The 55,034-nt window shown below is 63.7% G+C and carries 54 protein-coding genes (2 of these 54 running past the window's edge); 31 read left to right on the top strand and 23 right to left on the bottom strand.

Features of this window, described 5'->3' with window-relative positions; translation table 11 throughout:
- Positions 1 to 927, bottom strand: partial view of an exonuclease domain-containing protein gene (locus tag PPN31114_RS22465; RefSeq protein ID WP_150681700.1) — the 5' portion only. It extends 819 nt beyond the left edge of the window; only the first 927 of its 1,746 coding nucleotides appear in the window; it begins with the start codon at positions 925 to 927; its stop codon lies beyond the left edge, outside the window.
- Positions 915 to 1,382, bottom strand: a complete 468-nt coding sequence (locus PPN31114_RS22460) for a DUF2471 family protein (RefSeq protein WP_174988353.1) — start codon at positions 1,380 to 1,382, stop codon at positions 915 to 917. The genes PPN31114_RS22465 and PPN31114_RS22460 overlap by 13 nt, the downstream gene beginning before the upstream one ends.
- 150 nt (positions 1,383 to 1,532) lie before the next feature.
- On the opposite strand from PPN31114_RS22460, the gene PPN31114_RS22455 reads away from it, so the two are divergent.
- The gene (locus tag PPN31114_RS22455) at positions 1,533 to 2,240 is read left to right on the top strand and encodes a glutathione S-transferase C-terminal domain-containing protein (RefSeq protein ID WP_150681698.1); all 708 of its coding nucleotides are present in this window, start codon (positions 1,533 to 1,535) and stop codon (positions 2,238 to 2,240) included.
- 68 nt (positions 2,241 to 2,308) lie between these two features.
- Here PPN31114_RS22455 and PPN31114_RS22450 read toward each other — a convergent pair whose 3' ends face one another.
- Positions 2,309 to 3,487: a GGDEF domain-containing protein gene (locus PPN31114_RS22450; RefSeq protein ID WP_150681697.1), complete on the bottom strand. Its 1,179-nt coding sequence runs from the start codon at positions 3,485 to 3,487 to the stop codon at positions 2,309 to 2,311.
- A 129-nt stretch (positions 3,488 to 3,616) separates the two neighbouring features.
- Between PPN31114_RS22450 and PPN31114_RS22445 the strand changes: the two genes are divergently transcribed.
- The gene (locus PPN31114_RS22445; RefSeq protein WP_174988350.1) at positions 3,617 to 4,123 is read left to right on the top strand and encodes a DUF4019 domain-containing protein; all 507 of its coding nucleotides are present in this window, start codon (positions 3,617 to 3,619) and stop codon (positions 4,121 to 4,123) included.
- Between the two features lie 141 nt (positions 4,124 to 4,264).
- On the opposite strand, the gene PPN31114_RS22440 is transcribed toward PPN31114_RS22445, so the two are convergent.
- Positions 4,265 to 4,903, bottom strand: a complete 639-nt coding sequence (locus PPN31114_RS22440) for a GntR family transcriptional regulator (RefSeq protein ID WP_150681695.1) — start codon at positions 4,901 to 4,903, stop codon at positions 4,265 to 4,267.
- 674 nt (positions 4,904 to 5,577) lie between these two features.
- Here PPN31114_RS22440 and PPN31114_RS22435 point away from each other — a divergent pair.
- Complete coding sequence (locus PPN31114_RS22435) at positions 5,578 to 5,886, top strand: DUF4148 domain-containing protein (RefSeq protein ID WP_150681694.1); 309 nt, start codon at positions 5,578 to 5,580, stop codon at positions 5,884 to 5,886.
- Positions 5,887 to 6,115: 229 nt separating this feature from the next.
- A complete protein-coding gene (locus tag PPN31114_RS22430; RefSeq protein ID WP_150681693.1) occupies positions 6,116 to 7,162 on the top strand; it encodes an alpha/beta fold hydrolase in 1,047 nt (348 codons plus the stop codon).
- 37 nt (positions 7,163 to 7,199) lie between these two features.
- On the opposite strand, the gene PPN31114_RS22425 is transcribed toward PPN31114_RS22430, so the two are convergent.
- Both PPN31114_RS22425 and PPN31114_RS22420 read right to left on the bottom strand, forming a co-directional pair.
- A complete protein-coding gene (locus PPN31114_RS22425; RefSeq protein ID WP_150681692.1) occupies positions 7,200 to 7,760 on the bottom strand; it encodes a GNAT family N-acetyltransferase in 561 nt (186 codons plus the stop codon).
- Positions 7,757 to 8,365: a helix-turn-helix domain-containing protein gene (locus PPN31114_RS22420; RefSeq protein ID WP_150681691.1), complete on the bottom strand. Its 609-nt coding sequence runs from the start codon at positions 8,363 to 8,365 to the stop codon at positions 7,757 to 7,759. Before PPN31114_RS22420 ends, PPN31114_RS22425 begins: the two co-directional genes overlap by 4 nt.
- A 136-nt stretch (positions 8,366 to 8,501) precedes the next feature.
- Here PPN31114_RS22420 and PPN31114_RS22415 point away from each other — a divergent pair, with 136 nt between their 5' ends.
- On the top strand, positions 8,502 to 9,005 hold the full coding sequence (locus tag PPN31114_RS22415) for a GNAT family N-acetyltransferase (protein ID WP_150681690.1): 504 nt from the start codon (positions 8,502 to 8,504) through the stop codon (positions 9,003 to 9,005).
- Positions 9,006 to 9,015: 10 nt separating this feature from the next.
- Here the strand turns inward: PPN31114_RS22415 and PPN31114_RS22410 are convergent, their stop codons facing one another.
- On the bottom strand, positions 9,016 to 9,282 hold the full coding sequence (locus tag PPN31114_RS22410; protein ID WP_150681689.1) for a hypothetical protein: 267 nt from the start codon (positions 9,280 to 9,282) through the stop codon (positions 9,016 to 9,018).
- Between the two features lie 327 nt (positions 9,283 to 9,609).
- On the opposite strand from PPN31114_RS22410, the gene PPN31114_RS22405 reads away from it, so the two are divergent.
- The 5 genes from PPN31114_RS22405 (at position 9,610) to PPN31114_RS22385 (ending at position 16,057) form a co-directional block, all read left to right on the top strand.
- A complete protein-coding gene (locus PPN31114_RS22405; RefSeq protein WP_150681688.1) occupies positions 9,610 to 12,549 on the top strand; it encodes a xanthine dehydrogenase family protein molybdopterin-binding subunit in 2,940 nt (979 codons plus the stop codon).
- A complete protein-coding gene (locus PPN31114_RS22400; protein WP_246182695.1) occupies positions 12,546 to 13,259 on the top strand; it encodes a (2Fe-2S)-binding protein in 714 nt (237 codons plus the stop codon). The genes PPN31114_RS22405 and PPN31114_RS22400 overlap by 4 nt, the downstream gene beginning before the upstream one ends.
- A gap of 191 nt (positions 13,260 to 13,450) precedes the next feature.
- Positions 13,451 to 14,719 carry a cytochrome c gene (locus PPN31114_RS22395; protein WP_246182703.1) on the top strand — a complete coding sequence of 423 codons (1,269 nt, stop codon included), beginning with the start codon at positions 13,451 to 13,453 and terminating at the stop codon, positions 14,717 to 14,719.
- A gap of 141 nt (positions 14,720 to 14,860) precedes the next feature.
- Complete coding sequence (locus PPN31114_RS22390) at positions 14,861 to 15,544, top strand: helix-turn-helix transcriptional regulator (RefSeq protein WP_150681687.1); 684 nt, start codon at positions 14,861 to 14,863, stop codon at positions 15,542 to 15,544.
- A gap of 135 nt (positions 15,545 to 15,679) precedes the next feature.
- Positions 15,680 to 16,057: a VOC family protein gene (locus tag PPN31114_RS22385; RefSeq protein WP_150681686.1), complete on the top strand. Its 378-nt coding sequence runs from the start codon at positions 15,680 to 15,682 to the stop codon at positions 16,055 to 16,057.
- 82 nt (positions 16,058 to 16,139) lie between these two features.
- Here PPN31114_RS22385 and msrA read toward each other — a convergent pair whose 3' ends face one another.
- The 3 genes from msrA to msrB all read right to left on the bottom strand — a co-directional run bounded on the left by msrA (position 16,140) and on the right by msrB (position 19,534).
- Complete coding sequence (msrA, locus tag PPN31114_RS22380; protein WP_150681685.1) at positions 16,140 to 16,952, bottom strand: peptide-methionine (S)-S-oxide reductase MsrA; 813 nt, start codon at positions 16,950 to 16,952, stop codon at positions 16,140 to 16,142.
- Between the two features lie 19 nt (positions 16,953 to 16,971).
- Positions 16,972 to 18,864: a cytochrome c biogenesis protein DipZ gene (locus tag PPN31114_RS22375; protein ID WP_150681684.1), complete on the bottom strand. Its 1,893-nt coding sequence runs from the start codon at positions 18,862 to 18,864 to the stop codon at positions 16,972 to 16,974.
- A gap of 64 nt (positions 18,865 to 18,928) precedes the next feature.
- Positions 18,929 to 19,534, bottom strand: a complete 606-nt coding sequence (msrB, locus tag PPN31114_RS22370) for a peptide-methionine (R)-S-oxide reductase MsrB (RefSeq protein WP_217426976.1) — start codon at positions 19,532 to 19,534, stop codon at positions 18,929 to 18,931.
- Positions 19,535 to 19,700: 166 nt separating this feature from the next.
- Between msrB and PPN31114_RS22365 the strand changes: the two genes are divergently transcribed.
- A complete protein-coding gene (locus tag PPN31114_RS22365) occupies positions 19,701 to 20,444 on the top strand; it encodes a response regulator transcription factor (protein ID WP_150681683.1) in 744 nt (247 codons plus the stop codon).
- A complete protein-coding gene (locus tag PPN31114_RS22360) occupies positions 20,441 to 21,934 on the top strand; it encodes a sensor histidine kinase (RefSeq protein WP_150681682.1) in 1,494 nt (497 codons plus the stop codon). Before PPN31114_RS22365 ends, PPN31114_RS22360 begins: the two co-directional genes overlap by 4 nt.
- On the opposite strand, the gene PPN31114_RS22355 is transcribed toward PPN31114_RS22360, so the two are convergent.
- The gene (locus PPN31114_RS22355; protein WP_150681681.1) at positions 21,918 to 22,802 is read right to left on the bottom strand and encodes a hypothetical protein; all 885 of its coding nucleotides are present in this window, start codon (positions 22,800 to 22,802) and stop codon (positions 21,918 to 21,920) included. The two genes, PPN31114_RS22360 and PPN31114_RS22355, sit on opposite strands and share 17 nt — an antisense overlap.
- Before the next feature lie 405 nt (positions 22,803 to 23,207).
- Between PPN31114_RS22355 and PPN31114_RS22350 the strand changes: the two genes are divergently transcribed.
- The 4 genes from PPN31114_RS22350 to groL all read left to right on the top strand — a co-directional run bounded on the left by PPN31114_RS22350 (position 23,208) and on the right by groL (position 27,308).
- Positions 23,208 to 23,801 (top strand): eCIS core domain-containing protein, encoded by a 594-nt coding sequence (locus PPN31114_RS22350; protein ID WP_246182694.1) that lies wholly within the window; start codon positions 23,208 to 23,210, stop codon positions 23,799 to 23,801.
- A complete protein-coding gene (locus PPN31114_RS22345) occupies positions 23,798 to 25,120 on the top strand; it encodes an isoprenylcysteine carboxylmethyltransferase family protein (RefSeq protein ID WP_150681680.1) in 1,323 nt (440 codons plus the stop codon). The genes PPN31114_RS22350 and PPN31114_RS22345 overlap by 4 nt, the downstream gene beginning before the upstream one ends.
- A gap of 201 nt (positions 25,121 to 25,321) precedes the next feature.
- A complete protein-coding gene (gene groES / locus PPN31114_RS22340; RefSeq protein ID WP_150681679.1) occupies positions 25,322 to 25,612 on the top strand; it encodes a co-chaperone GroES in 291 nt (96 codons plus the stop codon).
- Positions 25,613 to 25,661: 49 nt separating this feature from the next.
- Positions 25,662 to 27,308 carry a chaperonin GroEL gene (gene groL, locus PPN31114_RS22335; RefSeq protein ID WP_150681678.1) on the top strand — a complete coding sequence of 549 codons (1,647 nt, stop codon included), beginning with the start codon at positions 25,662 to 25,664 and terminating at the stop codon, positions 27,306 to 27,308.
- 163 nt (positions 27,309 to 27,471) lie between these two features.
- Here groL and PPN31114_RS22330 read toward each other — a convergent pair whose 3' ends face one another.
- Positions 27,472 to 28,449 carry a LysR substrate-binding domain-containing protein gene (locus PPN31114_RS22330; protein WP_150681677.1) on the bottom strand — a complete coding sequence of 326 codons (978 nt, stop codon included), beginning with the start codon at positions 28,447 to 28,449 and terminating at the stop codon, positions 27,472 to 27,474.
- Between the two features lie 103 nt (positions 28,450 to 28,552).
- On the opposite strand from PPN31114_RS22330, the gene PPN31114_RS22325 reads away from it, so the two are divergent.
- Positions 28,553 to 29,764 carry an MFS transporter gene (locus PPN31114_RS22325; RefSeq protein WP_150681676.1) on the top strand — a complete coding sequence of 404 codons (1,212 nt, stop codon included), beginning with the start codon at positions 28,553 to 28,555 and terminating at the stop codon, positions 29,762 to 29,764.
- A gap of 88 nt (positions 29,765 to 29,852) precedes the next feature.
- Here the strand turns inward: PPN31114_RS22325 and PPN31114_RS22320 are convergent, their stop codons facing one another.
- The gene (locus PPN31114_RS22320; protein ID WP_150681768.1) at positions 29,853 to 30,389 is read right to left on the bottom strand and encodes a MarR family winged helix-turn-helix transcriptional regulator; all 537 of its coding nucleotides are present in this window, start codon (positions 30,387 to 30,389) and stop codon (positions 29,853 to 29,855) included.
- 119 nt (positions 30,390 to 30,508) lie between these two features.
- Between PPN31114_RS22320 and PPN31114_RS22315 the strand changes: the two genes are divergently transcribed.
- Positions 30,509 to 31,393 carry an EamA family transporter gene (locus tag PPN31114_RS22315; protein WP_174988347.1) on the top strand — a complete coding sequence of 295 codons (885 nt, stop codon included), beginning with the start codon at positions 30,509 to 30,511 and terminating at the stop codon, positions 31,391 to 31,393.
- A gap of 96 nt (positions 31,394 to 31,489) precedes the next feature.
- Here PPN31114_RS22315 and moaC read toward each other — a convergent pair whose 3' ends face one another.
- On the bottom strand, positions 31,490 to 31,966 hold the full coding sequence (gene moaC / locus PPN31114_RS22310; RefSeq protein ID WP_150681675.1) for a cyclic pyranopterin monophosphate synthase MoaC: 477 nt from the start codon (positions 31,964 to 31,966) through the stop codon (positions 31,490 to 31,492).
- Positions 31,967 to 32,162: 196 nt separating this feature from the next.
- Here moaC and PPN31114_RS22305 point away from each other — a divergent pair, with 196 nt between their 5' ends.
- Positions 32,163 to 33,638, top strand: a complete 1,476-nt coding sequence (locus tag PPN31114_RS22305; RefSeq protein WP_246182693.1) for a M48 family metalloprotease — start codon at positions 32,163 to 32,165, stop codon at positions 33,636 to 33,638.
- A gap of 62 nt (positions 33,639 to 33,700) precedes the next feature.
- Here the strand turns inward: PPN31114_RS22305 and PPN31114_RS22300 are convergent, their stop codons facing one another.
- The 5 genes from PPN31114_RS22300 to PPN31114_RS22280 all read right to left on the bottom strand — a co-directional run bounded on the left by PPN31114_RS22300 (position 33,701) and on the right by PPN31114_RS22280 (position 37,264).
- The gene (locus tag PPN31114_RS22300; protein WP_150681673.1) at positions 33,701 to 34,375 is read right to left on the bottom strand and encodes a DUF2946 family protein; all 675 of its coding nucleotides are present in this window, start codon (positions 34,373 to 34,375) and stop codon (positions 33,701 to 33,703) included.
- Positions 34,368 to 35,414 (bottom strand): YheT family hydrolase, encoded by a 1,047-nt coding sequence (locus tag PPN31114_RS22295; protein WP_150681672.1) that lies wholly within the window; start codon positions 35,412 to 35,414, stop codon positions 34,368 to 34,370. Before PPN31114_RS22295 ends, PPN31114_RS22300 begins: the two co-directional genes overlap by 8 nt.
- A 32-nt stretch (positions 35,415 to 35,446) precedes the next feature.
- Positions 35,447 to 35,902, bottom strand: a complete 456-nt coding sequence (locus tag PPN31114_RS22290; protein WP_150681671.1) for a nuclear transport factor 2 family protein — start codon at positions 35,900 to 35,902, stop codon at positions 35,447 to 35,449.
- 34 nt (positions 35,903 to 35,936) lie between these two features.
- On the bottom strand, positions 35,937 to 36,962 hold the full coding sequence (waaF, locus tag PPN31114_RS22285) for a lipopolysaccharide heptosyltransferase II (RefSeq protein WP_150681670.1): 1,026 nt from the start codon (positions 36,960 to 36,962) through the stop codon (positions 35,937 to 35,939).
- A gap of 104 nt (positions 36,963 to 37,066) precedes the next feature.
- Positions 37,067 to 37,264 carry a zinc-finger domain-containing protein gene (locus tag PPN31114_RS22280; RefSeq protein ID WP_058377636.1) on the bottom strand — a complete coding sequence of 66 codons (198 nt, stop codon included), beginning with the start codon at positions 37,262 to 37,264 and terminating at the stop codon, positions 37,067 to 37,069.
- Between the two features lie 372 nt (positions 37,265 to 37,636).
- On the opposite strand from PPN31114_RS22280, the gene PPN31114_RS22275 reads away from it, so the two are divergent.
- The 5 genes from PPN31114_RS22275 (at position 37,637) to fba (ending at position 42,978) form a co-directional block, all read left to right on the top strand.
- Positions 37,637 to 38,503, top strand: a complete 867-nt coding sequence (locus PPN31114_RS22275) for an AzlC family ABC transporter permease (RefSeq protein ID WP_246182692.1) — start codon at positions 37,637 to 37,639, stop codon at positions 38,501 to 38,503.
- Complete coding sequence (locus tag PPN31114_RS22270; protein WP_150681669.1) at positions 38,500 to 38,823, top strand: AzlD domain-containing protein; 324 nt, start codon at positions 38,500 to 38,502, stop codon at positions 38,821 to 38,823. Before PPN31114_RS22275 ends, PPN31114_RS22270 begins: the two co-directional genes overlap by 4 nt.
- An 87-nt stretch (positions 38,824 to 38,910) precedes the next feature.
- Entirely contained in the window at positions 38,911 to 40,116 is a 1,206-nt protein-coding gene (locus PPN31114_RS22265; RefSeq protein ID WP_150681668.1) for a phosphoglycerate kinase, read from the top strand.
- A 240-nt stretch (positions 40,117 to 40,356) separates the two neighbouring features.
- Positions 40,357 to 41,790, top strand: a complete 1,434-nt coding sequence (pyk, locus tag PPN31114_RS22260; RefSeq protein WP_150681667.1) for a pyruvate kinase — start codon at positions 40,357 to 40,359, stop codon at positions 41,788 to 41,790.
- Between the two features lie 123 nt (positions 41,791 to 41,913).
- Positions 41,914 to 42,978: a class II fructose-bisphosphate aldolase gene (gene fba / locus PPN31114_RS22255; RefSeq protein WP_150681666.1), complete on the top strand. Its 1,065-nt coding sequence runs from the start codon at positions 41,914 to 41,916 to the stop codon at positions 42,976 to 42,978.
- 36 nt (positions 42,979 to 43,014) lie between these two features.
- On the opposite strand, the gene PPN31114_RS22250 is transcribed toward fba, so the two are convergent.
- Positions 43,015 to 43,629 carry a hypothetical protein gene (locus PPN31114_RS22250; RefSeq protein ID WP_150681665.1) on the bottom strand — a complete coding sequence of 205 codons (615 nt, stop codon included), beginning with the start codon at positions 43,627 to 43,629 and terminating at the stop codon, positions 43,015 to 43,017.
- Positions 43,630 to 43,879: 250 nt separating this feature from the next.
- Between PPN31114_RS22250 and PPN31114_RS22245 the strand changes: the two genes are divergently transcribed.
- Genes PPN31114_RS22245 through PPN31114_RS22230 form a run of 4 tightly spaced genes read left to right on the top strand, consistent with a single transcriptional unit; the run spans position 43,880 to position 47,621 of the window.
- The gene (locus PPN31114_RS22245; RefSeq protein WP_150681766.1) at positions 43,880 to 44,770 is read left to right on the top strand and encodes a phosphoribosylaminoimidazolesuccinocarboxamide synthase; all 891 of its coding nucleotides are present in this window, start codon (positions 43,880 to 43,882) and stop codon (positions 44,768 to 44,770) included.
- A 27-nt stretch (positions 44,771 to 44,797) separates the two neighbouring features.
- On the top strand, positions 44,798 to 45,304 hold the full coding sequence (gene purE, locus PPN31114_RS22240) for a 5-(carboxyamino)imidazole ribonucleotide mutase (RefSeq protein ID WP_150681664.1): 507 nt from the start codon (positions 44,798 to 44,800) through the stop codon (positions 45,302 to 45,304).
- Between the two features lie 40 nt (positions 45,305 to 45,344).
- Positions 45,345 to 46,538 (top strand): 5-(carboxyamino)imidazole ribonucleotide synthase, encoded by a 1,194-nt coding sequence (locus PPN31114_RS22235; RefSeq protein ID WP_150681663.1) that lies wholly within the window; start codon positions 45,345 to 45,347, stop codon positions 46,536 to 46,538.
- Positions 46,539 to 46,541: 3 nt separating this feature from the next.
- Entirely contained in the window at positions 46,542 to 47,621 is a 1,080-nt protein-coding gene (locus PPN31114_RS22230; RefSeq protein ID WP_150681662.1) for an L-threonylcarbamoyladenylate synthase, read from the top strand.
- On the opposite strand, the gene PPN31114_RS22225 is transcribed toward PPN31114_RS22230, so the two are convergent.
- Positions 47,547 to 48,443 (bottom strand): sterol desaturase family protein, encoded by an 897-nt coding sequence (locus PPN31114_RS22225; protein ID WP_246182691.1) that lies wholly within the window; start codon positions 48,441 to 48,443, stop codon positions 47,547 to 47,549. The genes PPN31114_RS22230 and PPN31114_RS22225 overlap by 75 nt on opposite strands.
- 243 nt (positions 48,444 to 48,686) lie before the next feature.
- Positions 48,687 to 50,147: a D-alanyl-D-alanine carboxypeptidase/D-alanyl-D-alanine endopeptidase gene (gene dacB, locus PPN31114_RS22220; protein ID WP_370865913.1), complete on the bottom strand. Its 1,461-nt coding sequence runs from the start codon at positions 50,145 to 50,147 to the stop codon at positions 48,687 to 48,689.
- A 424-nt stretch (positions 50,148 to 50,571) separates the two neighbouring features.
- Between dacB and PPN31114_RS22215 the strand changes: the two genes are divergently transcribed.
- A complete protein-coding gene (locus PPN31114_RS22215) occupies positions 50,572 to 51,321 on the top strand; it encodes a response regulator (protein ID WP_246182690.1) in 750 nt (249 codons plus the stop codon).
- On the top strand, positions 51,321 to 52,679 hold the full coding sequence (locus tag PPN31114_RS22210) for an ATP-binding protein (protein ID WP_150681765.1): 1,359 nt from the start codon (positions 51,321 to 51,323) through the stop codon (positions 52,677 to 52,679). Before PPN31114_RS22215 ends, PPN31114_RS22210 begins: the two co-directional genes overlap by 1 nt.
- A gap of 85 nt (positions 52,680 to 52,764) precedes the next feature.
- On the opposite strand, the gene PPN31114_RS22205 is transcribed toward PPN31114_RS22210, so the two are convergent.
- On the bottom strand, positions 52,765 to 53,187 hold the full coding sequence (locus PPN31114_RS22205) for a hypothetical protein (protein WP_150681660.1): 423 nt from the start codon (positions 53,185 to 53,187) through the stop codon (positions 52,765 to 52,767).
- Positions 53,188 to 53,528: 341 nt separating this feature from the next.
- Here PPN31114_RS22205 and PPN31114_RS22200 point away from each other — a divergent pair, with 341 nt between their 5' ends.
- Positions 53,529 to 55,034, top strand: the 5' portion of a protein-coding gene (locus PPN31114_RS22200; protein WP_150681659.1) for a DegQ family serine endoprotease. 51 nt of this gene lie beyond the right edge of the window; only the first 1,506 of its 1,557 coding nucleotides appear in the window; the start codon lies at positions 53,529 to 53,531; the stop codon falls past the right edge of the window.

The following is a 55,034-nucleotide window of genomic DNA, read 5'->3' as shown; positions in this document are numbered from 1 at the left end:
TGCGGCGCGGCGCAGCATCCGGTTATGAATCGGCTGCAACTGCTTCACGAGTTGCGATTCGAGCAACAAGGCACCGAGTTCGCCTGCCGTGCGCCGCGCTTCCACGCGCCGAATTTCCTGCGAGATCCGCAGGTCTTTGGCGACCTGATGATCGCTGGAGAAGTGCGAGCGCACCCGCGCACGAATATCGACGCTCTTGCCGACGTAGAGCAGCGTGTCGCCTTCGCCGTAAAACAGATAGACGCCGGGCGCGGCAGGCAGCGCGTCGATCGCCTCGTCCGGCAACTGCGGCGGCTGGCTAGCGCGCTTGGTGACCCGCTGCACGGCTTGCTCGATCAACTCGGGCTGGTAGATGGCGTGGATTTTTTGCCAGAACTGCCAGAGCAAATCGGCGTCGGCCAGCGCGCGGTGACGGCCAAGCGGTTCGAGACCGAAGCGGGCGATCAGCGCGTCGAGCCCGTGACGGGCCGCCGCCGGGAATAAGAGCCGCGAGAGTCTGACCGTGCACAGCACATCCGCCTGAAACGAAATGCCTGCTCGGCGGAATTCATTCTTCAGAAAGCCATAGTCGAAGCGGGCGTTATGCGCCACGAACAACTTGCCTTGCAGGCGCTCCGCGAGTCCCTGCGCCAAGGTCTCGAACGACGGCTGTCCCCGCACCATCTCATTGGTGATGCCGGTCAGTTGCTGAATAAAGGGGGGAATCGATTCGGCTGGGTCGAGCAACGTGCTCCATTGTTCGATGCCGTGCGGCCCGACTTCGACCACGCCGATTTCCGTGATGCGATCGGCCAGCGCATTGCCGCCAGTGGTCTCCAGATCCACGAAGACCATAGGGGCGGGCAGCGAGCGGGCGAGGGCGTCCGGATCGATGGGCGTTGCGTCTGCCACGCTTTCGTCGTGATCGTCTTGATTCAGGCCGAGCATGCCGATCCACCGGCGTGGGGAGAAGCCGCGCGCGGCGACGCGTTGCTGGATTGGTTGGCGTAGCCCGTCACGTCGTCCGCAGCGGTGTCGTCGCCGGTCTCATCAGCGGTGAACACGGACACGATGGCGCGGAACACGGCCGGTGCCGTGGCGTCGGGCCAGTTCAGATCGACGCTCGCATCGAGCGAGGGCAATTCGCCTTCGCGTCGCAAGACTTCGTCGCCCGGCAAACGCAGCACGTGGGCGAGTACCCACGCTTCGTGCCGTGCATGCAGGCCGATATCCGCCTCGGCTTCGTCGGCGATGGCCACGAGCGTGCGCCAGTCGAGCCGCGCGCTGGCGCCCGATTCCTGTTGGGCGTGCTGCGCGTAGCGTGCGGCGATCTCGCGCACGATGCCCGCAAGATCCCGCTCGGCGGCGCTCAGCGCCAATTGATCCCAGTCGATTGTTTCCATGAAAAGGTTCCTCGATTGGGTGACATAATACTGTATAAAAGCACAGTGCGCGAGTGACGTGAACGCGACATCGACCGCATGCACGGGCGCTCGTGTAATACTCTGCGCCAACCCTTTCCACACCCTCATTTGCGCAGGAGTTTGGCCACGATGTTGACCCTGTACACCTTCGGTCCGGCGTTCGGACTGCCCGATGCCAGCCCGTTCGTCATCAAAGCCCATATGCTGCTCAAGCTCGCCGGGCTGGCCTATCAAACGGACCGTGGCGGTTTTCGGCGTGCCCCCAAGGGCAAGTTGCCGTTCATCGACGACGACGGGCAGATCGTGCCGGACTCCACGCTGATTCGCCTGCATATCGAGCGTAAGTACGGGTTCGACTTCGACGCCGGTCTCACGCCGGAACAGCGCGGCGCGGCGTGGATGTTCGAGAAGGCGCTGGAAGATCACTTCTATTGGCACGTGGTGCAGGCGCGCTGGTGCGACGACGAGAATTTCGCCAAAGGGCCGGCGTCGTTCTTCAAGTCGATTCCGTGGCCGGTGCGCCCGGCGGCGCAAGCGTTTATCCGCCGCAAGGTCCGCGGCACCCTGCAAGGTCAGGGCACGGCGCGCTATTCGCCGCAAGAGCAACAGCAGTTGCTCGCCCGCGGCGCGCAGGCGGCTGCCCAGTTGCTTGGCGACAAACCGTACTTTTTCGGAAACTCGCCAAGCGGCGCGGATGCCACCGCATTTGCCTTCATGGCGAGCGCTCTGGCGCCGCAGTTCAAGCACCCGCTGCGCGATGAAATCGAGCAGCACCCGAACCTCATCGACTATGTGGCGCGCATGCAGCGGGAGTTTTTCCCGGAGGCGGCCGCCTGACGTTGGCCGCGCGAAGTCCGGTTGTTTGAGCGCAGCGTGCTTGGGGGCAGCTCGCTTTCAGCCAGCGTTCACCCAGCCTCGGACGCCGTCTCGTCGCTCGACAGCACATCCGAGAGCACGAGATTGCGTCCGGAAATCTTCGCGGCATATAGGGCCCGGTCGGCACGCATGCACAACGCCTCGAGACTCTCGTGCTCGTGCCATGTGGCCACCCCGCCGCTTAGCGTGTAGTGGCAGACGCCGAACGGCCCCGCCACGAGATGCCGACTGGCCTGCGCGCGTAGGCGCTCGGCAATGCGAATCGCGCCGGGTGTATCGGTGCCAGGCAGTAACACCGCAAACTCTTCACCACCGAGCCGTCCGAAGATATCGCCCTCGCGCAATCCGTCGCGTACCAGCCTGACGAATTCGCGCAGCACTGTGTCGCCACCCGCGTGGCCGTGCGTGTCGTTGATCTGCTTGAAGTGATCGAGATCGATGACCACGATCGAGAGCGGCCAACTGCGCGAGAGCGCTCGCGCCATCTCCTGCCGGGCGAGCAGGTCGAAATGCTTACGCGAGAGCGCCCCGGTCAGATAGTCGCGATTGGCGGCCTCCTCGGCGGTGGCGAGCATCGCGTCGTGAATCATCATGACCGAGCCCATGGTCATCGCGGGCATGACCACCGCCCCGATGATGAGCATCACGGCGTTGAAGGTCGACGGGCCCATCAGGTCGGGGCCGGGGGCCGGCGCCCAGCCGAACACCGAACCGCGCACCATATGGCCGATGGCGAACGCCGTCGCGAGACCGGCCGTCAGCCAATAGTTATAGGGATGCCGTTTGGGCGGGATGTGCCGCATGATCAGCACCGCCGTCGCCAGCAGCACCACCGCGTGATATGCCGACACGATCACCACCCGCACCTGCGTGTTCTCGCTGCCGTAATACCAAAACAACATCGCCCCGGTCAGCGCGCCGAGTGACGCGCCCAGTACCGGCCAGTGCGGCGACCGGCCGAGAAAGCGGGCGCACCCGGCGTAATACAGCAGCAGACCGCTGCCCAGCATCACATTGGCAACCGGAATCGAGAGGAAATCGGGGACATGGCCGCGCAGCGCAAACAAGGGCAGCGAGACGAGGACGGCGACGTTAGCCCAGCACCATTCGCGTACCCCGGCGACGCGCGAGCGTGCCAGCGAGCCGATTATCAGCAACATCATGAAGCTGAGCAGGGCAGTGATCGCGAGCAAAGACGTCGTCAACATGGCGAAGGCCGGCGGGGGGAAGGCGGGCGTGTGTAGTGCATTGTAATGTACGCCGCTGTGCGCGTTACACGCCAGTAGAATGGCCGGGTTATGGTTTACCGTCTATCTCAAGGAGTTTTCGTTATGTCGATGTCCCGTCTTCACCGCTTCCTGTTCGTTGCCCTTGCCGTGGCCGCCGGTCTGAACGCGGTACAAGCGCAGGCACAGGAACCGATGGCACGGCGTTCGGCCCAGCCGCCGCTGTTTGCGACACCGGCCAGCGGCGTGAGCCCGGCAACGGACATCAACCGCGATGTGAAGCCCGCGCTCGAAGCGGCCAATCTGTGGCTCGGTCTGGTGGATATCAATCGCGCCGAACAAAGCTGGGAGCAAGCGGCCGCCGTCTTCCAACGCTCGCTGCCTGCCGACGCGTGGGCGCAGAGTCTGAGTGCTGCGCGCGCCCCATTGGGCAAGGTGCAATCGCGCAAGGTCAAAGATGCCGTGTTCACGCGCACCATTGCCGGGCAGCCCGAGGGCGAGTACGTCGTGATTCAGTACAACACGGCGTTCCAAAACAAGGCCGACGGGCAAGAACTGGTCACGATGGTGTACGGCGTAGACGGCCGGTGGCGCGTCGCCGGGTATTTGGTGCGCTGATCGGAAATGCTGGGAAACACTGGGAAGCGCGCTGGCCGTTTGGCGTATGCGGGGTAGCGCAACCCCTTGGCCGATGTCGGCGACAGCCTCCAAGCGAGGCTAAATGGCTTGTATGGGGAATGTATGCAGGCGGGCGCTGACTTAGCGCGGCAGGGCCGGTTCGACGATGTCCATGGTCGTCACGACGTGATGACGCGCGATCTCGGCCGCACGGGCTTCGTCGTGGGTGCGCAGCGCGTCGAGTAGCTCGCGATGCTGCACGTTGGTCGCACGCAGTTGCTCGTCGGAGAACATGACCGGCACGCGCAGCGCCCAGTAATAGAACTGAATCCGCTCGTGAAACTGCGCCAGCACGACGTTATCGGCCGCTTTGACGATCAGATCGTGAAATTCGCTGTTCAGACGGTTGAGCGCGAGACGCGGCAGATGCGAGCTAGGCTCCATCTGGTCGATGAGCGCGGCGAGCGCGTCGCAGGCGTCCGGTGTGATTTTGCGGGCGGCCAGACGGGCGGTTTCGGCTTCGATGGCGGCGCGGCTCTCGAAGATCGCGTGCACCTGAAGGTGATCGACGCCTTGCACTTCCCAGCCGCGATTGCGGGCGATAAAACCTTCGCCTTGCAAGATCAGCAGGGCTTCGCGCACAGGCGTGCGGCCAACGCCGAGCAACTGAATGAGATCGTCTTCAATGAGGCGCTGCCCAGGCTTGAGTTCCGAGGCGAGAATCATGCCGCGGATTTTGGTCCGCACTTCACCAGTAATCAGGTTGCTGGGCGCTTTCATCTGATGCTTATCTTCCCTTGAACGGCGCGCACGCCGGTGCTTCGGCGAGGTTTCGAGCGAGTCGCGGCGTCCCGAACACGGCTGTGTCCGGCGCGCACCCTCATGCCGCAGCGGATTTTACAGAGTTTCTTTCTGACCCTTCAAAACCGTTCCCAAAGCGTCAAAGTTGTGCCAGCCATGCGCACAGCACATGAATGCGGTCTGGTTTTGCACAATTCTTTCGGTTTCCGAAGCGAGGGCTCGCTTATACGCGCGTTTGAAGCGAGAGAAAAATACCACAAGCCCTCACGCAGCGGGGTTCGCGCTCACTAACTTGTTGCGTGAGTGCCCACATCGCTGGCGTTGCGGGTACCGAAACATGCGCCCTCGAATCGCGCCGACGCGTTGATAAATATGTGAAGTATTGCGTCGGTATCACCTGTCGGTATAACCCTGCACAGTCGAGGGTTATACCGATCGCGTTGTGATTTTTGTCCCTGATTTCTGCACCGCGGGTGAAAACGTCGTGAGGCCTGAGACGTTGTCAGGCATATGGCCCCGTTTATTTCAATTATTTCTAAATATGAAATAAACGATTGTGATTGATCGTATTTATCATCAATGTGCGCACTAATACACTGTGATTGTCGACGATGAGTTACGCATCGCCCCCTTCAATAGACAGGAGAAACACCATGAAGCGCACCCTTATTACCTCTGCCCTGATTTCTGCCGTGTTGGCTGTGTCGGCCGGTTCGGCTTTCGCCAGCGACGCCTTCGACGGCCCGTCGGAATTCTCGTGGGTTCCGCAAACCAGCGTGCTGACCCGCGCGCAAGTTCGCGCCGAACTGATCCAAGCGCAGAAGGACGGTCTGGTCGTGCAACACGACACCGTGTACCCGAAGGCAGTGCCCAGCGCACAACCGGCCGCTGCTGCGGCACCGGTCACGCCGGGTTCGGTCGGCGGTCTGCAACGTGCCGGTACGACGTACTTCGGTAACTAAGCCGATGGTTTAGGGGCGGATCGCCCCTGAGCGCCAAAGCCCGCCGCACTCACGGCGGGTTTTTTACGTGGCACTCGTCACCTGTGAGGGCGTGGCACAATCGGCGGCATTCGCTTTGTGCCACTTCGCGTGCCAACGCACGCCCCCGCTCATGACCCCCTCGCAGCAAACTTCCCCACGGTTTTTATCTCTTGTGCATCGTCGTCTGCGCCGTTGGTGGCAACACGGCATGCAGGCGCGACGCGTTGGCGTTGCCGCGTGCCTCGCCGCATGTGCCGTGCTGGCGGCGCTCCCGGCCTCGGCAGCACGCGCCGCCGATAGCGCCGACAGCAATGCGGGCCCGGCGTATGGGCCGGAGCTTCAGGGCTTCGACTATCCATATCCGGTGGGCCGTTTCGATTTCACGTCGCAACGCTTGCCGCTGCACATGGCGTATTTGGACGTGAAGCCAGCGCAGGCGAATGGGCGCACCGTCGTGCTGCTGCACGGCAAGAATTTTTGCGCGGCGACGTGGCGCGAGACCATCGATGTGCTCACGGGCGCCGGCTATCGCGTGATCGCGCCGGACCAGATCGGTTTCTGCAAATCGAGCAAACCCGCGCAGTATCAGTACAGCTTCCAGCAACTGGCGAACAACACGCATGCGCTGCTCGCGTCGTTAGGCATCACGCGTGCGACCATCGTCGGCCATTCGACGGGCGGCATGCTCGCCGCACGCTACGCGCTGATGTACCCCGACGAGACGCAGCAACTGGTGCTCGTCAACCCGATCGGTCTGGAAGATTGGAAGGCGTTGGGCGTGCCGTCGAAGACGGTCGACGAATGGTTCGAGCGCGATCTGCGCACCAGCGCGCCGAGCATTCGCCGGTATGAACAGGCGACGTACTACGCGGGGCAATGGAACGAGCGCTACGAGCCGTGGGTGCAGATGCTCGCCGGGATGTATCGCGGCCCGGGCAAGCGCATCGTCGCGTGGAATTCTGCGCTGCTCTACGACATGATCTACACGCAGCCGGTGGTGTACGAGTTCGGCCAGATTCGCGTGCCGACGTTGCTGTTGATCGGCGACAAGGACACCACCGCGATCGGCAAAGATTTTTCTCCGCCTGAAGTTCAAGCGCGCATCGGGCACTACCCCGCGCTCGCGAAGGCCACGCATGCGGCCATTCCCGGCTCGACGCTGGTGGAGTTTCCCGACTTGGGCCACGCTCCGCAAATGCAAGATCCGGTGGCGTTCCACAAGGCGTTGCTCGACGGACTGGCGGCGCTGCGCTGAGTGGCGTCGCGCTGGGTCGCGTTGAGTCGAGTGAAATTTACGCCAGATGTTTGTAATAGAACGTGGTGGCGCAGAACTCACCGTCGGGCATGAGCGCGAACTTCGGCACGTCGCCCGCGCGTTGCCAGCCGCTGCGCTGATATAGGCGCTCGGCGTCGCCGCCGGTGACGGTATCGAGCACCAGCACATGACGACCCTCAGTGCGCGCGACGTCGTCGATGGCCGTCATGAGCTTCTGCGCGACACCTTGTCGGCGCGCGTCGCGATGCACGAGCATCTTCGCGACGTCGGCGCGGTGCGGCTGATTTTCCGGGAGATCGAGAATCAGTTGCACGGTGCCGACGATCCGGCCACTGCGGTCATTGGCGCCCAGCATGTCACCGTCTTCCTCACGCGCGACCAGCAGCACTCGTTCGCCGCGCGCCACACCGTCGGCCACCTTGCGCCAGAACGCCGTCGCGCGTTCGCGCGTGAGTGGCAGCATAAAGCTGACCGACGCGCCGCCTTCCACGCAATCGATGAGCACGTCGGCAAGGGCGTCGACGGCGGCGAGCGCCTGCGCCCCGTCCAGACGCTGCAAGGTGATGGGTGGCGTCATGTAGCCCTCCGGGCAGCAACGAACGGTAGCGTGACAAGCCCGACCAGATAGTGCGCGGTGGCCGAGGTCGGGTTGTAATAGCCGATCGGTTGATCGAGCCGCATGGCGAGGCAATCGCCGGTATCGAGCCGCCACGTCGTCCGCGTGGTCCGCGTGGTATCACCCAGCGTAATTTCGATGGTGCCGTCGATCACCCAGATCTGCTGCCAGACTTCGTTATCGCGGGTGCCGGTGTCGTACGCGACACGCTCGCCCGCCGGGAACATCACCTCCACGTATTGCAGCGGCGAGGGCTCGGTGGGCGAGAGATTGCGCCGCACGTAGCCCGACGCTGGGTCGGTCCACACGGGCTGATCGGCGCGGCGCGCCACGGGCGAGGGCGGCGCGTTCTCGCCGCTGCGCTCGTCGAAGAGCGAGGCGAGCGTCACGTCGAGCGCCGTTGCCAGCTTGTCGAGCACGTTAGCGGTTGGGCTAGTCTGCGCGCGCTCGATGAGCGAAATGCTCGAACGGCTCACGCCGCTGCGCTCGGCCAGCGTGTCGAGAGAGTAGCCGCGCTCGCTTCGTAAATCGCGAACCCGGCGGGCGATACGTTCGTTGATATCCATGCTGTCCAGTTTACTGGAAATTAATTTCTAGTAAACTGGATACCAATATTCGACATCGCATCCGGTCGTAGACTCGACATCGACGTCACCGCTATCACTCGCTTTCATCTGCTTTCACCCGCTTGGACCGCCCATCATGAAGCCAGCCGTTACCGTTCGCGACGCCACCGACGCGGACCTCCCCGTCATTCGAGACATCTATAACGACGCCGTCGAGCACACCACCGCGATTTGGAACGAGATTCTCGTCGACGTGGACAACCGCCGAGAGTGGTTGGCCGCGCGTCGGGCGAAGGGCTTCCCGGTGATCGTCGCGCAGCGCGGCGACGAGGTGCTCGGTTATGCCTCGTATGGCGACTGGCGTGCATTCGATGGCTATCGACACACCGTTGAGCATTCGATTTACATCGACAAGAACGCGCGCGGCGGCGGCGTGGGCGAAACGCTCATGCGGGCCCTGATCGAGCGTGCGCGCGCCGCAGATATTCACGTGATGATCGCGAGTATCGAAGCGCAAAACGCACCTTCGATTCGGTTGCACGAGAAGCTAGGCTTTCGCATCGTCGGTATTTTCAGCGAGGTGGGCACCAAGTTCGGCCGCTGGCTCGATCTCACGTGCATGGAATTGCGCATCGACTGAACGTGGCATGTTACCGCGCGCGAAAAACGATAAAAATCAGCGCGCTGCACAAAATAAATCGCAGCATCGCTTGGCATCGGGATGGCGCCATATTCCACGGGATATAGCGCCATTTCTGATTTGCCATAAGCAACATCACGCGCCCGAAATATCGCCCGCTCTCGCCCGCCGCGCGGTGCGCGATGCGCGCAAAGCCGCGCCAGTTCTCACGCAGTGCGTCATCCGTCACCTTGTCATTCACATAGGCGGCGTGTAGCCTTGAGAGGTCCGGTGTCACTCATGAAGCGTGGTCCTATAAGACTTCACGACGACATCACGGCAGATGAATGTCGCGCACTGCGCACAAGCATCGTGGGTCATGACTTTGCCCCAGGCGTCGTGATCGTAATCGTGCTGTTTTGCGTGCCGTTTTCCGTTTCGTGTTGGTGATACGTCCCCCCAAACAATAAGGCCGTACTCCCGGCCGACGGACGGAACGCATATGCCGCGCCTGCCAAGAAAACACTGTCCGCCAGCGGCAATGTCGAGCGATGACGCTCGTACATCTGCTGCTTCCGATACTCCCCAAGCGACCGACACTCCTGCCACGACATCCGGCTTTGCCATGTCGCGCCGCGGCTTTCTGAAAGCCTCGGTAATCGCGGGCATTTCGGTCTACATCGCCCCCATGGGCAGCCGCGCGTTCGCTGCGCTGTTCGAAGACAAGAACCTCACGCCGGTGGCGTGGGATGCTGCGACGGGGCAAGCCAAATTCCGCATCGACGGCACCGCCAAAGTCACCGGCGCGAAGATCTTCGCGCGCGACGTGCGTGCCGCCGACATGCCCGGCTGGCCGAAGCAGCAGGCACATGCCTTCGTGCTGCGCACAACGCTCGCCGACCGGCCGTATCTCGGCTTCGATCTCTCGCGTCTCGATGACGGGCTCAAGCCCGATCGCGTGGTGACGGCCGACGATTTCGCGCGCGACGGCGTCGCCTTCCCCGAGTTCTATGGCGACGACATGCTGTTGCCCACGGGCAAGACGCCCGCGTATCTCGGTCATGCCGTGGCGATTCTGATCTATCACGACTTCGCCCGTTTTCGCTTCGCCAAAGACAAGCTCAAGTTCCACGACGAAATCATTCGTTACGGCGACGTGAGCGGCCCGTTGGAACGCGACCCGTGGGGCACGTTCCGCTTCGTGCGCGTGGGTGGCAAAACGGCTTACGACGACGATGTCTATTCGAGCCTGAAAGACGCACCGATTTTCCCGAGCATGATGCGCAAGCACTTGCCGGTATGGCCCGACGGTAACGACCACGGCAAGCTCGACGAGCAAGGCATGGCGTACGCGGGCAAGATTGGCGAATCGCTCAAGAACCCGCCGGGCGACTGGTTGGTGATGTCGCGTGAGTACCGCACGCAGTCGGTCGACACGGCGGCGCTCGAACCCGATAACGCGAACTGCTGGTACGACGCGGCGACGCAAACGCTGCATATGGTCGTGCCCACGCAGTCGCCGTCCGAGGTGGCCGAAAACGCGGCCGCGATGGTGGCCAAGGGCCACTTCCCGGTCAAGCGTCTGATCGTCTACCCGTGCTACACCGTCGGTTACGGTTCGAAAGACCACTACAACATGCCGTTCTACGGGTTGGCTGCGGCGCTGTATGGCGACGGCCTGCCGGTGCGTCTGGCCAACGATCGTTACGAGCAATTCCAAACGTCGCTCAAGCGCCACGCGTTCACGATGCGTTATCGCATTGGCGTCGACAAGGCGAGCGGGATGTTGCAGGCGTTTGCCGCCGACATGGAGTGCAACGGCGGCGGGCGCATGAACTTTTCGCCGTCGGTCGCCATGGTGGGCGCGACTGCGGCGCAGTCGATCTACTACTTCCCGCAAAGCGATCTGGCGAGCGTGGCGATTGCCTCGCGCGCCATCGACGCCGGTTCGGCGCGCGGCTACGGCACGTTGCAGTCGATGGCCGCGACCGAAATGATGATCGATGAAATGGCCGCCCAACTGGGGCTCGATGCCATCGATTTCCGCATGAAGAACGCGCTGCGCTCGGGCATGAAGAACACGCAAGGCGCGATTCCTGCCGGTGCCGTGCGCGTTGACGAAGTGCTCGCGAAAGCGAAGGCGCATCCGCTCTGGACGCAGCGCGACAAGAAGAAGGCCGAGTACGAGGCGGCGCATCCGGGCCGCCGCTACGGTGTGGGTTTCGCTTGCGTGCAGAAAGACTTCGGCACGGGCGCGGAAACGTCGTTTGCACGTGTCGAGTTCGACGATCAAGGCAAGATCAGCCTGCATCACACGGCTGCCGAAATCGGCACGGGGACGTCGACGTCGCAGGCCGTGGCCGTCGCCAAGTGGCTGGGCATGCCCGCGACCGACGTGCATATCGCGATCACCGACTGGCCCGAGTTGCCCGTGGTGACGAGTGGCGATCCGTACCTGATGTCGCAAGCCGATCAAGACAAACTGGCCGCCAACCCGCGCTGGTCGCCGGGTTACGCCTCGCCGTCGAGCGCGACGAATTCGGCGTTCTATTTCACGCACAGCACGCGCGAAGCGGCGCGGTTGTTGTTCATGCAAGGGTTGTGGCCTGCGGCGCTCTCGATCTGGCGTCGGGGGCTTGGCGGCGGTCAGGCGGCACCGCTCGTGGTGCGCGTCGAAGATGCCCGCTGGGTCGATGGCAAGCTCTCGGCGGCCGGTATGGAAGCGCTGCCGATGGCCATGCTCGCGAAGACTGCCTATGAGATGGGGTTCGCCACGGGCGCGACGGTGCACGTGTTTAACCGCTGGCAGTGGGCCGAAGCCGATTGGGATCTCGGCGACGGCGTGACGCAACGCCTGCCGGTCGACGGCATTGCACTGCGCTATGGCAAGGGCGGTGCGGCGACGCCCGCTGCCGTCGCTCCGGTGCAGTCGGCTCCTGCCGTGAAGGGCGCGCATCGCAATGGCAATGCTCCGGCGAAGTCGGGCTCGGCGCATGCGTCTGCCGCGGCGTCGAATACTGCGGCAACACAAGTGGCCGCACCGACGCCCGCCACGGGCTATCGCGTGATCGATCGCAAGCGTGTGTACTACCCGCCTGTGCAGCGTAACAACGCGGCGGTGACGTATTACAGCGCGGTCGGCACGCTCGTCGAGCTCTCGGTACACGAGGCGACGGGCAAGGTCGAACTGCTCACGCATCACTCGATCATGGAGTGCGGCAATCAGATTTCGCCGCAGTTGGTATCTGGGCAGTTGCAGGGTGGCCTCGCGATGGGCATCGGTCACGCACTGCACGAGTACCTGCCGCTCTATGAAGACGGCCCGGGCAACGGCACGTGGAACTTCAACCGCTATCACCTGCCGCGCGCGACCGACGTCGCGGTATGGACGCAGACCGGTGAGGTGCTGCCGCCGATTTCGGAAACCGATGTGCCCAAGGGCATCGCCGAAGTGGTGATGATCCCCGTGGTGGGTGCGATCGTGAACGGCCTCGCGCATGCGATTGGCCATCGTTTTACTGACTTGCCGGTGACACCGGAGAAGATCCAGGAGGTACTGGCATGACGGACGCAGCAAACGCAACACCCAACACCAGCGCGGCAACCGCCAGCGCCCCGCAGGCAGCATCGGACGCCAGCGGCGCGATGAGCGCTGCGTCGGCACCGGCCGCTGCAAGCAACGCAGGTGCTGGCAACAATGGCGCGCCCGCTGCGGCGAATGGCAAAGCACCGTGGGACGTGATCCCCGTGACCGTGAAGGTCAACGGCGTCTCGCACGGCCCGTCGGATGTGCCTGCCGGTCTGATGATGATCGACTACCTGCACGAGACGCTGGGGCTGACTGGCTCGCGTTTGGGCTGTGGGCAAGGCATTTGCCACGCTTGCGTGGTGATCGTCGATCACGCCGACGGCACCAGCGAGACGGTGCGCACTTGCATCACCGGGGCGAATTACTTCGACGGCAAGACCGTGCGAACGGTTGAAGGCCATGCGACGCACGATGCCGACGGTAAAGTGACGCTGGCCCCGATTCAGCAGGCGTTTCTCGATCACTTCAGTTTCCAGTGCGGCTACTGCACGCCCGGTTTCGTGAACGCGGCGACGGTGCTCATCGAGAAGCTCAAGCGCAAACCGGTGGCACGTGCCGATCTCGAAGCGGCCATTACCGAAGGACTGAACGATCACATCTGCCGCTGCACAGGGTATGTGCGCTATTACGAGGCCGTGCGCGACGTCATTCTGAAGACGCCCGGCTGTCTGACCGACGCGAAGTGAGAGGACACGCCATGAACCAGAATCGTGTCACTTCTTCATCGTCTCTGCGTCAATTGGGTCGATTGGGCCGCCTGAGCGCCAGCGCGGTGTGCGTCACAGCGGCGTTGCTGCTTGCCGCCTGCAACGACTCGAATTCGCCCAAGCCGCCGGACCCGTCACAACCGTCGCAACCGCCCCAGCCTAAGACGTCGATGATGCCGTCGCTCGTCACGAGCGCAATGGCCGCCGATGCTCCGGCATCGGGGGCGGCATCAGCGGCGGCGAGTGCGGGCAATGCCTCGGGGGCAGCCGCTGCAACGGCGGTCGTGATGCCGCAGGGCAGCCCGGCATCGCCCGACGTGATCGCACGCGGCAAGTACCTTGCGCGCGCCGCCGATTGCGCGGCGTGTCACACGAGTGCGGACGGTGCGCCGTTCGCCGGTGGCGTGCCGCTCAAGTCGCCGTTCGGCACGTTCTACGGCACCAACATCACGCCCGACAAGGCCAACGGCATCGGCAATTGGACGGCCGACGACTTCTATCGCGCACTGCACGATGGCAAGGCCCCGGACAAGGTGCTGTATCCGGCCATGCCGTACACGTCGTACCGCCAGATGACGCGCGCCGATAGCGATGCGATCTACGCGTATCTGATGTCGGTCAAGCCGGTGGCGGTGGCCAATCGGAAGCATGATCTTTCGTTCCCGTACAACATGCGTTTCGGCATGCGCTTCTGGGACTGGATCTTCTTGAAAGACACTCTGCCCGATGCGTCGAAGGGGCAGTCGGCCGATTGGCTGCGCGGCCGTTATCTGGCCAATGCGCTGGGCCACTGCGCGGAATGTCACACGCCGCGCGGGACGTTCGGGCAACTCGATGGCGCGAAGCCGCTCGGCGGCGCTGCGCTCGCGCGTATCGCCGCACCGGACCTCACGCCTGAGGCGCTGGCCGCGCGCGGCTGGACGGCAAAAGACTTGCAGACGTTCTTCGGCACCGGCATTGCCCCGCAGGGTTCGGCGTTCGGCGAGATGTATCCGGTGGTGCACTTGAGCACGCAGTATCTGAGCCCGGACGATCTGCGCTCGCTGAGCACCTATCTGCTGGGGGATGCGGCGCCTGAGCCGAAGCCGCTGCCGACGAATCCGGACACGAGCAAACTCGTGGCAGGACGCAACATGTATCTGGCCGTGTGCGCCGGTTGTCACGCTGCGGATGGCACGGGCAAGCCGCACGTGGCGGTGCCGATGCTGGGCAATTCGACGGTGCGCCAGAAAGATCCGCGCAACCTGATCATCGCGATTCTGGATGGAATCGAGCCGCAGAAATTCCCGGGGCTCGAAGCGATGCAGGATATGCCCGGTTTCGACAAGCGCCTGACCGATGCGCAGATCTCGGAACTGACCAACTATCTGCGCGTGGCGTACGGTGGTCAGCCCGGCGATGTGAACTCGGAAATCGTCAAGCAACTGCGTCAGAAGTAACGCGAAGTTGCAGAACGTTGCGCCATCGGTCGTGACGTCTGCGCGCTTCGATATCAAGCGCACGCGATGGCAGAGATGCCGCGCGTGCGCTTTTTCTTTGCCGCTGCCGTCTGTCGTGCGAACTGGCGCATAATGCGCGCCATGTCTCGGACCCAACGCCTTTTTTCCCTCATGCAACTGCTGCGCCGTCACCGGTATCCGGTGGCGGGGGCGGCGCTCGCCGACTCGCTCGGCGTGAGCTTGCGCACGCTGTATCGCGACATCGCCACCTTGCAGGCGCAAGGTGCGCATATCGAAGGCGCGCCGGGGCTCGGCTACGTGCTCAAGCCCGGTTTTCTGCTGCCGCCGCTGATGTTCTCCGAAGAAGAAATCGAAGCGATCGTGCTCGGCTCTCGCTGGGTCGCCAATCGCACCGATGGGGCATTGGCCGACGCGGCGGGCAATGCGCTGGCGAAGATTGCGGCCGTGCTGCCTGCCGATCTGCGTGCGTCGCTCGAAGCATCGACGCTGCTGATCGGCCCGGGCGACCCGCTGCCGCCGATGACGGTCGACCTGACCGTCATTCGAGAGGCGATTCGTACCGAGCGCAAGCTGCATTTGGCGTATCGCGACGAAGCCGGGAAGACGTCCGAGCGGGTGATCTGGCCGTTCGCACTGGGCTTTTTCGAACGCGTGCGGATGGTGGTGGCGTGGTGCGAACTGCGCGATGGCTTTCGCCACTTTCGCGCCGACCGGATCGAGTCGATGACGGTGTCCGAGGCGCGCTATCCGCGCGGTCGGCGCACGCTGCTCAAGGCATGGCGGGAGACCACGGGGCGGCAGTAAGTGCGCCGGTGGTCGACATGTCGGCTACTGACAAAAACTGACAGCATGTCCTTCTACGATATGGCCAATGACGACGCACGCCGAGGTGTTGCCAGCGTGTGATACGTCAGTTATCCAAATCGACAGGAGCTAGTCATGCCGCATCCCAATATGGTCATTCTGTATGTCGCGAATCCGCCGGAGAGCGCCGCGTTTTATGCCGACTTGTTCGACCTCGAACCGGTCGAAACATCGCCGGGTTTTGCGCTCTTCGTGTTCCCGAATGGATTGAAGCTGGGTCTGTGGGCGAAGCACACGGTGGTGCCCACGATCATTGCGCCGCCGGGCGGCAGCGAAGTGGTGCTGCCGGTGGCGTCCAACGCCCATGTGGACGCCACCTATGAAGACTGGTCGGCACGCGGTATCGCGATTTTGCAAGCGCCGACCACGATGGACTTCGGGCGTACGTTTGTCGCGTCTGACCCCGACGGACATCGTCTGCGCGTGTACAAGCTGGCAGACGAGCCGAAGTAAGGCGCGGGTGAGACGGCGGCTGCGGCGGTTGCGGCAGCCGTGAAGGCTTAGGCGGCGACGGCGGACGTGACGGCTGCGGCGGTTATGACGCCGAGGCCGTCTTCACCAACACCGGCGTGTCGCGATACAGCGTGGGGAACAGTCGCTGGAGGTCTTTCACCTTCGGCAGATCGTTGATCACGATGTACGGATACGTCGGGTGTTCCGTCAGAAAGTCCTGATGGTAGCCCTCGGCCGCATAGAAGCCCGTGTACTTCTCGACCTTCGTCGCGATCGGTTTCGAGAACGCATGCGAGGCGTCGAGTTGCGCGATGTAAGCCGTCGCCACTTGGCGCTGCGCATCGGTCATCGGGAAGACGGCGGAGCGGTACTGCGTGCCGCTGTCCGGGCCCTGACGATTGAGCTCGGTTGGATTGTGCGCGACCGAGAAGTAAATTTGCAGCAGCTTGCCGTACGACACCTTCTGCGGATCGAACGTGACTTGGACCGATTCGGCATGGCCGGTGCTGCCGGAGCTCACGGTCTCGTAGTCGGCGGTTTTCGCCGTGCCGCCTGCATAGCCGGAAACGGCCTTCGTCACGCCCTGCACATGCTGAAAGACCCCTTGGACGCCCCAGAAGCAGCCGCCTGCAAAGACGGCCGTCTCCGTGCGCGCGCCAGTGGCGGGTTCGTCGAGTTTCGGCGCGGCGATCGATACTGCTGGCTCTGCGCCGCCGAAAGCGTACGCGCCGACCTGCCAGGTGAGAACGCCAGCGGCGACGGTGGCTGCGGCCAAGAACGTACGGCGAAGTCCGGATGCCAATGCCGACCGAGTGGTTTTGCCAGGCAGGGCGGTGTCTGCCGCAGGGGCAGCCGGGGCGGCAGGGGCGTTGTGTTGCGAATGTGGCTTGTTCATCTGAAAACTCCCGATTCGATCAACCGAAGGTGAAGGCGTAGGCCGACACGCCCGGATCCAGAAACTCGATGCTGAAGGTGCGATCGCTCACGTCGCCGGACTGGCGCACTAGCTGATACAGACGCTGCGAGGTCACGGTGCCTGTGCCGTCGGCGGCCACGTCGGTGCCGTGGGCGTCGCCCGGAGCCTGACCGTCGACCGTCACACGAAAGCGCACGGGCTTGCCGTTGGCATCCGGGCCCAGCACCAGATGCAGATCGCGTGCGTGAAAGCGGTAGACGATGCGGGCACCCGCCTTGGTGGCGGTGGCGTGCTCCGCGCCGACCGTCCACGCCCCGCCGAGGCCCCACGCATTGAGCGAAGGCATCGACGGTGCGCGGTAGTCGGTGGCCTGATTGCGCACGGCACCGCCCGGCGAGGCGAAGTTCTCTGCGCGTTCGTAGCCGACGTAGGTCTCCGGCGAGCGCACGTCGCGCATGTCGGCGGCTTGTTGAATGCCAGTGGCTTGCACGTCGGCAATGTTGCTGGCGACTTGCGTGGCACCGGCTTCGCGCAGCAGTTGCTGGATCACGCGCTCGGACTCGGCATAGTTGCCTTCGCCGAAGTGGTGATAACGCACCCGGCCTTCTGCATCGACGAAGTAGTGCGCTGGCCAGTACTGGTTATTGAAGGCGCGCCAGATCGCGTAGTTGTTGTCGATGGCGACGGGGTAGTCGACGCCGAGGTCTTTCACGGCTTTCTTGACGTTGCCGATATCGCGCTCGAAGGCAAACTCCGGCGCATGGACACCGATGACGACGAGGCCCTGATCGCGGTACTTCTGCGCCCACGCCTTCACGTACGGGAGCGTGCGCAGGCAGTTGATGCAGGAGTACGTCCAGAAGTCGATGAGGACGACCTTGCCGCGCAACGCTTGTGCCGTGAGCGGCGGCGAGTTGAGCCACTGCACCGCGCCGTCGAGCGGGGGTAACTGGCCTTCGACCGGCAGCGGGGCGGGGTCAGCGGCTGACCCGGACGCGGCCGTGCGCGTCATGGCGTTGCTGGTTGCCATCATGGCCGGACCGCCGTTTGCCGTGTCACCCCCCGCATCGTTGGCTGGTTGTGCCCCGGCGGCATTCGCATCGGCACCGCCATTGGTGCCGTTCGCCCCATTCGCTCCATCGCGGCGAGCGCCAAGCTGATCGACGAGCTTTTGCTCGATGCCACCGGTCGACGCGGTCGAGAGTTGCGCCAGCACGCCGGTATCGAGTCCGAGGGCGATGGCGGCCACCCCCGCGATCATCAGACCGCCGAGCACGCGGCGAATCCATTCGCCAGCGCCGAGCGAGCGCTTCATCGCGGAGAAGACGCGTCCACCGACGAGCAACGCTAAGGCGAGCGATGTCGCGGCACCTGCGGCGTACGCGAACAGCAGCAACGTTGTGCCGATGCTCGCCCCTTGCAAAGCGGCGCCCGTGAGCAGCAGCCCGAGGATCGGACCGGCGCACGGCGCCCACAGCAAGCCAGTGGCGATGCCCAGCAGGAACGACGCGCCGGGGCGGGCGCCGGACGTTGCCGAATCGCCGGTCGAGCCATCGCCCTGTGTCGACTGCGACAGGCGGTCGCCCAGCAACACGAGCGGATGGGTCAAGCGTTCGGCGAGCTTCGGGAACAGCAGCGTGGCACCGAACAGGGCGACCAGCGCGAGGGCGAGCCAGCGGCCATATTGGTTGGCTTGCACGACCCAGCTACCGCCCACGGCGGCGAGGGTGGCGACGAGCGCGAACATCAGCACCATCCCGGCGAGCATCGGCAGCACGCTGCGCGAGAACGACTGCCCCGCGCGCGAGAACACGAATGGCAACACCGGCAAGATGCATGGACTGACGATGGTCAGGATCCCGCCGAGATAGGCGAGGATGAGCAAGGTCATGAAAGCACTCCTTTAGCGAGATCCGGCTGCGCCGGGGGTATTTTTGTTAGGGATCACGCGGAAATCAGGCAGGTTGCGGGCGGAACGTCATGGCCAGCCCGTTCATGCAGTAGCGCAGGCCGGTCGGCTTGGGGCCGTCATCGAACACATGGCCCAGATGGCCGCCGCAGCGTCGGCAGTGCACTTCCGTGCGAATCATCCCGAAACTGGTGTCGGTGTGCGTGCCGACGGCGTTATCGAGCGGCGTCCAGAAGCTCGGCCAGCCGGTATGGCTGTCGAACTTGGTGCGCGACGAGAAGACCGGCAAGGCGCACCCGGCGCAAAAGAACGTGCCGGTACGGTGTTCGTCGTTAAGCGGGCTGGAATACGGCCGCTCGGTGCCTTCCTGCCGAAGGATCTCGTATTGGGCGGGCGTCAGACGCTTGCGCCATTCGGCGTCGCTGTAGGCCACTTCGAAGTGGTCCGGCTTGCCCGCGCCCTTGGCGTCGTCGGCACGGGCCGGACGCACGAGGCGCGGCACGAGCCCGGCGGCCAGCGCGGCAGCCGCTGCCGTGGCGCTCAGCAGAAACAGGCGGCGCGGCGTGGATTGGCGCTCGCCGGAGGCTGTGGCAAGGGCGGAAGGGGCATCAGTCTGAGACGTTTGGGATGGCTTGTTGCCGGACAACTTCATGGCATCCTCCGGTGGGTGGGCCGATGGTGGATCGATGACTGAAGGGTAGTGCGTCCGGGGTGGCGAAGTCCTCACGTAAGATTAAACAATTCGTGATACCTCGCGCGGCCCGAACTGCGCACAATGAGGTCTCCAAGACCCACCTTTTCCGGGAGCTGTCCCTACGATGGATTCGCCGCGCCGTGTCTTGCTCGTCGAAGACGACGTGCATATTGCCGACCTGCTCACGCTGCACCTGCGCGACGAGCGTTTCGAGGTCGTGCATGCCGCCGATGGCGACGAGGGCCTGCGCCGCCTGTCCGAAGGCGGCTGGGATGCCCTGATTCTCGACCTGATGCTGCCCGGTGTCGATGGCCTCGAAATCTGCCGCCGCGCCCGCGAAATGACGCGCTACACCCCAATCATCATCACCAGTGCCCGTGCCAGCGAAGTCCACCGCATTCTCGGGCTGGAACTGGGCGCGGACGACTATCTGGCCAAGCCGTTTTCCGTGCTGGAACTGGTCGCGCGGGTCAAGGCGCTCATGCGCCGGGTGGACGCGCTGGCCCGCAATGCCCGCATGGAGGCCGGAAGTCTCGCCGTGGCGGGCTTGTTTATCGATCCGATTGCGCGCGAGGCGACGCTGGGTGGCAAGTTGCTCGACCTGACGCCGCGCGAATTCGACCTGCTGTATTTCTTCGCCCGTCAGCCGGGCAAAGTGTTCTCCCGGATGGATCTGCTCAATGCTGTCTGGGGCTACCAGCACGAGGGCTACGAGCATACGGTCAACACCCATATCAACCGCCTGCGCGCGAAGATCGAGGCCGACCCCGCGCAACCGGCGCGCATTCTCACGGTCTGGGGGCGCGGCTATAAGTTCGCGAGCGATGCGTCGTCCGACGGCAATTCGACCGATGCAGGGGCGGCATGATGCGCAAATGGAATCTCACGCTGACCCAGCGTCTTTCGCTCGTCTTCGCGGTGTTGCTGCTGGTGTGCTGCGGCACGTCGGCATGGCTGCAAGTGCGTGCTAACCGCATGCACGAGGCCGAAGTGATTCAAGGGCTCTCGCGCGGGCTGGCCGAGCATATCGCCGCCAATGCGCAACTCATGGACGCCAACGGCATGAAGCCGGATGCCGTGCGGCGTCTGTTCGGACAACTCATGGTGGTGAACCCGAGCGTCGAGGTGTATCTGCTCGACGAACAGGGGCGCATTACGGGGCACGCCGCACCGGAAGGACATCTGCGGCGCACGCAGATCGATCTCGCGCCCGTGCATCGGCTCATCGACGGCGAGGCGTTACCGATTTATGGCGACGACCCGCGCAACACCGATGTGCGCAAGGTCTTCAGCGCTGCGCCGTTGCGGGTGAATGGGCAGGAGGTCGGCTATATCTATGTGGTGCTATTGGGCGAAGCCCACGATCGTTTCGCCGCACGCGGGGCGACGAGTGCGGCGCTCAATACAGCGTTGTGGTCGATCGGATTGGTGGCGGCGCTGTGTCTGATCGCCGGTCTGGCGGCGTTTGCATGGATCACTCGCCCATTGCGCCGCCTGACGGATACGGTGCGCGAATTCGATATCGACGCCGCGCCCGCGCCGCTGCCTGCCGTCTCCGCCGATGAACTGGCGTCGCAACAGGCGCGGCCGAACGACGAGATCGTGGTGCTGGAGCGCGCGTTCCGGCAGATGGTGGATCGGCTTGGCGAGCAATGGCGCACGCTCACGCGGCAGGATCAAGAGCGGCGCGAGTTGATCGCCAATATTTCGCATGATTTGCGCACGCCGCTCTCGTCGCTGCACGGGTATCTGGAAACGCTATCGCTCAAGGACGCCACGCTCACGCCTGCCGACCGGCGACGCTATCTGGGCATCGCGCTCGACCAAAGCCGCAAGGTGGGGGCGCTGGCGCAGTCGCTGTTCGAGCTGGCGCGTCTGGAGCACGGTTTCGTGCAGCCCGAGGCCGAGCCGTTCTCGGTGACCGACCTGATTCAGGATGTATTCCAGAAATTCGAACTCAGTGCTGAGTCGCGTGGCGTGGCACTAAGGGCACAACTCGCGCCGCAGGTGCCGACCGCGCGCGCCGATCTGGGGTTGATCGAGCGTGTGTTTACCAATCTGTTGGAAAACGCGCTGCGCTATACGCCGTCGGGCGGTGAGATTCTGGTGTCGGTGGCGCCCGCAGGGGCGGAGATTGAAGTGCGTGTGAGCGACACGGGACCGGGCATTCCCGAGAGTGCGCGTGAAGGCCTCTTCGAGCGGCCCTTCACCGTGGGCGGCGCGCGACGCGAGGGCGGGTTGGGCTTGCGCATCGTGCACCGCATTCTGCAACTGCACGGACGCCGGATCACGTTAGTGGAAACGCCGGCCGGTCAGTCGGGCCGCGGCGCGACGTTCCGCTTTACTCTGCCGACGTGAGTTTGCCTGCCGGAACGGCGGCATCGAAATAGGTCAGTTTGCGCACGAAGACGTTGGCAAACGGATCGATCTTCTCGCCATTCGACGACGGCGAAGTAATCACCACGCGCACGACGTTGCCGCGCTTGTCGTGGCGATAGTGATACTCCGACACGTGGCGCTCGCCGGTGGCGGCATCGGTGCGCGTGACGCGCACGAGTTCGTGACGCGGCGAATATTCCGAGACTTCGTTATCCCACGCGAGTGGCAGCCATTGGCCGTCGATGTACGCGGCAGCGCCCGTGTCGCGCACGATACGGCTGCCGTCGGGCTTGCGCTCCACGTTGGCAAACGTGCGGTAGGAAACGACTTTGGGGGCGGCGCGCACTTTGCCGTCGGCGGTGATGATCTGACGCGACTCGTTGGGGGCTTCCCACTGACGTGAGAGTACGAAGCATTCGTCGTCGAACAGGCGCGCCTGCAAGCTGCCCTGGCGGCGATGGTGCGTGCCATTCGCGCCCACCAGAATGCGCCGTGTCCATTCGACGTGGTCGCCGTCCTGGCGCACTTGCTCCCGCCAGGTACCACGCTTCGTCGCACCGTTCACGATCCACTCGTCGTCGCCTTGCCACGCGACGGACGCGCCATCCACGCTCAACAAACGGCCATCGGCGGCGTAGGTATAGCGTCCCCGGTCGGTGCTGGCGAGCAAGTGCCCCTGCGGATCGAAATCCATCACGAAGCGGTTGCCGTTATCGAGCGCGCCGACCTTGCCCGTGGCACGGTCGTAGCTGGCAATAAAGCGGGTTTCTTCGATACGGCGCACACCGGCGGGGATGCCGCCGAAGTTACGCATCAGGTCATCTTCTTCACGCAGCGAGGTTTGCACGCACCACGGCAACGGCGCGGGCGGTGCGCTCGCGGCTTGGGGGGCATTGTCGGCGGGAGAGGCTGTGGCCGGGGCGCTGGCAGCCGCGCTCGACTGGGAGGCTTGCTCCGTCAGGCGCGGCGGGCTGGAGGCACAACCGGCGAGGAGAACAGCCAGGGCGAGAGAACCAAGAACAGAACGCGCGGAGAACACGGATCGGACAGGTCGGACAGATAAAGCGGACGTCATCACGAAAGGTTGCCGGAGAAATTTTCCCCCGATTGTACCGGCACTCTGTGACGGGTTCCTGGCTTTGCCCGGAGGGTGTCGGTATGCGGGCAGCCTAAGTATTTGTTTTTGCTGCGCTTGACCCTTATCATTGCCGGAAAGTTTTGACCATAAAGCGATGTTTCCCCGGGGATGCATATGGGCGAGTGGATCAGAAAGTCAGCGGCGCCTCACGACGCGGTACATGTCGTGCAGGGCAAGGCGTCCGGCATGGGGAGCGGTACCGAGTTTTCGGACAATCGCCCCGAGGCCGAAGCGCTGCGCCAGATGAAGTCGATGGCGGAAAACAGCCCACGGATGGTCGCGCAGCGCGAAGCGCAGGCGCCGATCAATCGGACTGGACTCCCCGACTCACTCAAGGCCGGTGTCGAATCGCTCTCCGGCATGAGCCTGGATCACGTGCAAGTGCACTACAACTCGTCGGCCCCGGCGCAGCTCAATGCCCATGCCTATGCGCAGGGCAGTGACATCCATCTCGCTCCCGGACAAGAACACCACCTCCCGCATGAAGCCTGGCACGTCGTGCAGCAGGCGCAGGGCAGAGTCCAGCCCACGATGCAGATGAAAACCGGCGTGCCGATCAACGACGACACCGGGTTGGAGCGTGAAGCCGACGAGATGGGGGCGAAAGCGCTGGCTTCCGGCCAATCGGCGCCTGCCCAGATGGCGGGGCCAGGCCATGCACTGGATGACGACGAGCTCATACAGCGCAAGATCGGACGGAAGTCATGACCCACGGCACGGCATCTGACGGCCCTGAACGCGATGACCCCGCTGGCGGGACACTCGCTGCCCGCCCACGCTCGGCAACGCACGGCCTGGTGGCCGCCTGCGGGTTGCTGGCCTTTCTTGCGTCTCTTGCACTTCTGCGCCTCTACCGTCCCTTCGGCAACGATGTCGTGGCCTCGGCGCTGTTCATGATCGGTATGACCTCGGCGGTGCTGCTGCTCGTTGATCTGTCGTGGCAGAAGTCGTACCGGCGCACCTCCACCGGTTTGAGCTTCGAGCGCGATACCCCGTCGTGGTCTCGCACAGGCTTCAAGTTCGCCGGACTGCTGGGCAGTCTTGGGTTTGTCGCGCTGCTGTACTGGCTCTTTCCCGAGTATCACGGCGATTTTTACGATCGCTATTACCGGATGCTGAGTTGGATACTGCCGCCGTGGTTGCTGCTGGCCGTGCCGTACATCCACTTCGTCGATCGCCGGATGCCGCAGCCGTTTGACGGCTATTGGCATCTGGGGCAAGTGGTGACGTTGCAGTGGCGCGGGGTGGATGGCCGCATCTTGGGCCAGCATCTGCTGGGCTGGGTGGTGAAAGGGTTCTTCCTGCCGCTGATGTTCGGCTACTTGTGCGATGACCTCACCCGCTTTATGAACGCGGACTTCGCGCAACTCACCGGCTTCAAGGCTTGGTTCGACCTCTTGTACGGTCTGTGCTATTTCATCGACGTGGGGCTGGTGGCCATGGGCTACCTGCTGACGCTACGCGTGGCCGATACGCACTTACGCTCCACCGAGCCGACGATGCTGGGCTGGGCGGTGGCGCTGGCTTGTTATGAACCGTTCTGGTCGCTGATCGGGCGTCAGTACCTGCGCTACGAGACTGGTTTCGCGTGGGGGCAGTGGCTGTGGGGCTCGTCGCTGCTGTATGGCATTTGGGGCTGCGCGATTCTGGCCCTCACGATGATCTACGTTTGGGCCACCATCAGCTTCGGCGCACGTTTCTCCAACCTGACCCATCGCGGCATCATCACCAATGGCCCGTATCGCTGGACGAAACACCCGGCGTACGTGGCGAAGAATTTGTCGTGGTGGCTGATTTACATTCCGTTCGTCGCTCACGGGCCGCTCGACGAGGCGCTGCGCCACTGCTTGCTCTTGCTCGGGGTCAACGGAATCTATGCCATGCGTGCGTGGACCGAAGAGCGGCACCTGTCGCGCGACCCGGTCTATGTGGCCTACGCGAAGTGGGTCGACGCAAATGGGCTGTTCCGGTTTCTGCCCCGTTGGCCCTTGCGGGGCGGGCGCCAGCCGGTGCAGAACGCCGGCTGAGCGGGTGCCGGACTGGCCCGATCCAGGTTCAAACGAAAGAATATTCACCTCCGGGAAAACCCCGCGTCTTGAAATCGTAAAACCCCGTCCCTATAATTAGCACTCGTTGGCGTAGAGTGCTAACGTCATGAATTCACCATATGTGCAACATATTGCATATACCGTTTTGACGATCTCACTGAGAGAAAAGAGGAGCTTGTAATGAACCTTCGTCCCTTGCATGACCGCGTTATTGTCAAGCGCCTGGACAACGAAACGAAGACCGCATCGGGCATCGTGATCCCTGAAGCCGCCGCTGAAAAGCCGGATCAGGGCGAGATCCTGGCAGTCGGCCCGGGCAAGCGCGATGATCAAGGCAAGTTGATCGCACTCGACGTGAAGGTGGGCGACCGTGTTCTGTTCGGCAAGTACGCCGGCCAAAGCGTGAAGGTCGATGGCCAGGAACTGCTGGTCATGCGCGAAGAAGACATCATGGCCGTCGTGGCCCAGTAAGTCTGTCTCCCCCAGACATCTTTCGTAAAGAATTCAAGGAGTTATTGCAATGGCAGCTAAAGAAGTCGTTTTTGGCGATTCCGCTCGTGCCAAGATGGTCGAGGGCGTCAACATCCTCGCAAACGCCGTCAAGGTGACCCTGGGCCCGAAGGGCCGTAACGTGGTGCTCGAGCGCAGCTTCGGCGGCCCGACCGTGACCAAGGACGGTGTGTCGGTCGCCAAGGAAATCGAACTCAAAGACAAGCTCCAGAACATGGGCGCGCAAATGGTCAAGGAAGTGGCTTCCAAGACCAGCGACAACGCCGGTGACGGTACCACCACCGCTACGGTGCTGGCTCAGTCGATCGTTCGCGAAGGCATGAAGTTCGTGGCTTCGGGCATGAACCCGATGGACCTGAAGCGCGGTATCGACAAGGCCGTGGCTGCTGCGATCGAAGAACTGCGCAAGATCAGCAAGCCCTGCACGACGAACAAGGAAATCGCACAAGTCGGCTCGATCTCGGCCAACAGCGATACCTCGATCGGTGACTACATCGCCAAGGCGATGGACAAGGTCGGCAAGGAAGGCGTGATCACCGTCGAAGACGGCAAGTCGCTGCAAGACGAGCTGGACGTCGTCGAAGGTATGCAATTCGACCGCGGCTACCTCTCGCCGTACTTCATCAACACCCCGGAAAAGCAAGTCGCGATCCTGGAGAACCCGTTTGTCCTGCTGTTCGACAAGAAGGTCTCGAACATCCGTGACCTGCTGCCGGTGCTCGAGCAAGTCGCCAAGGCTGGCCGTCCGCTGCTGATCATCGCCGAAGACGTCGAAGGCGAAGCCCTCGCAACGCTGGTGGTCAACAACATCCGTGGCATCCTGAAGACCTGCGCCGTCAAGGCCCCGGGCTTCGGCGACCGCCGCAAGGCCATGCTCGAAGACATCGCCATCCTGACGGGCGGCCAAGTCATCGCTGAAGAAATCGGCCTGACGCTGGAAAAGGCAACGCTCAACGAACTGGGCCAAGCCAAGCGCATCGAAATCGGCAAGGAAAACACCATCATCATCGACGGTGCCGGCGAAGCGGTGAACATCGAAGCACGCGTGAAGCAAATTCGCGCCCAGATCGAAGAAGCCACCAGCGACTACGACCGTGAAAAGCTGCAAGAGCGCGTGGCCAAGCTGGCCGGCGGTGTTGCCGTGATCAAGGTCGGTGCTGCGACCGAAGTCGAAATGAAGGAAAAGAAGGCACGCGTTGAAGACGCGCTGCACGCTACCCGCGCTGCCGTGGAAGAAGGCATCGTCCCGGGCGGCGGTGTTGCACTGCTGCGCGCTCGCGTGGCCGTGGCCGACATCAAGGGCGCTAACGCCGACCAAGACGCCGGTATCAAGATCGTTCTGCGCGCAATGGAAGAGCCGCTGCGTCAGATCGTCACGAACGGCGGCGAAGAAGCCAGCGTTGTTGTGGCCAACGTGATTGCCGGCAAGGGCAACTACGGCTACAACGCATCGACCGGCGAGTACGGCGATCTGGTGGAAATGGGCGTTGTGGATCCGACGAAGGTCACCCGCACCGCACTGCAAAACGCCGCTTCGGTGTCGGGCCTGCTCCTGACGACCGACTGCGCCGTTGCCGAACTGCCGAAGGAAGATGCTCCGATGGCCGGCGGTATGGGCGACATGGGCGGTATGGGCGGCATGGGCATGGGCATGTAAGTCTCGCAAGAGACGGCATGTCCGGGGCGCCGCGAGGCGCTCCGATTGCCCGGTCGTTGGACGTCACGGGTTGCCGTGGACGTCCGCGCCAAAGAAAAGCGGCAACGAGTTCTCACGAATTCGTTGCCGTTTTTTTATGTCCGCACGGTATTGATGCCGTGGGTCAGCGCTCGCAGTTGGCGTCGTTCTGCGCTTCGGGAAGCGCCGGTTTACCACCGCGCCCGATCCCTTTGGCCAACGGCACCGTCGCGGCAATTTCCTCCTGCATCCACTGCCAGAACGCGTAGATGGCACGTTCGCGAGGATGATGCTCGCGCCAGCTCACGTAGTACTCGAGGCTCGGCGCAATGCACACGTCACCCACTTGCACCAGTTCACCCGCCGCGATGGCGTCGCGTACCAGCAAGCTGCGTGTGGTCGCGAGGCCTTGCCCAGCGACGGACGCGCGTAACAGCAAACCCGCATCGTCGAAAATTGGGCCGCGTGTGGGCTCGCGCGGCGGCAGCCCTGCCGCCACCAACCAGTCGCGCCATGATCGATGCGAAAAGCGCAGCATCGGCAGCTTTGCGGCATCGGCAATCGTGAAATTCGGAATTCGGTCGACCAATTCGGGACGGCAGACGGCGATCACGTAGTCGTCGAGCAACTTACGCGTCACAAAGCCGGTTTCTTCCACACGCTGATGCCAGACGCCGACGTCCACCGAGTACGGATCAGGGGCGGCAATGTCGGCGTGCAGCCGAATCATCAAGTCGATGCCGGGGTGCTGCGCGCTGAAGCGATCGAGCCGGGGGATCAGCCACTGCGCCGCCAGATCGGTCATCACGCTGACTTCCAGCCGCACAGTACTGGGCGACGCGCCCGCCGCCGTGCCCGTGCGCGCCTCGGTGAACGCCTCGTCGAGTTCGGACATGCCGATGCGGATACGCTCTGCCAGCCGCGCCCCGACACTGGTCGGCACCATGCGGGCGCCGACGCGCCGGAATAAGGGCGTGCCGAGTTGCTGTTCCAGCGAGCGCATGTGGTGGCTCACCGCACTGTGCGTCAAATTCAATTCCTCGGCGGCCCGCGTAAAACTCCGATGACGGGCGGCCGCTTCAAGTGCGCGCAGCGATTGGAGGGGAGGGAGATGTCGGAACATGATGTCAAATTCTACTCACAATGCGAGCGCAAAGGTTTCGTTGGCCTGACGTCCCGGTTTTGCCGACAATGCAAACCCTAGTAAATCACTAAGGTTTAGCTTCATGTCGAAAGCACTTCGCATCTTTGTGCTGTTCGCCTGCGGGTACTTCGTTTCCTACGTTTACCGCGGCGTGAACATTGGGTTTGCGCCATATATGACGCACGAACTCGGGCTCTCGTCGGCCGATCTCGGTTTGCTGACGAGTCTTTATTTTCTGGGCTTCGCCGGGGCGCAGCTGCCGGCGGGCGTCTTGCTCGACAAGTTCGGGCCGCGCCGCGTGGCGTCGCTCGTGCTGTTACTCGCCGCGGCCGGGGCTGCGTTGTTCGGTCTCGCGCAGGGCGTGGGCACGTTGATGGCAGGGCGCTTGCTCATTGGCGTAGGCGTGTCGGTGTGCCTGGGCAGCGCGTTCAAGGCGTTGGCGCAATGGTTTCCGGTGGCGCGTCTGCCGCTGCTCAACGGGCTGGTGATGGCCGTGGGTGGCATGGGCGGCGTGGTCGTGGGTTCGCCGCTCAATTGGCTGCTGGGCATGACTGATTGGCGCATGGTGTCGTTCGGGCTGGCCGGGCTGACCGTGTTTATGTCGGTGGCGCTGTGGTTTGGCGCGCCGGAGAAGCCGGGCGCACATGCGCAGGGCGGCTTGTCGGAAGCGCTGCAAGGCGTGAAGCAAGTGCTCGGCAGCGCCATGTTCTGGAAAGTGACGTCGCTCTCGGGCATCACGCAGGGCGTGTTCTATGCGATGCAGTCGCTGTGGATGGCACCGTACATGCGCGATGTGGAAGGGTTGTCGGCGGCAGAGGCGGCATCGCTGGTGTCCGTCGTCGGCCTGGCGATGATGGCGGGCAGCGTGGTGTTCGGCGCGGCGGCGCGTTCGCTCGAGCGTCGCGGGGTGAGTGTGTTCGCGTTTTCGGGCGTTGGCATGGTCGTCTTTGTCGCCGTGCAATTGTTGTTGATGCTCGATGCGCCGATTCCGCCGGTGTGGCTTTGGGCGGCGTACGGCGTTTTCGGCGGCACGGGTATCTTGTCGTACGCCGTCTTGGCCGAGCACTTCCACGGCACGCTGATCGGCCGCGTGAATACCTCGCTCACGCTCGTGATCTTTGTGCTGATCTTCCTGTGTCAGGTGGGCGTGGGCGCTGTGCTTGGTGCGTTCCCGGCGCATAGCGCGCATGCGCACTCCACCGCATGGATGGTGCTGGTGGTGCTGCAAGTGCTGGGGGCGGTGTGGTATTTCTGGCCGCAACGGCAGCGCGTCGGGCGCGTCGCGGCGGCTTGAGGAATCAAACGGGTGCCGTTTGCATGACGGCACCGGCGATACCGGCGACACCGGTGGTATCGGCGGCACCGGCGGTATTGCGCATCGGCTAGCGTTCAGCCTCTAGCGCCTTTAGCCACGCAATCAATCCACTGTCGATCTGCGCGAGCGCCGCTTTGGAAAGCGGCGCGAGCATGCGATGCTCGTTGGCCACGTGCGCGTCGACGGCGCGCTCGATTTGTGCAAACCCCGTGTCGGTCAATTGCACGAGCGTGCTGCGAGCGTCCTCCGGGTTCGCAACCCGCGCAATCCAGCCGCGTGCTTCCAGACGTTGCAGCCGGTGCGTCATCGTGCCCGACGTCACCATCAGTGTGGAAAACAACGCCGTCGGTGCCAGCCGATACGGCGCGCCCGAGCGTCGCAAGGTCGCCAGCATGTCGAATTCCCAACCGCTCATGTCGAACTCGGCGAACGTCGCGTCGAGTTGCTGCTGAACCAGCGCCGCGCAGCGTTTTAGCCTGCCGATGACAGCCATCGGCGTGACATCCAGATCAGGGCGCTCCCGGTTCCATTGCGCCAGAATCGCGTCGACGGCATCGCCCGTGCCGTGTGTGGCGCTCTCGCCTCTCGTGTTTTCCTTCTGCATTCCCTCGCTGGCATCGGCCTTGCGCGTTTGACGGCTCACCATGCGTGACCTCGCTTATCTTGACATCAAGACAAAATGATACCAAACTGCGATTTATCTTGAATTGAAGATAAATCATCATGACGACCTCTACCATGGCTTCACCCGCGCGGTTGAACTGGATCGACGCGTTGCTCACCGCATTCGCGCCGATGATCTGGGGTTCGACCTATATCGTGACGACGCAGTTGTTGCCCCCGGATCGGCCATTCATCGCGGCGCTGATTCGTGTATTGCCGTCGGGGCTGCTGTTGCTGATTTACGCGCGCCGATGGCCCGCAACGCGCGATTGGGGGCGATTGCTCGTGCTCTCGGCGCTCAATATCGGCGCGTTTCAGGCGTTGTTGTTCGTGGCGGCGTACCGATTGCCCGGTGGCTTGGCTGCGGTGGTCGGCGCGATTCAGCCGCTGTTGGTAATGGGGTTGGCGTGGGGCGTGGAACACAAGCGTCCGCTGACGCCAACCGTGTGGGCGGCGGTGGCGGGCGTGGTCGGCATGGCGATTTTGTTGCTTTCGCCGACGACGGTCTTCGAGCCGGTGGGCATTGTGGCGGCGCTCGCGGGGGCGGCGAGCATGGCAACGGGGACGTATCTGACGCGTCGCTGGCGTATCGACATGCCCGTGCTCGCGTTGACGGGCTGGCAACTGGCGCTCGGCGGGCTGATGCTGGCACCGCTTGCCGTGTGGGTCGATGCGCCGTTACCGGCGCTCACGCTGCTGCAAACGGCGGGATATTTGTACCTGTCGCTGGCGGGCGCGCTGCTGGCTTACGCGTTGTGGTTTCGCGGGATTGCGCGTTTAGCGCCGGTGGCGGTGTCGTCGCTCGGGTTGTTGAGCCCGCTGACGGCGGTGGTGCTGGGATGGGTTTTACTCGGACAGGCGATCACCGGCTTTGCGTTCGTCGGGCTTGCGATGGTGTTCGCGAGCATTCTCGCCGTGCAGTGGACGGCGTCGCGGGGGAAGTGACGCCCCCGCAAGGTTCGCCGGTGATGCGTGCTGGATGCGTGCGGAATGTGCGAGTGCGGTGTGAGTGATGCGTGAGTGATGCGTGAGTGATACCTGTTACGCCGCGACCCAATCCCCCGACTTCCCGCCGTGCTTTTCGAGCACGCGCACATCGGTGATCGTCATACCGCGATCGACCGCTTTGCACATGTCGTAGATCGTCAGCAAGCCGACTTGCACGGCGGTGAGCGCTTCCATTTCAACGCCTGTGCGGCCGATGGTTTCCACCTGCGAGCGGCAATGGACCGCATTCGCGCCATCGTCGACGAGAAACTCGACGGTGACGCGCGTCAGGGCGAGCGGGTGGCACAGCGGAATCAAATCGGCCGTGCGCTTGGCACCCTGAATGGCGGCGATGCGCGCGATGCCCAGCACATCACCCTTCTTCGCCGTGCCCGTGCGAATGAGCGCCAGCGTTTCCGGTTTCATCACGATGGTGCCGCGTGCAACGGCGATGCGATGGGTACTGTCCTTGCCGCCGACGTCGACCATATGGGCCTGACCAGCGGTGTCGAAATGGGTAAGTTCTGCCATGGAATAGGTGCCGAATGTGATGTGCGAAACCTGTCGGGAAACACGCAGGGAACGTACGCACTTGGCTGCTATCATAGCAGCAGCCTCGAACGACCCGCGCCATGCCGCGCCCATTTTCATGACGCGTTCATCACGTTCATTCCGTCCTCTCTGGCGGCGCGCTGTCGCATGGACACTGCTGCCCGTGATGACAGCCATGACGTTATCTGCCGCCATCGCGCCCACGCGCGTGGCGGCGCAATCGCTTCCCACCCTCGGACAAAGTTCGGCCGCCGACTTATCGCCCGCCATGGAGCGCAAACTCGGCGAGCGCGTGATGCGCGAAATCCGCGCCGATCCCGACTATCTCTCCGATCTGCTGCTCTCCGATTACATCAATGCGCTTGGTGGCAAGTTGGTTGCCGCGACGCGCAAGGTCGGGCTCGACGCGAGCCAGAGCTTCGAGTTCTTCGTAGTGCGCGATGCGGCGATCAATGCGTTTTCGCTGCCGGGCGGGTTCATCGGCATCAATACCGGACTGATCGTCACGACGCGGACCGAATCGGAGCTGGCGTCGGTGGTGGGGCACGAGACGGGGCACGTTCTGCAACATCACATCGCGCGAATGCTCGGCCAACAGGCGCAGAACTCTTGGATTGCGCTGGGCGGCTTGCTGCTCGGCTTGCTCGCCGGTATCGGGGCGCGAAGTTCCGACCTCGGCATGGGCATTGCGATGGGCGGGCAAGGGCTTGCGGTCGATCGTCAATTGCGGTTCTCGCGCGATGCTGAGCGCGAGGCCGATCGCGTTGGATTTCAGTTGCTGCAAGCGGCCGGGTTCGACACGTATGCGATGCCGACATTCTTTGAGCGTCTGCAACGCGCGGATGCCATTAACGAAGCGGGCGTGCCGGAATACGTGCGCACTCACCCGCTGACGGTGGACCGGATTGCCGACATGCTCAACCGTTCGCGCAATGCCGGATATCGTCAGCCGGAGCAGTCGCCTGAATATGCGTTTGTGCGGGCGCGGTCATTGGTGTTGCAACAGAAATCGGCAAGCGATTTCGCGTTGATCGCCGAGGCGCAACGCACGGCAATTCGCACGCAGACGGCACCGAGTGTTGCGGCGGCTTGGTATGCGGTGGCGTTGGCGGAGTACAAACAGCGTCGCTGGGAACCGGCACGCGAGGCGCTGGAGAAGTCGCGGGCGGCGTTTGGCGGCACGGGCGTGGGCACGCCGAGTTTGGCCGTTCTCGCATCGGATATTGCGCGGATGCAGGGCAGGGCCGCCGACGCGCTGAAAATTGCTACGGATGCGCGCGCGGCGTTTCCGTTGTCGCAGGCTTCGGACATGGCATATGCCGACGCGCTTGTCGCAAGCCAACGAATTCCCGACGCGACGAAGTTTCTGAAGGATCAGGTCGAGCGCTATCGCAGCGAGCCGATTTGGTGGCGGGCGTTGGCGGGGGCGTGGGCCGCAGGCGGTAAGCGCGCGAAGCAGCATGAGGCGCTCGCCGAACAATACGCATTGCAAGGGCAGTGGATGGCCGCAGTCAGCCAACTGAAACTCGCCCGCGATGCCGGTGACGCCGACTTCTACGAAATGTCGACCATCGACGCACGTCTTCACGAATTCCAGCGTCGCTATAAGGAAGACAAGGAAGACGAGAAGGACTTCAAGCAGTTTGGGTGAGGTGCTGGGGCACGCCGCGACGATGTAACGTGCCGAGGTTTCAGCGGCCCCTTATCGCCAGGTTAGTCAGCCCGCGGATCCCGCTCAAATCCATACGTTTGCGGCAACGTACCCGCATGGACGGTTGCGAACGGCAGTGAATCGCCATTCTGCCAATGCAGCCGGACAGCGGCAGCGGCGTCGGCCGTTTCGTCGGACGTTTGCGCAATTTCCGCCGCCTGCGCCAGATCGGAAACGCGGGTGAGCAAATCGATGTCGTGATCGTGCAGCAGGGCCAGCGGGGCATTACGTCGACCGCGCTCACTGTCGTCGCTATCGTCGCCCGATAGGTCGCCCGACGGCGTTGCCCCAACAAACGCCACGTTGCCATCCTCATCGAGCAAGCACGCTTGCGCCGTGAACTCACGTCCCAATTGATCCGTCAGCACGGGCACACCCTGGCCCTCATTCGCTGCCGAATCCCACGACAACCGCACGACGAACGGCGCATACGCCAGCCCGACATAAACGCGCTGCGGGCCATTTTGGAAATACCAACGCCCAGCGTCGTCGCTCTCGTAATTGCGCGCGATAAACGCCAGCAACGCCGCATGACGAATCGGATCGCCCGGCGCGCCCGCAGCCTGTGCGGCTTCGTCGCGCATGCGCCATTGCCCGCGACGGTCTAGCGAAAGCCAGCCGTAGCAATGTGGCACGTTGGGCCATTTGGCCATGGCCTGTCGAACGAGTTCATCCATGGGGTGCCGCCGGTGAATGAGGCAAAAATTGACGGAAATAATCGACGACAGTGCGCGGCATCCACGTCATGCCGCCCGGAAACGGGCCGCTCATGAAACCCACATGCCCGCCGTTTGCCGGTTGCAACAAGTGCACGTAGCGGCCCACGTCGGCCTCGCCGGGTAACGCACTGGCGGGCTGGAACGGGTCGTTGCGCGCGTTGAGCACCAGCGTCGGCACTTCGATCGCGGGAAGAATCGGTTTGCTCGACGCGCGCGTGTAGTAGTCGAACGCGCTGTGATAGCCATGCAGCGGCGCCGTCACCACATGATCGAATTCGCCGAGGTCGCGCGCAGACATCATCAAATCGCGGTCGTACAACCCCGGATACTGTTCAAGCTTAGCGAGCGCCTTCTTCTTGAGCGTGCCCAGAAAGTTGCGCGTGTACACCATGTTGAAGCCGTGCGAGAGCGCGAGCCCGCCCGCGCGAAGATCGAGCGGTGCCGACACTGCACTCGCCGCCGTCACGATTTGCGCCGCATCGGCCTCGCGTTCGCCAAGCCAGCGCAGCAAAACGTTGCCGCCCAACGACACGCCCGCAGCAAACATCGGCCCCGACACATGTGCGCGCAAGCGGCGCAAGATCCAGTCGATCTCGGTACTGTCACCGGAATGGTAAAAGCGCGGCGCGCGATTCATGCGGCCGCTGCAACTGCGAAAGTGGGGAATCACGCCGCGCCAGCCCAGCGCCTCGACTTCGCGCATCAACGTGCGCGCGTAATGACTGTCGGAACTGCCTTCCAAACCGTGGAACAGCACGACCAGCGGGGTCTCGACAAGATCGGTGGGCGCAGGCGGCGCTTTCTGCGAGGCGGGCGGTGCCACCAACCAGTCGACATCGACGAAATCGCCATCGGGGGTGTCCCACGTCTCGCGCCTGAATTCGACGTGAGGGCGACGGCCGAGCAGCGCGGGATAAATCGTCTGGCTGTGCCCATCGGGCAGCCACCGCGGCGAGCGGTAATCGGGTGGGAAAAATGCCGCTGGCCGGGCCGTCATGGTGCGCCTCGCTTAACCTGACCTTGTGACGTTCAGTGCAGCCCGTCCGGACGGGCGTGCATCATCAGGCTGAATTGCTCGACAGCGTGCGGCGGCAGCGGGCTCGAATGGATGTGCGCAAAGCGCCAGTCCCCTTGCTCGTGCACCAGCACGTAAGTGGTGTGGATGAGTTGCGCCGTCGTTTGCCCGGCATCTTCCTTACCCACGCGCATGGCTTCCGTGGCGGTGTGCACCACGGTGCCGACGGTGTCGTACTCGGTGGTATCGAGCGAGTCGATCAGCACCACGCTCTGCGCGAACTGTGCGACCAACCCGCTGCGAATCTGCTCCAGACCGTCCCAGCGCGTGCCGTCTGCGCGGATGTAGCTCACGAAATCCTCGTTGGCCCACAGCGACATCGCGCGATCCGTCTGACCGCGGCGCAACGCGTCATAAAAGGCCGTGATGGTTTCACTGGCGGCATCGAACAGGCGGACAAAACGTGGCATGAGGATCTACCGTTGGGTTTAACCGGGGGCGAACTTACCGCTGGGTGAGCAGAATGTTGCGCACGTTGGCGAACACATGCTCGGGCATCAACTCGTTCAGGCAGCGCGTATGGCCCAGTGGGCACTCGCGCGCGAAGCACGGGCTGCATTCCAATTGTAGCCACAGGATGTGGGCCTGATCGGATAGCGGCGGCGTGTGGCGCGGATCGGACGATCCGAAAAGCGCGATCTGCGGGCGACGCAGGGCGGCGCTCACGTGCATCAGCCCCGAATCGTTGCTGACCACCGCGTTCGCACGTGCCAGCAAGGCGCAAGCCTCGGCCAGCGACGTCTGACCGCACAAATTACGCACGAACGGTGCCTCGGCGGCAATCTGCTGGGCCAGGGCACCGTCTTTGCCCGACCCGAGCGCGATGATCTGCGCGTAAGGGAACGAGCGGCGCACCAATTGCGCGAGTTGCGCGAAATGCCCCGGCGGCCAGCGTTTGGCCGGTCCGAATTCGGCACCCGGGCAGAACACGACGAGCGGCACGCGCAAATCGAGATTGAAGCGCGCGAACACGCGTGCCGATTCATTCAAATCGGCTTCGATGCGCGGTGTGGGCAGCGTCTCGGGCAGTTTGGCGCCAGGGGCGAACGCGAGCGCAGCGTAATGCCGCACCATCGGCGGGCGCTCGTCCTTGCGCGGGTTGGCGTGGCGCACGTTGAGCAGGCCGTAGCGCTGCTCGCCCTTGTAGCCGATGCGCAATGGAATGCGCGCCAGCCACGGAATCAGCGCCGACTTGAAGGAATTCGGCAGCACATAGGCGGCGTCGTACCCCTCGTCGGCGAGCACGCTCGCGAGCTGATAGCGCGCGAGCGGCTGCAACTTGCCGTGCGCGAGGTCGGTCGAGACCACGCGCGAAATCTCCGGCATGCGCTCCAGAACCGGGGCGACCCAGCTCGGCGCGATCGCGTCGATGGTCAGACGCGGGTGCAGACGCTTGAGCAGGGTAAACAACGGCTGCGCCATCAGCGCGTCCCCAATCCAGTTGGGGGCGATCACCAAGGCTTTATGCATCGTGGCGGAGACTCTAAACGTTAAGCGTAGCGATGAAACTCACCGATGACCGGCGCAGCGAGTGCTTGGCGCCCGGTCAGGGCTTGCGTGAGCGCTCAGGTGGCTCAGTGGTGACCCTTGAGGACCACGCCGGCCTTCAGGCGATAGCGCGTGCCGCAATACGGGCAGGCGGCTTCGCCGTGGGTCACGTCGATGAACACGCGCGGATGGGCGCTCCAGGCTTCCATCTTCGGGTTCGGGCAATGCACCGGCAGATCTTCTGCGCCGACTTCGACGATCGGCATTTGTTTGACTTCGCTCATGGGGTTCAGACCGTGATGGGTATTCGGGATTTCGGAGTTGGCACGGCGCACCGTACAGGGCTGCGTGCTCGCCAAAAGTCGCTATTGTAAAGCAGCCGCCCCCTTTGCGGACGGGTTGCGCCACGCATGAGGCCACGTCGCAAGGGCGACGCACGCCCCAACGTCGCGCATTAGTGGCGCATAAGCGACACCTCGTGCGTTGTACCTGCAAAAACCGGCAGTCAGTGCGCCGTGGCGTACTAAGCAAACATTTACCGTGTCTATAATGGCCTGTCGTCCGCCATCGATGATGAATATATTCAGGAGACAATCCGGCAACGCCAGGCGGGCGAACGGGCGTGCCGGGCGCCGTCGGGACCGCTTTGCCCCGCTATGCCATCCAGTGCGCCGCTCGCTACGGCGCTCGCCCCCAAGACCATGCCAACGCTTCGTTTGCCAGCCGCTGAACGTGACGGGTTCGCGGCCGGTTTCCGCATTATTTCGCCGCTGTTGCCTGCCATCTTCTCGTGGGGCCTCGTGACCGGGGTGGCCATGAGCAAATCGGTCCTCACCGTGCCGCAAGCCATCGGCATGAGCCTGATGCTCTACGCCGGCTCGGCCCAGCTCGCGACGCTGCCGCTGTTCGCCGCGGGCATGCCGCTCTGGACGATTCTGCTCACGGTCGCCATCGTCAATCTGCGCTTTGTGATCTTCAGCGCGGCGCTGCAACCGCATTTCTCCTACCTGTCGCTGCCCCGGCGCATCGTGCTGGGCTACGTGAACGGCGATCTGGGCTTCGTGATGTTCATGAACCAGAACTTCGCCAATGGTTACGTGCCGGGCAAGGAGGGCACGTATTTCGGCATCACGATCAGTAATTGGGCGGTGTGGCACGTGTCGTCGATCATCGGCATCATGCTCGGCGCGCTCGTGCCCGATAGCTGGGGCCTGGGTTTCGCGGGCACGCTCGCGCTCATTCCGATGATGGTGCACACGATTTCCACCCGCTCGATGTTTCTGGCCGTGGCGCTGGCGTCGGTCATCGGCCTGCTCGCTTTCGATCTGCCCTACCGGCTCAATCTCGTGCTGGGCGTCGTCGGGGCGCTCGCAGCGGGTATGGTTTGCGACGAGCTCGTCGCGCGCCGCGCCCATAAACTCAATAGGCCCAATAGTCTCAATCAGCTCGACCGACCCAACGAGCCCAACGAGCTCAGCGATGCCAGCAAGGTCGACGAACTGACCGAGGAGCGCCGCGGATGAGCACCTGGGAAATCTGGTTCGCCTTCGTGGCGATGACCGCCGTGACTATCCTCACGCGCACGTTCTTCCTGCTCGCTGGCGAGCGTGTCACGCTGCCTCAGCGGCTGCAACGTGCGTTGCGTTACGCCCCGGCGGCGGCGCTGGCCGTCATCGTCGTGCCCGAGGTGCTGCTGCTCGATCATCAGTTCGCGCTTCATATCGGCAATCACAAGCTGGCGGCGGCGGTGGCGGCCACCGGCTGGTTTGTCTGGCGCCGCAACATGATCGAGATGATCGTCATCGGGATGGCGGTCTACACGCTTGGAAGGCTGTTCCTGTAGGCGAAACCCTGAGATACCCAAAATGGTCAATTGGGCAGTGGGATCAGTTAAAATGCATGTTTTTCCCACTATTTATTCCGGATTCTCATGGCTTCCGTCGTACGTCTTTCCGATTTGATCGCTCAGGGCCGCCTCGCCGGCAAACGTGTCTTCATCCGCGCAGATCTGAATGTGCCGCAGGACGATGAAGGCCGAATCGCGGAAGACACGCGTATCCGCGCTTCGGTGCCGGCGATCCAAATGGCGCTCGACGCCGGTGCTGCCGTGATGGTCACTTCGCACCTGGGCCGTCCGACGGAAGGCGAATTCAAGCCTGCCGATTCGCTCGCCCCCGTGGCGCAGCGCCTCTCGGAATTGCTCGACCGTGACGTGAAACTCATCGCGAACTGGGTCGACGGCGGTTTCGACGTCGCACCGGGCACGGTCGTGCTGCTGGAAAATTGCCGCGTCAACAAGGGCGAGAAGAAGGACAACGACGAACTGGCGCAGAAGATGGCCAAGCTCTGCGATGTCTATGTGAACGACGCGTTCGGCACGGCCCACCGCGCCGAAGCCACCACGCACGGTATCGCCAAGTACGCCCCGGCCGCTTGCGCCGGCCCGCTGCTGGCCGCTGAGCTCGAAGCGCTGGGCAAGGCCCTGAACGCACCGGCTCGCCCGCTTGTGGCGATCGTCGCGGGCTCGAAGGTCTCGACCAAACTCACCATTCTCAAGACGCTGGCCGACAAGGTCGATCAACTGATCGTGGGCGGCGGCATCGCCAACACGTTCATGCTGGCCGCTGGCCTGCCGATCGGTAAGTCGCTGGCTGAGGCCGATCTGGTCGAAGAAGCCAAGGCGATCATCGACGCCATGGCGGCACGCGGCGCTTCGGTGCCGATCCCGACGGACGTGGTCTGCGCCAAGGAATTCAGCCCGACGGCTGAGGCGACCGTGAAGGCCGCCGCCGACGTGGCTGCCGACGACATGATTCTCGACATCGGTCCGCAAACGGCCGCCAAGCTTGCGGAGCAACTGGGCAGCGCTGGCACCATCGTCTGGAACGGCCCGGTCGGCGTGTTCGAATTCGACCAGTTCGGTCACGGCACCGAGACCCTGGCGCGCGCGATTGCTGCCGCCAAGGGCTTCTCGATCGCAGGCGGGGGCGACACGCTGGCCGCCATCGCCAAGTACGGCATTGCCGATCAGGTGAGCTATATCTCGACGGGCGGCGGCGCATTCCTGGAATTCCTGGAAGGCAAGACGCTGCCGGCTGTGGACGTGCTGCAACAACGCGCCGCACAAGCCAACTAACGAGACTGACTAAGATCTAAGTGGGGCGGGGCTGGAGGACCAGTTCACTGGTCCGGAAAATGGGGCGTGCAGGGTCGTTTTGCATGCTTTATTGCGAACGTTTGAGTTCGAATCGAACGATTTCGTACGGACAATACGAACTTTTTGGTTAACCTCTGGCCGCGTAAATAAAGTACAACCATCGAAGCGCCAGCATTGTCGAACGCGCTGCTACCAAAAGAGGATGAAGAGATGGATGTAATGAACCGCTCCACCAAGATCGTCGCCACCATCGGCCCGGCATCGAGCACGCCGGAAGTGCTCTCGCGCATGATCGCTGCCGGCGTGGATGTCGTGCGGCTGAACTTCTCGCACGGCAAGGCGCAGGATCACATCGAGCGTGCGCAGATGGTGCGCGACGCCGCCAAGGCAGCTGGGCGCGAAGTGGCCATCATGGCCGACCTGCAAGGTCCGAAGATTCGTGTCGGCAAGTTCGAGAACGGCAAGACCACGCTCGAAACCGGCGCGTCGTTCATTCTGGACGCCGATTGCGAAGTCGGTAACGACGAGCGCGTGGGCCTTGACTACAAGGAACTGCCGCGCGATGTGCGCACGGGCGACGTGCTGCTGCTCAACGACGGCCTGATCGTGCTGACGGTCGACCGCGTGTTCGGTAACGAGATTCACACGACCGTGAAGGTCGGCGGCGATCTCTCGAACAACAAGGGCATCAACCGCCAGGGCGGCGGGCTGACGGCACCGGCGCTCACCGCGAAGGATATGGAAGACATCAAGACCGCGATGGCGCTGGGCGCCGATTACGTCGCGGTCTCGTTCCCGAAGAACGCCACCGACATGGAAATGGCGCGCCGTCTGGCCAATGTGGCCGGCGAGCCGTACGGCATCAAGCCGCGCATGATCGCGAAGATCGAGCGCGCTGAGGCCATTCCGGCGCTGGAAGAAATTCTGGCCGCATCGGACGCCATCATGGTCGCCCGTGGCGATCTGGCCATCGAAGTGGGCAATGCCGCCGTGCCGGCGCTGCAAAAGCGCATGATCCGCCTGGCGCGCGAGATGAATAAGCTCACCATCACGGCCACGCAGATGATGGAATCGATGATCCACAATCCGGTGCCCACGCGTGCCGAAGTGTCGGACGTCGCCAATGCCGTGCTGGATGGCACCGACGCCGTGATGCTGTCGGCCGAGAGCGCTGCGGGCAAGTATCCGGTGGAAACCATCGCGACGATGGCGACCATCTGTGTCGAAGCCGAGCGCTTCGAGACGGTGGAACTCGACCGCGACTGGCTCGACCAAACTTTTACGCGCATCGACCAAACGATTGCCGCCGGCGCCTTGTTTACCGCGTATCATCTTGGCGCGAAAGCTATCGTGGCGTTGACCGAATCAGGCGCAACGGCGCTGTGGCTGTCCCGTCACAAGATTCACGTGCCGATTTTTGCCCTGACGTCGCAGCTCTCGAGCCTGCGCAAAATGTCGCTTTATCGCAACGTTGCTGCGATGCGCGTCGAGTCCACGAATGACCGCGATCACGCGCTGAAGCAGGCCGAGCAGTTGTTGCTCGCGCGCGGATTGGTCAAGCGCGGCGACACGATCGTGTTGACGGTGGGCGAGCCGATGGGACAACCCGGTGGCACCAATACGTTGAAAATCGTCCAGGTGGGGCACGCATGACGATGAGGGCCGTGCGCGAGCGGCGAGACGCAGCAGCGTTTCGCGCCGCGCGAGCCGTCGTTATGAAGGGCACCCCTGGGTCGACGAAAGATTTGCTTAATTTGTGATTCCAAGGAGAACATCATGCCCCTAGTCTCTATGCGACAGCTGCTCGATCATGCCGCCGAAAACGGCTATGGTCTGCCGGCCTTCAACGTCAACAATCTGGAACAGGTGTCCGCGATCATGGCCGCTGCCGACGAAGTCGGCGCGCCGGTGATCATGCAGGCGTCGGCAGGTGCACGTAAGTACGCTGGCGAAGCGTTCCTGCGTCACCTGATCTCTGCCGCCGTGGAAGCCTACCCGCACATTCCGGTGGTGATGCACCAAGATCACGGCCAATCGCCCGCCGTGTGTATGGCCGCGATCAAGAGCGGCTTCTCGAGCGTGATGATGGACGGTTCGCTCGAAGCCGATGGCAAGTCGGTCGCCAGCTACGAGTACAACGTCGAAGTCTCGAAGAAGGTCGTGGAGTTCTCGCACTACATCGGCGTGACGGTGGAAGCCGAGTTGGGCGTGCTGGGTTCGCTCGAAACGATGAAGGGCGACAAGGAAGACGGTCACGGCGCCGACGGCACCATGACGCGCGAGCAACTGCTGACCGACCCGGATCAGGCTGCCGACTTCGTGAACCAAACGCAGTGCGACGCGCTGGCAATTGCCATCGGTACCTCGCACGGTGCTTACAAGTTCAGCCGCAAGCCGACGGGCGACATTCTCGCCATCGACCGCATCAAGGAAATTCACCGCCGCATTCCGAACACCCACTTGGTGATGCACGGTTCGTCGTCGGTGCCGCAAGAGTTGCTCGCCGAAATCCGTGAATTCGGTGGCGACATGAAGGAAACGTACGGCGTGCCGGTCGAAGAGATCGTCGAAGGCATCAAGCACGGCGTGCGCAAGATCAACATCGATACCGACATCCGTCTGGCCATGACCGGCGCGATCCGTCGCTATCTGTTCGAAAACCCGAGCAAGTTCGACCCGCGCGACTACCTGAAGCCGGCACGCGAAGCCGCCAAGCTGGTTTGCAAGGCGCGCTATCTGTCGTTCGGTTGCGAAGGTCAGGCAGGCAAGATCAAGCCGATGGCGCTCGATAAGATGGCCGAGAAGTACAAGAGCGGCGATCTGGCACAAATCGTGAAGTAAGTATCAAGCAAGCATCAAGCTTGAGGTCTTCGGACCTCAGGTAGCAGGCCCGGCCTTCGCCAGCACGCGCTGGAACAGAAGCCGGGCTTTTTCTTTGGGCATCTGTAGCTGGAATTTGCCGCCTAATTCCGAGCGGATGGTCGCGGTGAGCATCTCCACGCCATCGACGATCAGTGTCATCGGCTCGTTCATGTGCTGCCGCGAGAAGTCACGCATCCGGGTGGTCGCGCCTTCGCGCAGGCTGAGCGTGATGACCACATCGCCGTCGGGCGCCACACCCTCGGCCTGCATCGGAAATTGCAATCCCATGGTTTCGATATCCCGGGCCGCGTAGAGCGCGAAGCGCGGGATGGCGTCGTCGGGTTCCGGCGTCGCAATGGCGACTAGACGCGGCAGCACCGGGCGGTCGTCGGCGTTCTGCGCGCCGGCCGCCGCCGCGCTCGACGCGGTATGGGCCGGGGCAGGGCGATGTACTGGGGCGTGGATATGGGGCGCGGAGGACGCCGAGGCAGCTGGCGCGGACGGCTGAGCGGGCGATGTTGCAGAGGCGTTCTGAGCGCGTGCGGCCGGGCTGGCGAGTGCCATGGCGGCGGCCATCACGAGGGCGGCGGTGACGGCATGGCCGTGCGTTGCGTTCGACGTCGATGACATGGCAGCCCCTCTCCCGGGTGGACGTTTTCCATTGTAGGCGGCGCCACCGCCCAGCCAAGCAACGGAAACCCGACCCATGGCTGGCGATGGCGGCAGGGCGTTGGAGCGCAACGGCGCGGTACCGCATGTTCGTCCCGAAGTCGGATCGCAATCGGCAAACGACGCCGGAACGCCGCCGAGGGGCGCGCAAGGCGCGTATAATTACGCCTTTGCCCTTCTGACATCGGGTCCCGCCGTGACTACCCCCGCCTTGAACGCCCTGTACGAATCCTCCCTCAAGAGCCTGCCGCTGCTCTCGCGCGGCAAAGTGCGCGATAACTATGCCGTCGGCGACGACAAGCTGCTGATCGTGACGACGGACCGCCTCTCGGCGTTCGACGTCATCATGGGCGAGCCGATTCCGGGCAAGGGCCGTGTGCTCAACCAGATGGCCAATTTCTGGTTCGACAAGCTCGCGCACGTCGTGCCGAACCACCTGACGGGCGTCGCGCCGGAGTCGGTGGTGTCCGCCGACGAAGCCGCACAAGTCGCGGGCCGCGCAGTCGTGGTCAAGCGCCTCAAGCCGATTCTGGTCGAAGCCGTGGTGCGTGGTTATCTGGCCGGTAGCGGCTGGAAAGACTATCAGGCCACCGGCGCCGTGTGCGGCGTGAAGCTGCCCGCCGGTCTGCAAAACGCGCAGCAACTGCCCGAGCCGATCTTCACGCCGGCTGCGAAGGCCGAGCTGGGCGAGCACGACGAAAACATCAGCTTCGACGACATGGTGAGCCGTATCGGCCGCGAACTGGCCGAGCAGATCCGCGAGATCTCGATTCGCCTGTACAAGGAAGCCGCCGCCTACGCCGCCACGCGCGGCATCATCATCGCCGACACGAAGTTCGAGTTCGGTCTCGATGACGACGGCAAGCTGCATCTGATGGACGAAGCGCTGACCGCCGACTCGTCGCGCTTCTGGCCGGCCGATTCGTACGCCGTGGGCAGCAACCCGCCGTCGTTCGACAAGCAGTTCGTGCGCGACTGGCTCGAGACGCAAGACTGGGGCAAGACCCCGCCCGCCCCGAAGCTGCCGGACGACGTGGTCGAAAAAACGGCTGCCAAGTACCGCGAGGCGCTCGAGCGTCTGACCGGCCAGCAACTGGCCTGAGCGGGACCGCAATCGACAATGAGCACAATGAGCGAGAAACAAGCTGTGGCACCGCGCGTGGGCGTGGTGATGGGGTCCAACTCGGACTGGGAAGTCATGAAGAACGCGGCCGCCATTCTGGCCGAGTTCGGCGTGCCGTACGAGGCGCAAGTCGTCTCGGCGCACCGCATGCCCGACGACATGTTCCGTTACGCCGAAGCCGCCCGCGAGCGCGGGCTGGTGGCCATCATCGCCGGTGCCGGCGGTGCCGCCCACTTGCCGGGCATGATCGCCGCCAAGACGACCGTGCCGGTGCTGGGCGTGCCCGTGCCGAGCAAGTACCTGCGCGGTGAAGACTCGCTGCTCTCGATCGTGCAGATGCCTAAGGGCGTGCCGGTCGCGACGTTCGCCATTGGCGAAGCGGGTGCGGCCAATGCGGCGCTGTTCGCCGTGTCGATGCTCGCCGCCGCCGACAAGGCGCTGGCCGACAAGCTCGACGCCTTCCGTGCCAAGCAGACCGAAGCGGCGCGCGGCATGACGCTGCCGGCACTGTAAAAACAAGACTGTCCCCGCACGCTTTCGCGCCTAAACGCTGATGAATCCTGCCTCCGCTGCGCCCATCCTCCCCGGTCAATGGCTGGGAATGCTGGGCGGCGGCCAACTCGGCCGCATGTTCTGTTTCGCCGCCCAGTCGATGGGTTACAAGGTCTGCGTGCTCGACCCCGATCCGCGTTGCCCGGCCGGTGCCGTGGCCGACCGCCTGATCGTGGCCGACTATCGCGACGAGACCGCACTGGCTGAACTGGCCGCGCTGTGTCCGGCCGTCTCGACCGAGTTCGAGAACGTGCCCGCCCAGTCGCTCGACTTCCTCGCACAAAGCACCACGGTGAGCCCGGCGGGCCGCTGCGTTGCCATTGCACAGGATCGGGTAGCGGAGAAGCGCTTCATCGAAAGCTGCGGCGTGCCCGTCGCTCCGCATCTGGTGATCGAGTCGACCGACGCGCTGAACGCCATTGGCGATGCCGCCATCGAGACCGTGCTGCCGGGCATTCTGAAAACCGCCCGCATGGGGTACGACGGCAAGGGGCAAGTGCGGGTGAACACGCCTGCCGAAGCGCGTGCCGCTTATGCGGAAATGGGCGGCGTGGCGTGCGTGCTGGAGAAGCGTCTGGCGCTGGCTTACGAAGTCTCGGTGCTGAGCGCGCGTGGCGCGAACGGCGCTGTCGCGACTTACCCGCTCGCCCAAAACGTCCATATCGATGGCATTCTGGCAACGACCACAGTCCCGGCCCCCGATGCCGCACCGGCGCTGGCCGATGCCGCGCGTGCGGCCGCGGCGACCATCGCGTCGCAAATGGATTACGTGGGCGTGCTGTGCGTCGAATTCTTCATCCTCAAGGATGGCTCCCTGATCGCCAACGAAATGGCGCCGCGTCCGCATAACAGCGGTCACTACACGATCGATGCGTGTGCGGCGAGCCAGTTCGAACAGCAAGTGCGCGCCATGGCCCGCCTGCCGTTGGGCGAAACGCGTCAGCATTCGCCTGCTGTCATGCTCAACGTGCTGGGGGACGTGTGGTTCGATGGCGATGCCAAGGATCAGCCCCGCGCCCCGGCGTGGGACGAGGTCGCGGCACTGCCGTCGGCGCGTCTGCATCTGTACGGCAAGGAAGAGGCGCGTGTCGGCCGCAAGATGGGCCACATCACGTTCGCGGGCGCTTCGCTCGACGAGGCACGCAAGGCCTGCGTCGCCGCTGCCGCCAGCCTCAACATCGCGCTGGAAGACTAAGCGATGACGTCGTTGCAGGCCCCTCGCATCGTGATGCCGTCCGATGAAGCCATCACGCTGGCTGCCGAACAACTGGCAGCAGGCGAATTGGTCGCGTTTCCGACGGAAACCGTCTACGGCCTTGGCGGCGACGCCGAGAACCCGCAAGCGGTTGCCGCCATCTACGCGGCCAAGGGGCGGCCTGCCAATCATCCGGTCATCGTGCATTTCTCGCCCGAGGGCGACCCCGGCTACTGGAGCGACGACGTGACGCCTGCCGCGCGCAAGCTCATGGACGCGTTCTGGCCCGGCCCGCTCACGCTGATCGTCAAACGTGCGCCGCATATTCCGGCGGCCGTGTCGGGCGGACAGGATTCGGTGGGGCTGCGTGTGCCGTCGCATCCCGTTGCGCAAGCGCTGTTGCGTGAGTTCGCTCGCGTGAAGGGCGGTGCGAGCGGGCAGGGTGGCGTGGCTGGCCCTTCGGCGAATCGATTCGGGCAGGTCAGCCCGACCGCCGCACAACACGTGCGCGACGAGTTTGCCGGTTTGCCCGGTGTGACCGTGCATGTCCTCGACGGCGGCGAAGCAGCCGTCGGTATCGAATCGACCATCGTGGATTTGTCGCGGGGATTCCCGGCGCTGCTGCGCCCTGGCCACATCACGCCGGAACAGATCGCTGAAGTGCTGGGCGAGATGCCGCGCTTGCCGGGGCAGGATGCCAACGCGCCGCGCGCGTCCGGCACGCTCAAAGCGCACTACGCACCGCGCACGCCGCTGTATCTCTGCGACGCCGCGCAGTTCGCGCCTGCCTTGGCCGTGCATCCGAAGGGCGAGCGCGTGGCTGTGGTGGCATTCGCGGGTACGCTGGCGGCGTTGCCATCGCTGAGTGCGGCCGATGCGCTGGGTGAGCTTGGTGACGACGTGGTGAAGTTCACGTTGCCGCCCACGCCTGACGCGCTGGCGACCGATCTCTACGCGCTGTTGCGCCGTCTGGACCGCGCAAACGTCACGCGTATCCTCTTCGAACGCTTACCCGACACGCCCGCCTGGGCTGCCGTCAACGACCGTCTCGGCCGCGCTGCGGCGGCGTTCGAGCAGGCCTGACGACCATTCCGGCGGCCCGAACAGGGCCATCCACTTATTCCGCCAGCCCGGCAGCGTGAGCGCATCGCGCGCCATCGCACCCCATTCGTGAAACGTCAGCGTGATCGGGTTGTGGGTGTGAATCTGATTCACGATGCCGTACTCGCACGGCTCCGCCTCGCTTTCTTCCACATACGAGCCGAATAGGCGATCCCAAATCACCAGCACGCCCGCATAGTTGCGGTCGATGTAACGCGGGTTGCGTGCGTGATGCGCGCGATGAATCGACGGCGTGTTCAGTACGTACTCCAGCCAGCCGAGTTTCGGGATGGCCTGCGTATGCACGAAGAATTGGAACGCGAGGTTGAGCAGTACCACGCCGACGATCTGGATCGGCGTGAAGCCGATGAGCGCCATCGGTGTCCAGAATAGCCACATGCCCGCGACGGGATACATCAGGCTCTGACGGAAGGCCGTCGACAGGTTGAGGCGCTCGGACGAGTGATGCACCACGTGCGCGGCCCACAGCCAGCGAATGCGATGGCTCGCGCGATGGAAGATGTAGTAGAGAAAGTCCTGCACGACGAAGAGCAGCAGGAAGCCGACCCAGCCCGAGGGCATCGTGTAGATGCGGTGGTGATCGTAGAGCCACGCATAGAACGGCACGATGAGCAGCCACGCCAGTTTGTCCGCGCCCTGATGCATGAGCGCGAGCGTGGCGTTGCTCACGGTGTCTTTGAGGCTGTACATGCCGGGGCGGCGGCGTCGCCAATACCACGCTTCGATGCCGATACACAGCACGAACACGGGCGCGAGCGCCAGCAGAATCAACTCGACGTTCATGACCTCGCGTCTCCTCACGATTGGGTCATCTGACCGGCGTCTTTCCGTCTGAGCGGAAATGACACCGATGGAGCGTCTATTCTGAGGCCAATGTCACGTCGTGGCGCACCGGCTAGAGTGAATCCTCGAAAGGGGGCGGGTCGGGGCAACAGGACGGCGTGGCGTATCGCCAGAACGTGCTGACGGTGCCCGGCATCCGCCGTGCCGGGCATCGTTCCGGATCATCGTTCCGGCATTGTTCCCTTAGGGCGCGTTCTCGTACACCCACGAGATGAGGGCATCGTTGAACGCCCGCGCGTTGTTTGCCTTCGCGTCGTTCACCAGCGAGACCACCACGTAGATATTGCCGCTGCGCGTGCCGACATAACCCGCCACCGCGCGCACGTCGTCGAGCGTGCCCGTTTTGATGTGCGCGTTGCCCGCCACGGGGCTGTTGGTCAGACGGTTACGCATGGTGCCGTCCACGCCGACGGTCGGCATCGATTCGACCAGCACCTGCGCGGTCGGGCTGTTGATCGCGTGCTGCAACAGACCCGACAATTCGGCGGCGCTGATGCGCTCGCGGCGCGACAGCCCGGAGCCGTTCTCCACGACCAACCCCGGCATCGACAGATCGTTCTTGTCGAGCCAGCGGCTGAGCGCTTCGCGCGAGCGCGTCACGCTAGCAGGCGTGCGGCCATCGGCCGGCAGGCCCAGCGTCAGGAACAACTGGCGTGCCATCACGTTGTTGCTGAACTTGTTCATGTCGTGCACGACTTCGGCGAGTGTTTGGCCGCGATGCGTGACGAGCAGTTTCGCGCCCGGTGGCACCACGCCCGAGCGCACATTCCCATTGAACTGGCCGCCCGAGGCTTGCCACAGCGCGCGGAAACCGCCGAGGAAGAAGCGGTCGCGATCCGGGGCGGCGACGCTCCAATCTTTCTCGTCGCAAGCGGCCGGATAGGTGCCCGCGAAGCGCGCGACATAGCCGCCGTCCGGGCTTGGGTTGATGGTCGGGTGGAGGCGCGTGAGCCAGTCGCCGCAGTTGCCGGTATCCGTATAGGCGATTTCGTTCGCGACTTGCAGGTTCGCCAGCGGGGGCAGCACGTTCACGTTGACCGCACCGTTCGGGCCCGCCGAGAAGTTGAACGACATGGCTTTGAACGAGTACAGCAGCGCGTCGGGGGCGACGTTGTAAGGCCGGTCGTCGCCGCCGTCGATGGCATCGACGGCGCCAATGTCCGAGCTGTAGGCCGAGCGGTCGAGAACGATGTCGCCGTTGATGTTGGCCACGCCCGCGTTATGTAACTCGGCGACGAACTTCTCCATCTCTTCGGGCACGAGCTTCGGATCGCCGGTGCCTTTGAAATACAAATTGCCGTTGAGCGTGCGCCCGTCGAATTGACCGTCGGTGAACGCTTGCGTGCGCCAGCGATAGTCGGGGCCGAGCGTGTCGAGCGCCGCGATGGTCGTGACGAGTTTCATCGTCGACGCCGGATTGCGCGGCACCTTCTCGTTCATCGAAATGAGCGGCGCGGCGAGACGGCCCCGCGTTTGCAGCGGATTGTCGACCTTCGCGACCAATACACTGACGTGGCCTGCGGGCACTTTGCTCGCGGTGAGCAAGCGCGCCAACGGCGCGGGCAGCGGCGCATGGCTCGGCGCGGCGGCGGGCACCTTCGGCACCTTGTGCTTGGCCGGTTTCGCATACACGGGTGAGCTCATCGCGGCGGCCACGGCCAGCGCCGCGCAAGCGGCTACGCATCGCAGGGCGAATGCGCACGGGGGAATCGTGGCGCGCGAATCGGAACGTGCAGTGGAGGACAGCGGCGAGCGGGCGAAGTGGGTGAAGTGTGCGAAATGGACGAGGCGGGAGCGGCGGAAGACGCGCATGACGGGCGGTGTTCTCCAGTGTTACGCGCAGCGAAACCGTGCGGGGCAGTGTGTCCCATGCGAGACAGGTGCGAAGCGGCGCGGCGGCTGCGGGCGAAGCGGTGACGTGTTCGGCGCACGGTGGCGCGCGTCTGACGCGCACCGGGCAATGTCCGCCATTGTAAGTCGGGCATGCAACGAACTGTCGCTACAATGGGTCGAAAATCGACGAGATGTCACTCACAGGCAACAACGCCGCGACATCGGGGCCAGACACATGCGAATTTTATTGGTGGAAGACGACGCGATGATTGCCGCAGCGGTCATAAAAGGCCTGCGGCAAGACGGCTGGACCGTCGATCACGTCGACGACGGACAACGTGCGCTCGACGCCTTGTCGCTCGAGCGCTACGACGCGCTACTGCTCGACCTTGGATTGCCGCGCCGCGACGGCATCGACGTGTTACGTACGTTACGAGCGCGAGGGCAAACGCTGCCCGTGCTCATCGCCACGGCGCGCGATGCGGTGGCCGACCGCGTGAAGGGGCTCGACGCCGGGGCCGACGACTATCTCGTGAAACCGTTCGACTTGGATGAGTTGGCGGCGCGATTGCGGGCACTGGTGCGGCGTCAGGCTGGGCGCAGCGAACCGTTGCTGCGTCATGGCGGCATCGTGCTCGACCCGGCCACCCGGCAAGTGAGTTGCGACGGCACGCCCGTGGTGCTGTCTGCACGCGAATATGCGGTGCTCGAAGCGTTGCTCAATCGCCCGGGCGCGGTGCTCTCGAAGGCGCAACTCGAAGAGCGTATTTACGGCTGGGGCGAAGAAATCGCGAGTAACACCGTGGAAGTGCATATTCACGGGCTGCGCAAGAAGCTGGGAGCCGATGCCATCCGCACCGTGCGTGGCGTGGGGTACATGATGCCGGTGCAGGGCGCACAAAACACGCCAAACACGCCAAACACGCCAAACTCGCCAAACTCGCCGAACGCATCAGACCACGCAACGTCGCCGGAGGGTAAGTGATGCGCTCGATCCGCCGTCGTCTGCTTGTTGGTCTGCTGCTTACGCTCGTTGCGGCGTTAGTGCTCGCGGGCATCGCCATCTTCCGTCAGGCGCGTACCGAAGCCAACGCGCTCTTCGATTTTCAATTGCAACAAATGGCGCTGTCGTTGCCTGCTGAGCCGTTTTCCAGCGTGCCTGGTGACCATAACGATGCGGGCGGGCTGGTCATCCAGATATGGAGCCGCAACGGCGTCGAACTGTATTACTCGCACCCGCGTACGCCGCTGCCGCCGCGCGCCGAACTTGGGTTCACCACTGTGCAGACCCCCGCGGGCGATTGGCGCGTATATGCCGCCCTCGTTGGCGACAACGTCGTGCAACTGGCGCAGCCGATGGTGATTCGCGATTCGCTCGCGGTCTCGATGGCCTTGCGCACGCTATTGCCGTTGGTCATCGCGATGCCGATTCTTGCGCTGCTCGTGTGGATCGTCGTCGGACGCGGGCTGCAACCGCTGCGACGCGTCACACGCGCACTCGATGCGCGCGCGCCCGGGGCGCTTTCGGCTTTGCCCGAGGGCGGGTTGCCGGATGAAGTACGTCCGCTCGTGCGCGCGCTCAATAGCTTGCTCGGGCGCCTTGATGAAGCCCTCGTGCAGCAGAAGGCATTCGTTGCCGATGCGGCGCACGAGTTGCGTACGCCGCTCGCTGCGTTGCAGCTACAAGTGCAGTTGCTGGAGCGCGCGCATACCGATGGCGAACGTGCGGAAGCGATGCGTGATCTGCGTGAAGGTGTGCGACGCGCATCGCATCTTGTTGCGCAGTTGTTGACGCTGGCCCGTCAGGAACCCGATGCAGCGCGTGCCGCGAGCGCGTTTGTCGATCTGCCTTTGACGCCGCTCTTGCAGGATGTGGTCGCGCATCATGCGGCGTTGGCCGTCGCGCGCGGCATCGATTTGGGGCTCGACGCCCCAGACGCCATCGCCGCGCTTGCACGCGTGCAGGGCGATACCAATGCGTTGCAAACCCTCTTTGGCAATCTCGTCGATAACGCGCTGAAGTACACGCCGAACGGCGGGCGTATCGACGTGCGGCTCGCGAGCGCAAGTCCCGCTGTTGTCGAAATCGAAGACACCGGCCCGGGCATTGCGCCTGCCGAGCGCGAGCGCGTGTTCGACCGTTTCTTCCGGGGCGGCGAGGGCGAGTCGGCCAAGGCGGGCGATGTGCGTGCCGAAGGTAGCGGTCTTGGCCTGGCTATCGTGCGCAATATTGGGCAGGCGCACGGCGCACGTGTCGAGTTGCTTGACGCCCGCAGCGGCCACGGTCTGCGTGTGCGTGTGAGCTTCGATGCAGCGGCCTCCGGAGTGCCGCCTGCGCTTTGAGCGAAAGCGCATTCGAATGAATACTTCCGCAAAGGCACGCGGCGCATCGTACGGCGCCGCGCTGCCATTCACTCACTGCCAGTGATTACCCACGCGTCACGTTGGTGACTCGATCGTTCTCGATGGTGAGCGTGCGGCGATCGGGGCGATGATCGCGCGTGAGCGGCATGGCTTTGCCATCTTGTTCGCCAATACGCCACGGGCAGCCCTTGAGCATCGACTTCGCTTCCGGCAGCGATTTGCCGACGATGGTGTTGTCTGCGGGCGTCTCCGAGGTGCAGTTGCCCTGTGCTTGTTGTGTGCCTTGCATTCCTTGCATGCCCTGCGCCTGCTGCGTGCCCTGCATCGGCTGCATGCCTTGCGCTTGCGTCGAATCGGCCGGGCCTTGTGTGCCGATGCCGTTACCCGGGGCGGCTTGCGCGGCAAACGCGAACGTCATGCCAAGTACGAAGCCTGCGGTGCCGATGACGCGCGTGGCGCGGCGAAGCGTCGAGTCAGTGGTGTGCATCGTAATGCCTCCTGAGTGCGTGAACTTACGGAACGTGCGGCGCGGGATCGCACCACCTTGCCACCGTAGTCAGCGGAACACATCAGAGGCAAGACGAACCGCGCGAGCATCACTATCAAACGGCTGCCATCGTGACGCATAGCAATCAGAATTGCCTCGCATTGCACTCAATGTGTGACATTTCCTAAACGGGCGCTGGGGGGCGCGCCATGAAGCTATGCGCTTTTCGAATGCCGGTTCAAGGTTTTCGCGCACTAAGGTTGTCCGTCTTAAGGTTGTCTTAAGGGAGCCTCTCTACGATCACAGTCATGTCAAACGTGGTTGTCTGGAAGGAGAGACTCATGCAGACCTCGAAGCTCACTCGTACGTTGGTTGCTGGCGCTGTGCTCGTCGCATTGACGGGCGGTTACGTTGCGGGTCGTCAGCACTGGCAGGCACCGCTCGCGTCGGAAGTGGTCTCCGACGCCAACGCAGCGCTGCCCGCAGCGGCTAGTACGCCGGGCGTGGTCAATACGGCGAATACGCCGAATACCGCGCCACGTATGCTTGTGCCGGACTTCTCGCAACTCGCGGAACAATACGGACCGGCCGTAGTCAACATCAGTGTGACGCACGATGGGAAACCTTCTGCGGGCCGTGGCGCCTCGGCAATGCCGATGCCGCCGGGCATGGATCAGAACGATCCGCTGTTCCAGTTCTTCCGCCACTTCTACGGCGCGCCCGGTAACGACGGCGGCGACGGTAACGACGATGGTGGCAGCGCCGATAGCGGACCGACGCGCAGCCTCGGCTCGGGCTTCATCGTGAGCCCTGACGGCTACATCCTGACCAATGCGCACGTCGTCGACGATGCGAGTCAGGTGACGGTGAAGCTCACCGATAAGCGCGAGTACAAGGCGAAGGTCGTGGGTAGCGATAAGGCGAGCGACGTTGCGCTGCTCAAGATCGCGGCCACGAATTTGCCGACGGTGAAGATTGGCGATCCGTCGAAGTCGAAAGCCGGTGAATGGGTGGTGGCCATTGGGTCGCCCTACGGTTTCGACAACACGGTGACGGCGGGCATTGTGTCGGCGAAGGCGCGTGCGCTGCCCGACGAGAATTACACGCCGTTTATTCAGACGGACGTGCCGGTCAACCCAGGCAATTCGGGCGGGCCGCTGTTCAATCTGAACGGTGAGGTCATCGGCATCAACTCGATGATCTATTCGCGGACTGGCGGCTTCCAAGGGTTGTCGTTCGCGATCCCGATCGATATGGCGATGAAGGTCAAGGCGCAGCTCCAGCAGTACGGCAAGGTGAGCCGGGGCCGCATCGGTGTGACGATTCAGGAAGTGAATCAATCGTTGGCGAAGTCGTTCGGCTTGCCGAAACCGACGGGCGCGCTCGTGTCGTCGATCGACAAGAACGGCCCGGCCGCGAAGTCCGATCTCAAGGCGGGCGACGTGATTCTGGCGGTGAACGGCACGACCATCGACGACTCGGTGCAACTGCCCGAGAAAATCGCCGATATGCGCCCGGGACAGACGGCGACGTTGACCGTCTGGCGTAACGGGGCGCAGCAAACGGTGTCGGTGAAGGTAGCGGCGTTGAGCGAGAAGAAGGACGTGGCGAGTGCCGACGATTCGGCCACGCACGGACGGTTGGGGCTCGCGGTGCGCGAACTGTCGCCGGACGAAAAGCGTGCCGCGCAGGTGACGAACGGTTTGCTCGTCGCCCGTGCGGGCGGCCCGGCGGAACAGGCCGGTGTGCAGGCGGGCGACATCATCTTGTCGCTCAATGGAACGCCGGTGACGAGCGCCGCGCAGTTGAGCGACAAGCTCAAGAAGGCGGGCAATAATGTCGCGTTG

Source organism: Pandoraea pneumonica, from assembly GCF_902459645.1.
GTDB classification, from domain to species: Bacteria; Pseudomonadota; Gammaproteobacteria; order Burkholderiales; family Burkholderiaceae; genus Pandoraea; species Pandoraea pneumonica.
The sequence above is the reverse complement of the archived record's forward strand: the minus strand, read 5'-3'. Positions and strand labels throughout refer to the sequence as shown.

What these genes read in the sequence shown, in the direction of transcription:
- PPN31114_RS22460 (WP_174988353.1), bottom strand. Translation starts at nt 1,382, where the DNA reads ATGGAAACAATCGACTGGGATCAATTGGCGCTGAGCGCCGCCGAGCGG.
- PPN31114_RS22455 (WP_150681698.1), top strand. Translation starts at nt 1,533, where the DNA reads ATGTTGACCCTGTACACCTTCGGTCCGGCGTTCGGACTGCCCGATGCC.
- PPN31114_RS22450 (WP_150681697.1), bottom strand. Translation starts at nt 3,487, where the DNA reads ATGTTGACGACGTCTTTGCTCGCGATCACTGCCCTGCTCAGCTTCATG.
- PPN31114_RS22445 (WP_174988350.1), top strand. Translation starts at nt 3,617, where the DNA reads ATGTCCCGTCTTCACCGCTTCCTGTTCGTTGCCCTTGCCGTGGCCGCC.
- PPN31114_RS22440 (WP_150681695.1), bottom strand. Translation starts at nt 4,903, where the DNA reads ATGAAAGCGCCCAGCAACCTGATTACTGGTGAAGTGCGGACCAAAATC.
- PPN31114_RS22435 (WP_150681694.1), top strand. Translation starts at nt 5,578, where the DNA reads ATGAAGCGCACCCTTATTACCTCTGCCCTGATTTCTGCCGTGTTGGCT.
- PPN31114_RS22430 (WP_150681693.1), top strand. Translation starts at nt 6,116, where the DNA reads ATGCAGGCGCGACGCGTTGGCGTTGCCGCGTGCCTCGCCGCATGTGCC.
- PPN31114_RS22425 (WP_150681692.1), bottom strand. Translation starts at nt 7,760, where the DNA reads ATGACGCCACCCATCACCTTGCAGCGTCTGGACGGGGCGCAGGCGCTC.
- PPN31114_RS22420 (WP_150681691.1), bottom strand. Translation starts at nt 8,365, where the DNA reads ATGGATATCAACGAACGTATCGCCCGCCGGGTTCGCGATTTACGAAGC.
- PPN31114_RS22415 (WP_150681690.1), top strand. Translation starts at nt 8,502, where the DNA reads ATGAAGCCAGCCGTTACCGTTCGCGACGCCACCGACGCGGACCTCCCC.
- PPN31114_RS22405 (WP_150681688.1), top strand. Translation starts at nt 9,610, where the DNA reads ATGTCGCGCCGCGGCTTTCTGAAAGCCTCGGTAATCGCGGGCATTTCG.
- PPN31114_RS22400 (WP_246182695.1), top strand. Translation starts at nt 12,546, where the DNA reads ATGACGGACGCAGCAAACGCAACACCCAACACCAGCGCGGCAACCGCC.
- PPN31114_RS22395 (WP_246182703.1), top strand. Translation starts at nt 13,451, where the DNA reads ATGATGCCGTCGCTCGTCACGAGCGCAATGGCCGCCGATGCTCCGGCA.
- PPN31114_RS22390 (WP_150681687.1), top strand. Translation starts at nt 14,861, where the DNA reads ATGTCTCGGACCCAACGCCTTTTTTCCCTCATGCAACTGCTGCGCCGT.
- PPN31114_RS22385 (WP_150681686.1), top strand. Translation starts at nt 15,680, where the DNA reads ATGCCGCATCCCAATATGGTCATTCTGTATGTCGCGAATCCGCCGGAG.
- msrA (WP_150681685.1), bottom strand. Translation starts at nt 16,952, where the DNA reads ATGAACAAGCCACATTCGCAACACAACGCCCCTGCCGCCCCGGCTGCC.
- PPN31114_RS22375 (WP_150681684.1), bottom strand. Translation starts at nt 18,864, where the DNA reads ATGACCTTGCTCATCCTCGCCTATCTCGGCGGGATCCTGACCATCGTC.
- msrB (WP_217426976.1), bottom strand. Translation starts at nt 19,534, where the DNA reads ATGAAGTTGTCCGGCAACAAGCCATCCCAAACGTCTCAGACTGATGCC.
- PPN31114_RS22365 (WP_150681683.1), top strand. Translation starts at nt 19,701, where the DNA reads ATGGATTCGCCGCGCCGTGTCTTGCTCGTCGAAGACGACGTGCATATT.
- PPN31114_RS22360 (WP_150681682.1), top strand. Translation starts at nt 20,441, where the DNA reads ATGATGCGCAAATGGAATCTCACGCTGACCCAGCGTCTTTCGCTCGTC.
- PPN31114_RS22350 (WP_246182694.1), top strand. Translation starts at nt 23,208, where the DNA reads ATGGGCGAGTGGATCAGAAAGTCAGCGGCGCCTCACGACGCGGTACAT.
- PPN31114_RS22345 (WP_150681680.1), top strand. Translation starts at nt 23,798, where the DNA reads ATGACCCACGGCACGGCATCTGACGGCCCTGAACGCGATGACCCCGCT.
- groES (WP_150681679.1), top strand. Translation starts at nt 25,322, where the DNA reads ATGAACCTTCGTCCCTTGCATGACCGCGTTATTGTCAAGCGCCTGGAC.
- groL (WP_150681678.1), top strand. Translation starts at nt 25,662, where the DNA reads ATGGCAGCTAAAGAAGTCGTTTTTGGCGATTCCGCTCGTGCCAAGATG.
- PPN31114_RS22330 (WP_150681677.1), bottom strand. Translation starts at nt 28,449, where the DNA reads ATGTTCCGACATCTCCCTCCCCTCCAATCGCTGCGCGCACTTGAAGCG.
- PPN31114_RS22325 (WP_150681676.1), top strand. Translation starts at nt 28,553, where the DNA reads ATGTCGAAAGCACTTCGCATCTTTGTGCTGTTCGCCTGCGGGTACTTC.
- PPN31114_RS22320 (WP_150681768.1), bottom strand. Translation starts at nt 30,389, where the DNA reads ATGCAGAAGGAAAACACGAGAGGCGAGAGCGCCACACACGGCACGGGC.
- PPN31114_RS22315 (WP_174988347.1), top strand. Translation starts at nt 30,509, where the DNA reads ATGACGACCTCTACCATGGCTTCACCCGCGCGGTTGAACTGGATCGAC.
- moaC (WP_150681675.1), bottom strand. Translation starts at nt 31,966, where the DNA reads ATGGCAGAACTTACCCATTTCGACACCGCTGGTCAGGCCCATATGGTC.
- PPN31114_RS22305 (WP_246182693.1), top strand. Translation starts at nt 32,163, where the DNA reads ATGACGTTATCTGCCGCCATCGCGCCCACGCGCGTGGCGGCGCAATCG.
- PPN31114_RS22300 (WP_150681673.1), bottom strand. Translation starts at nt 34,375, where the DNA reads ATGGATGAACTCGTTCGACAGGCCATGGCCAAATGGCCCAACGTGCCA.
- PPN31114_RS22295 (WP_150681672.1), bottom strand. Translation starts at nt 35,414, where the DNA reads ATGACGGCCCGGCCAGCGGCATTTTTCCCACCCGATTACCGCTCGCCG.
- PPN31114_RS22290 (WP_150681671.1), bottom strand. Translation starts at nt 35,902, where the DNA reads ATGCCACGTTTTGTCCGCCTGTTCGATGCCGCCAGTGAAACCATCACG.
- waaF (WP_150681670.1), bottom strand. Translation starts at nt 36,962, where the DNA reads ATGCATAAAGCCTTGGTGATCGCCCCCAACTGGATTGGGGACGCGCTG.
- PPN31114_RS22280 (WP_058377636.1), bottom strand. Translation starts at nt 37,264, where the DNA reads ATGAGCGAAGTCAAACAAATGCCGATCGTCGAAGTCGGCGCAGAAGAT.
- PPN31114_RS22275 (WP_246182692.1), top strand. Translation starts at nt 37,637, where the DNA reads ATGCCATCCAGTGCGCCGCTCGCTACGGCGCTCGCCCCCAAGACCATG.
- PPN31114_RS22270 (WP_150681669.1), top strand. Translation starts at nt 38,500, where the DNA reads ATGAGCACCTGGGAAATCTGGTTCGCCTTCGTGGCGATGACCGCCGTG.
- PPN31114_RS22265 (WP_150681668.1), top strand. Translation starts at nt 38,911, where the DNA reads ATGGCTTCCGTCGTACGTCTTTCCGATTTGATCGCTCAGGGCCGCCTC.
- pyk (WP_150681667.1), top strand. Translation starts at nt 40,357, where the DNA reads ATGAACCGCTCCACCAAGATCGTCGCCACCATCGGCCCGGCATCGAGC.
- fba (WP_150681666.1), top strand. Translation starts at nt 41,914, where the DNA reads ATGCCCCTAGTCTCTATGCGACAGCTGCTCGATCATGCCGCCGAAAAC.
- PPN31114_RS22250 (WP_150681665.1), bottom strand. Translation starts at nt 43,629, where the DNA reads ATGTCATCGACGTCGAACGCAACGCACGGCCATGCCGTCACCGCCGCC.
- purE (WP_150681664.1), top strand. Translation starts at nt 44,798, where the DNA reads ATGAGCGAGAAACAAGCTGTGGCACCGCGCGTGGGCGTGGTGATGGGG.
- PPN31114_RS22235 (WP_150681663.1), top strand. Translation starts at nt 45,345, where the DNA reads ATGAATCCTGCCTCCGCTGCGCCCATCCTCCCCGGTCAATGGCTGGGA.
- PPN31114_RS22230 (WP_150681662.1), top strand. Translation starts at nt 46,542, where the DNA reads ATGACGTCGTTGCAGGCCCCTCGCATCGTGATGCCGTCCGATGAAGCC.
- PPN31114_RS22225 (WP_246182691.1), bottom strand. Translation starts at nt 48,443, where the DNA reads ATGAACGTCGAGTTGATTCTGCTGGCGCTCGCGCCCGTGTTCGTGCTG.
- dacB (WP_370865913.1), bottom strand. Translation starts at nt 50,147, where the DNA reads ATGAGCTCACCCGTGTATGCGAAACCGGCCAAGCACAAGGTGCCGAAG.
- PPN31114_RS22215 (WP_246182690.1), top strand. Translation starts at nt 50,572, where the DNA reads ATGCGAATTTTATTGGTGGAAGACGACGCGATGATTGCCGCAGCGGTC.
- PPN31114_RS22210 (WP_150681765.1), top strand. Translation starts at nt 51,321, where the DNA reads ATGCGCTCGATCCGCCGTCGTCTGCTTGTTGGTCTGCTGCTTACGCTC.
- PPN31114_RS22205 (WP_150681660.1), bottom strand. Translation starts at nt 53,187, where the DNA reads ATGCACACCACTGACTCGACGCTTCGCCGCGCCACGCGCGTCATCGGC.